The following is a 55,832-nucleotide window of genomic DNA, read 5'->3' as shown; positions in this document are numbered from 1 at the left end:
GCAGCGTGCTGCCACTGATGCCGCCCCACCAGGACGGCTGCTGGGCGTGCCAGGCCAGGGTGTGCCCGCGCACCTTCATGCCGCGCTGGGTGGCCCAGGAACTGACCGCGCTGCGGCTCGGTCGCGTCGGGCTTCATCTCGTTCTCGGCCGTGATCATGTTGAACTCACGACCGGCGATCGTCGAGTACGTCGAGTCTCCGAGCCGGTTCGCGGCGATGGCGGTGCCGAAGTACCGGCCCGACTGCGCGGCGGCGGCACCGAGGGTGCTGGCCGCGGCGTTGGCGTCGGGCATCATCATCGTGACCGTGCCCGCGGCCGCGGCCAGCACGGCGCCGAGCGCCGCGGTGAGCCGCAACCTTCGCCGTGGGGTGCCGGCGGAGTGACGTGGGGGGCTGGCTGCCACTATGGCCTCCTTTTGCAGTTCTGCGGCCGGGCCCGCGATCACCGCACGGAGGGTCGGCCGTCGCCGACACACGTGCCGAAGGGGGTGTCGTGGGATCGCACGATCCGGACCGCGGAACGGTGGGTGTCAATGCCACGCCATGCTGACACGCCAATATCCACCTGGCAATGGTTTCCGAAAATTTCGGTGCTCCGTGACCGTCCCGCCGGGGTCAGGGCAGGGTGGAGCGTGGAAGATACCTTGGATCGGTCGCCCGCGCAGCGGTACCCACCTGCAAACCAGCGGTTGGTCGGTCGCTTGGGCGTTTCAGTGGCCGGTGCCGGCGATGGTCCCGAAACTTTCGGAGTGCGTCAGCCGCGCCGAGCGGCCGGCGGGGCGGTGCTGTCCCGGACGATCAGCGACGGCGCGACGGTCGGCGCCACCGCCGGCCGCCCGCCGTCGGCCTCGATGAGCCGCAGCAGCGCCGCCATGCAGCGCCGGCCGACCTCGTCGAAGTCCTGCCGCACCGTGGTGAGCGGCGGCGAGAGGAACTCCGCCTCCGGGATGTCGTCGAAACCGACGATGCTCACGTCGTCCGGGACCCGGATCCCCCGGTCGTGGAACGCGCTCATCATGCCCAGGGCCATCTGGTCGTTGCCGGCGAACACGGCCGTCACGTCGTCCCGCTCGGCCAGCCGCAGGCCCGCCGCGTAGCCCGACCGGGCGCTCCAGTCGCCGGTCATCAGCGGCGGGGCCGGCAGATCCGCGTCCTTGAGCGCCGCCAGCCACCCCTCGATCCGGCCGCGGGTCTCCAGCCAGTCCCGCGGTCCGGACAGCTGCCACACCGTGCGGTGCCCGAGCGCCAGCAGGTGCTCCACCGCCATCCGCGCCCCGGCGACCTGATCCACCGAGATCGTCGGGATGGCGCCGTCAGTGTCGGCCTCCACCGCCACGACCGGCATCCCCGAGGGCATGCTGCGCAACGCCGCCGTCGCCGCCGTCTGCGGCGCCACGACCACGACCCCGGCCACCGACTGCTCGGCGAGGGCGCCGGTCGCCGACACCACCGCCGGACCGTCGATGCGCTCGACCGTGGCGATGCTGACGCCGTACCCGGCCGCGCGGGCGGCCCGCTCGACCCCGAGCAGGGTCGCCGCGGGCCCGTACAGCAGCGTGTCGAAGCTGACCACCCCGACGATCCGTGACCGCCGCCCGGCCAGCCCCCGCGCCATCGCGTTGGGCCGGTAGTCGAGCTGGCGGACCGCGTCCAGCACCCGCTGCCGGGTGGACTGGCTGACGCTCGGGTGACCGTTGAGGACCCGGGACACCGTCTGGTGCGACACCCCGGCGAGGCGCGCGACGTCGTACACGACCGCGGCCCGACGCTGCACCATCAACGCGCACACCGCTTCATGCCGCCCGATGCTATCCGCGCCCCGAGGCGTTCCGGCCGAACTGATCGGCCGCTTCCCCGCCCGCCGAACCGCGCCCGGCATGGACCGAAAAATGTGTTATGCGGCAGCTGTACCCCGAGTCGCCGTGCTCCAGGTTCGCGCCGATCGGGGGGTCGATAGGGTGCGAGTGGGGCAGGTGACACCAGGAACTGGAGAAGGAGGCGCGTCATGGGCGACTACGAGCCGTACCAGGGTGATCTGTTCGGGCAGGTCCGGTCCAACGACGACTTCCGGCGGGTCCTCAGCACGACCCGGCACACGCAGCTGGTCGTCATGACGATCCCGGTCGGCGGGGAGATCGGCGAGGAGGTGCACGACGGGATCGACCAGGTGCTGATCGCCGTCGAGGGCAGGGGCACGTCGATCCTGGAAGGGCAGCGCCGGCCGTTCGCGGCGGGGGACGTGGTGGTCGTGCCGGAGGGCACGAAGCACAACTTCGTCAACGACGGTGACGGGCCGCTGCGGATCGCGACCGTCTACGGGCCGCCGGACCACCGGCCGGGGACCGTGCACCACACGAAGGCCGACGCCGACCGCGACGAGGCCGACGTGCCGCCGCAGGACAGCTGAGACGCGACCGCGCCGGGCCCCTTCGGGGACCCGGCGCGCTGCGCGGTGCGCTACGACCAGAGGGCGGTCGCCCACTCGTCGCTGGACCAGTAGTGGCCCGACCAGTAGTGCCCTGACCAGTAGTGACCGGACCAGTAGTGCCCGGCCCAGTCCGGGTCGGTCCACGTGGTCGCGCCGTTCCACGGCTTGCCGGTCCAGGTGGCGGCGGCCCACGTCCGGGACGCCCAGGAGGTGCCCGTCCAGCCGTCGCCGGCGACGCGGTACCCCATCCACGTCCCGCCGGACCAGCTGGTCGCGGCGGCGCTGCGCGGGGCCCAGGTGGCCGGGTTCAGCGGGCCCCAGACACTGTTGTCACCGCTGAGCGCCACGTTGTCGCGGACCAGGCGGCTGGCGCCGCGGGCGTCGTCGAGCTTGCCGGTGCCGGTGGAGCGGTTCCAGCCGGTGGCGTACAGGTCCTGCGAGGTGAGCGCCGCGCCGAGGTTGAGCGCGCGGATGTTGCGGGTCATGGCCAGGCCGGACACGAAGCTGGCCGAGGTGCGCAGGACGGTCTTGACCTGGTCCGGGGTGAGCGTCGGGCGGGCCTGCAGCAGCAGCGCGACCGCCGCCGAGGTGACCGCCGCGGCCTGGGAGCTGCCGCTGCCGCGCAGCAGGGTCGTGCCGACCTTCGCCGACGGGTAGGTCAGGTCCACGTTGGAGCCCGGGACGGTCAGCGAGACGATCGACTCGCCGGGGGCGACGAAGTCGACGCTGCGGTTGTTGCCGCCGATCGTGGTGAACGAGGCGAAGTCGTCGTCGGTGACGCCCGCCGTGCCCTTCGTCGTGCTGGCCGCGACCGCGATGACGGCCGGGTCGCTGGCCGGGTCGCTGACGACGAGGTCGCTGTTGCCCTCGTTGCCGGCCGCGGCCACGACGACGACGCCCTTCAGCCACGCCTGCTCGACCGCGAACTGCACCGGGTCCGACCACGAGTTCGGCGTGCCGCCCGTGCCGTAGGAGATGTTGATGACGCGGATCGGGTTGGCCGGGTCGTCGTTGCGGTGCGCCACGACCCAGTCGATCGCCGCGATCATCTGCGACACGTCGACGGCGCCGTTGGAGGTGCCGACCTTGATGGAGGTCAGCTTCGCCTTCGGCGCGATGCCGACGGTGCCGGTCGAGGGGTCGTTGCCGACGATGATGCCGGCCATGTGCGTGCCGTGCCCGTACGAGTCGAGGTAGCGCAGATCCGGGTCCTGCGACTCGAACGACAGGTCGGGCCCGTTGACGATCTGCGAGGCAGGCAGACCGGCGACGGGCGAGACGCCGGTGTCGATGAGCGCGACGCCGACGCCGGCGCCGGTCAGCCCGGCCGCCTGTCCCGACGAGGCGTTGATGGCCGCGCGGACGGCCGACAGGGTGGTCCCACCGGTGCCGGTGCTGTTGCCGAGCCAGCCGCCGGCCATCCAGCCGGCGTCGCCGACCCGGTGGTGCGTCGGTGCCGCGGCGGCGCCGAGCCCGGCGATCGACGCGGCCGCGGCCACGGTGGCCGCTACGATCCGGCGTCCTGCCGCTGCCCGCTGCCGCAGTGCGATGTGAGGCATGGGTTCTCCGTTCCCGCCGCTGCAGTCAGCGCGGCGCGAGATCAACGATGACCGGCCGGGGCCGCGAAGTCACTGGCTGTGAGCCGCTTCCGGCTGCCCGGCCACCGGTTCCGCCCAACCACCCGACGCGATGTCAGGCGGCGGTGGTCGTACCGCACCCGGACCGCACCCGGGCGGGCAACCGGCCGGCTCCGGTTAGGGTGTGGCGTGGCATCGGTGAGGCTCGCGGCCGGGCGCGATGTCGGGGTGGCGCTCGCCGCGGTGGCCGTCGCGGTCCTGCTGTCCGTGCAGGCGGCCGGGGCCCAGGGCGACGCGCGGCCGCTCGACGCGCCCGGATACGGGCTGGTCGTCGTCGCGGCCGGGGCGCTCGCGTGGCGGCGGGCCGCGCCCGTCGCGGCCCTCGCGGTGAGCGTGCTGGCCAACGGCGGGTATCTGCTGGCCGGGTACCCGTACGGGCCGGGCCTGCTGTGCGTCGGCTGGGCGATGTTCGAGGTCGCGTGGCGGCGGCCGATCCGGCGCTCGGCGCCGCTCGCCGCCGGCGCGGCGGTGGTGTCCGTCGCGGCGGTGCTGCCCCGGCTCGCCGGTGAGCTGGACATCCTGGCGCTCGGGCTGGTGCTGTGGGGCGCCTGCTGGCTGGCGGTGCCGTGGTCGCTCGGGGCGCTGCTGCACGTGCGGGCCGCGGCCGAGCGCCGGGCCCGCGAGGAGCTGATGGCGCGCGCGGCGCTGGAGGAGCGGGTCCGCATCTCCCGGGAGGTGCACGACGTCGCCGGGCACGGGTTCGCGGTGATCGCCATGCAGGCCGGCGTCGCGCTGGTCGTGCTCGACGAGCAGCCGGCGCAGGCCCGCGCGTCGCTGGAGGGCATCCGGGCCGCGGCGACCGCCGCCCTGGGTGACCTGCGCCGGGTGCTCGACGAGCGCGGCCCGCGGCCGGAGCCGGCCCCGGACCTGCCGGCCCTGGTGGCGCGGGCGCGGACCGCCGGGCTCGCGGTCGAGCTGCGCGGCGGCGCCGACGACCTGCCGACCGGTGTCCGGGACGTCGTCTACCAGGTGGTCCGCGAGGCGCTGACCAACGTCATCCGGCACGCCGGGCCGACCGGTGCGGTCGTGGCCGTGACCCGGGAGCCGGGCGGGGTGCTCGTCACCGTCACGGATCACGGCGTCGGCGCGGCGGTGGTACCGGCGCAGGGGAGGGGACTGGCGGGTCTGCGGCAGCGGGTGGAGGCGGCCGGTGGGACGTTCACCGCGGCCGGCCTGGACGGCGGCGGGTTCGAGGTGCGGGCACGGCTGCCGGTGCACGGGGACGCGGCGTGATCCGGGTCGCGCTCGCCGACGACCAGGCGCTGGTCCGGATGGGGCTGCGGGTGCTGCTGGAGCGGGAGCCGGACCTCACCCTGGTCGGCGAGGCGGCCGACGGGCCCGGGACCCTGAGCCTGGTCCGCAGGACGGCGCCGGACGTGCTGCTGCTGGACATCCGCATGCCCGGGCCGGACGGGCTGGCCGTGCTGCGCCAGATCACCGGCGACCCGGCCCTCGCCGGCACCCGGGTCGTCATCGTGACGACGTTCGAGACCGACGAGTACGTGCTCGCCGCGGTCCGCGACGGGGCCAGCGGCTTCGTGCTCAAGGACGCCGAGCCGGCGGACCTGGTGCGCGCGGTCCGCGCGGCGGCCAACGGCGACGCGCTGCTGTCACCGTCGGTCACCCGCCGCCTGGTGGAGCTGGTCGGCCGGCGGCTGCCCGGCGGCGGCGCGGACGAGCCGGCGATGGACGCGCTCACCGGGCGGGAGCGGGAGATCGTCGCCTGGGTCGCGACCGGCCGGTCCAACGACGAGATCGCCGCCGAGCTGTTCATCAGCCCGGCGACGGTCCGCACCCACGTCGGGCGGGCGATGCTGAAGCTCAACGCCCGGGACCGGGCCCAGCTGGTGGTGTTCGCGGTGCGGGCCGGGCTGACGATCCCGCCCGCCTGAGCGCCACCGCGCCCGCGCCGACCGCGATCAGCACCCCGAGGAGCTGGACCGCCTGACCCGCGGCGACCGCCGCGCCGTGCCGGCCGGTGAGGTTCGGCCAGCCGGTCGGGCTGATCGCCCAGCCGGCGGCGACGAACAGCCCGAGGAGCACGCCCACCGCCGGCGCCCACCGCCACCGGGCCAGTCCCACGAAGACCGCGCCGGCCAGCAGGATCACCATCCCCGGCGGCACCGCCACCGGGAACCGCACCCCGGCCGCCCACAGCACCCCGATGCCGGCCGCCCCGAGGACCAGGCCGCCGACCGTCACCATCCGCGAAGTCGTCTGCATGCCGTCCAGCCTCGCCGCGGGTCCGGCCCGGCCGCGTCGGCGCGGGCGCGGATCCGGCGTACGAAGATCTGCGTACGACGGCTTCGCCCGTGGGTGGACGCGCCCCCGCCCGGCGTCGGGGAGGCTGCGGACATGCGTGGACGAGCGGCCTGGGTCATGTTCATCGTGGCGATCATTTTCGGTCTGGTGCTCAGCTTCCCGTACCTGCGCGGCGGCAGCCGGATCCCGGTGTCCGGCGGGCCGCACACCTGGGTGCTCGTCACGCACGTGGTCACCGCCGCGGTGGCGCTGATGGCCGGGCCGGCGCAGTTCGTCCCGGCGATCCGGCGGCGGCGCGCGCTGCACCGGGTGATCGGCCGCGGCTACCTGCTCACCGGGGTGCTGCCGGCGGGGCTGACCGCGATCCCGGTCGCGCTGTGGTCCGGGCACCTGTTGACGCAGGTCAGCCTCACCGTAGCGGCGGTGCTGTGGCTGGTGACCGGCGCGCTGGCGTACCGTGCCGCCCGCCGGCACGACGTCGCCGCGCACCGCGCCTGGATGACCCGCAACTATGCGCTGACGTTCCTGGCGGTGACCTCGCGCGTCCTCGTGCCGTTGCTGCTGCTGGCCTGGATCCCGCTCGGCGGGCCGGGGATCGGCTCGATCGGCGCGCAGGCGCCGACGATGATCCCGATCGGGCAGACGCTGGGCTGGCTCGTCAACCTCGCGGTGGCCGAGCGCCTGATCCGGCGCGGGCGCCGGGCTCGCGCGCGATCCGACAACCAGCTTGCTTATTGACAAGAAACTTTTTAGTGGGCCACGATGCTGAGAGCGCTCTCACGCCCGCCAGCGCGAGGCGCCAACCGCCCGTGGCCACCCCCGGCCAGCTTCCCTTCACAGAAGGGCCACCCCCGTGGAACTCGCACGCTTCAAACACCACCGGACACGGCGACTGGCGCTGCTGGCCGGTGCCGGCGCGGCGGTGCTGCTCGCCGCCACGCTCTCCGCGCTGCCCCAGGCCGGCGCGTCGGTGCCGCCGACGCCCAGCGGCTGGACCCAGACGTTCGTCGACGACTTCAACGGCACCGGCGGCACCGGCGTCAACACCGGCAACTGGCTGTACGACATCGGCCACGGCTACCCGGGCGGCGCCGGCAACTGGGGCACCGGCGAGATCGAGTACATGAGCAACAGCACCCAGAACGTCTACCTCGACGGCGCCGGCAACCTCGCCATCAAGCCGATCCGGGACGGGGCCGGCAACTGGACCAGCGGCCGCATCGAGACGCAGCGCACGAACATCGCCGCGCCGGCCGGCGGCAAGCTGCGCGTCGAGGCCCGCATCCAGCAGCCGAACGTGAACACCGCCAACGGCGCCGGCTACTGGCCCGCGTTCTGGATGCTGGGCGCGGCGGCGCGCGGCACCGGCGCGACCGGCTGGCCCGGCATCGGCGAGATCGACATCCTGGAGAACATCAACGGCCGGCCCTCCGTCTTCGGGGCGCTGCACTGCGGCACCAACCCCGGCGGCCCGTGCAACGAGACCACCGGCATCGGCAGCGGCGAGCGCGCCTGCAACGGCTGCAACACCGGCTTCCACACCTACGCCATCGAGCAGGACCGCAGCACCTCGCCGGAGCAGATCCGCTGGTACCTGGACGGCAACAACTTCTTCACCATCAACGCCAACCAGGTCGACGCGACCACCTGGAACAACGCCACACACCACGGGTTCTTCATCATCCTGAACGTGGCGATCGGCGGCGGCTTCCCGGCCGCGTTCGGCGGCGGCCCCTACGCCTCCACCGTCTCCGGCGTGCCGATGCTGATCGACTACGTGGCCGCCTACACCGCCGGTGGCGGTGGCGGCACCACCACGCCGCCGCCCACCACCGGCAAGGCGGTCAAGGGCCCCGGCGGCCTGTGCCTGGACGTGCGCTCCTCCAACAGCGCCAACGGCACCCCGGTCCAGCTGTGGACCTGCAACGGCACCGGCGCCCAGCAGTGGACCTACGTCGAGGCGGGCAGCACGCTGCGCGCGTTCGGCAAGTGCCTGGACATCCCCGGCGGCTCGACCGCCAACGGCGCGAAGGTCCAGATCTGGGACTGCAACAGCACCGCGGCGCAGGTCTTCATCCACCGCGCCGACAACACGTATTACAACCCGCAGTCCAACAAGTGCCTGGACGACCCGAACGGCTCCACCACGCCGGGCATCCAGCAGCAGATCTGGGACTGCAACGGCAGCGGCGCGCAGAAGTTCACGCTGCCGCAGTAGCGACCACGTGCGGGGGCGGGTGCCACGCCCGCCCCCCACCGCGGTCGGCGGCGGGGTGCTGCGCGACATCACCGCTCGCGAGACGCCGCCCTCGTCAAGGCGGCGGCACCAGCCACTCCTCGCGGCTCGGGAACCCTTCGGGCGGCGGGGCGGCAGCGTAACCGAGCGCCTCGCGCCAGAACGCGGCCAGCCGGCCCGGGTCAGCGCGGTCGACCGTGATTCCCCACGCGACAGTCATGGGTACGTGGTACCCACGGACGCCGCCGGCATGGCGGTGCGGGTGGCGCGGTGGGTGCGCACGGCGGCCCAGGTGACCAGGGTCGCGGCCACCACCGTCAACGTGAGCGCGGCGGCGGTGACCGCGTCCTGGAACTGCGCGGTCTGCGAAGGGCTCCAGTGCGTCGCGGTGATGTCGCCGGTGAACAGGGCCGTCAGGAGCGTGCCGGCGACGGCGACGCCCGTGCCGGAGCCGACCTCGGTGGCGGTGTCGGCGAGCGCGGCGCCGATGGTGGTGCGCTCGGCCGGCAGGCCGCGCATGACGTTGAGGCCGGCGACGACGCCGACCACGCGCAGGCCGGCGGAGACGAGGACGAGTGCGGCGGCGACCCAGCCGTAGCCGTTGCGGTGCGTCGCGGCGTACACGGCGAGACCGGCGACGACCGCGGCGGCGCTGAGCCATGCGGTCCGCTCCAGGCCGGCACGCCGCACGAGGGGGTTGATGACCAGGCCGCCGGCGAGCAGGACGGCGACCTGGGGCAGCAGGCCCAGGGCGGCCTGTGCGGGGGTCCAGCCCCAGTCGAGTTGCAGTTGCAGCGTCACCATGTACCCGAGACCCGCCATCGCCACGCCCGCGGCGCCCTTGTACGCCAGGCCGCTGGACACCAGGGGGCGGGCGACGAGACGCAGGTCCAGCAGCGGGTGCCGGGCGGTGCGTTCCCGCACGACGAAGAGGGCGGCGGCGGCCAGGGCGGCGCCGGTCGCGGTCCACGGCGCCCAGCCGCCGGCGCCGTCGTGCACGAACAGTGTCGGCGTGACCAGTGCCAGCACGATCGCCGCCGTGCCCAGGGCCCCGCCGGGGACGTCCACCGGGGCACGGTGCAGCCCGGCCGGGTCGTCGGCGGCGATGCCCGCCCGTACGCCGGCCGCGGCCAGCAGCGCGACCGGCGCGTTCACCAGCAGCAGCGCCTGCCACGGGGCGACGGCGAGCGCGGCGCCGCCGACGGTGGGGCCGACCGCGAGCCCGACCAGGCCGACGGTCGAGATGAGGGTGGTCGCGCGCACGCGCAGGGCGTCGGTGTCGAACAGGCGGAACGTCAGCGCGAGCGAGCCCGGGGTCGTCATCGCGGCCGCGACCCCCATGACGCCCCGCACCGCGATGAGCTGCGGCGCGGTGGTGACGAGGGCGGTGGCCAGGCTGGCGGCGCCGAGCAGGGTCAGGCCGGCCAGCATGACGCGGCGGCGGCCGTACCGGTCCGCGACCGCGCCGGAGACCAGCATCAGGCCGCCGAACACGACCGCGTACGCGCCGGTCACCCACTGCAGGGTGGCCGTCGAGGCGTGCAGGTCACGGCCGATGGTCGGCAGCGCCACGGTGAGGATCGAGTTGTCGAGCATCTCGAACAGGAACACCGCGGACAGCCCGGTCAGGGCCATCCACGCCTCCCGCAGGGACTGGGGGGTTCTCCGCATGCTTGGAGCTTACGCGATATTTAGAGCGCACCCTAAAATTGTGGTCTGGTACACTCCAGGCGTGGCCGGGACCGGACTTCGTGACCTCAAGAAGGCGCGCACCCGCCGGCACATCGCCGACACCGCGGCCGGGCTGTTCGCCGAGCGGGGCTACGAGCGGGTGACCGTCAGCGAGATCGCCCGCGCCGCGGAGGTCGCCGAGCAGACGCTGTACAACTACTTCCCGACCAAGGAGAGCCTGGTCACCGACCGGGAGCAGCAGATCCAGGAGGAGCTCGGCGAGCTCATCCGGGCCCGGCCCGCGGGCACCAGCCCCGCCGCCGCCATCCGCGGCTTCGTCCTGGCCACGGTGGCGGCGATCCGCGACACGCCGCCGCAGCTCGCCCGTGGCACGCTCGGCTCGCTCGCCGCGGTCAGCCCCACGGTGCACCGCCTCGCGCTGGAGCTGTCCGACCGGCAGGCCACCGCGTTCGCCGAGGCGATCAGCGCCAGCGGCCCGGTCGCGCCGGAGATCGCCCGCCTGCAGGGCATCGCCCTCGCCGGCGTGTTCCGCATCCTCATCGGCGAGGCCGGCCGCCGTACCCACCAGGGCCAGACCCCGGCGGAGATCGCCGACGCGCTGCACGCGCAGCTCGAGCAGGTCCTCGCCGAGCTGGACCGCTGGCTGACGCCGCCCCCGCCCGCGCCCTGACAGCGGGCCGGTCCGCGCCCTGACAGCGGGCCGGTCCGCGCCGCCGCGCCGTGTCCGCGCCGTGTCCGCGCCGTGTCAGGCCGGTGTCAGTGCCGCTCGCGAAGGTACTCATGCCCGCCGGGACCGGCGGGCACCGAACCTGAGGAGTGAGCACCGATGCAGACGTTCGACACCCCCGCCCCGATCTCCGCCGTCCTGGACATCCCCGCCGGGCGGCTCCGGTTCGTCGCCGGCGACCGCCCCGACACCACCGTCGAGGTCCGGCCCGCGGACCCCGGGAAGCGCCGCGACGTGCAGGTCGCCGAGCAGACCACCGTCGAGTACGCCGGCGGCGTCCTGCGGATCACCGCCACCGCGAAGCACCAGATCCTCGGCAGCTCCGGCGCCATCGACGTGACCGTCCAGCTGCCCGCCGGCTCCGGGCTCGCGGTCACGGCCGCCAGCGCCGACCTGCGCGCCGTCGGCCGCTTCGGCGACGTCGCCTACGACGGTGCGCACGGCGCCGTCACGCTCGACGAGGCCACCGGCGTGCGGATCACCACCCACGCCGGCGACGTGTCCGTGGGCCGCCTCGCCGGTCCCGCGCGGATCAGCACCGGCAAGGGCGACATCGCCATCGCCGAGGCCGTCCACGGCGCGGTCGTGCTGCGCACCCAGGCCGGCGACGTGACGGTCGGCGCCGCCCCCGGCGTGCCGGCCTCCCTGGACGCCGGCACCGGCCACGGCCGCATCCGCAACGCGCTCATGAACACCAGCGGCACCGCCGAGCTGACCATCGAGGCCACCACCGCGTACGGCGACATCGCCGCGCACACCCTGCAGTAAGGTTCCCTGATCATGACGGATCGACAGGCGCCGGCGTCGGCGGCCCGGGCAACCGGACCGCTCGGCGCCGGCCCGGCGCGGTAACGGCACCCGGCCATGCAGCTGGGCATCATCGGCCAGGCGATCGGCCTGTTCGCCGTCACGAACATCGACGACATCCTCATCCTCGCGCTGTTCTTCGGGCGGGCCGCCGGGCAACGGCACGCGACCCGCCGCATCGCCGCGGGGCAGTACCTCGGCTTCGCCGGCATTCTCGCCGTCGCCGGTGCCGCGGCGTTCGGGGCGACGTTCCTGCCCGAGGACGTCATCCCGTACCTCGGGCTGCTGCCGCTCGGGCTGGGCGTCAAGGCGGCCGTGCAGGCGTGGCGGCACCGCGGCGACGACGACGAGGACGCGCCCGCCACGGACGGCGGACCGAAGTCACTCGAGGTCGCCGCCGTCACCTTCGCCAACGGCGGCGACAACATCGGCGTCTACGTCCCGGTCTTCGCCACCGCCGGCGCCGGCGGCATGAGCGTGTACGTCGCCGTCTTCCTGGTCCTGGTCGCGGTGTGGGTCCTCGCCGGGCGGTACTTCGCCACCCGGCCGCTCGTCGCCAGGGCGCTGAGCCGGTGGGGGCACGTCCTGCTGCCGGTAATCCTCGTCGGCCTCGGCCTGCTCATCCTCGTCGAGGGCGGCGCCTTCGGCCGGTAAGGCCGTCCGCGAACCGACGACCGGTGGGCGGACGGTGCCCGGCGGATCGATACCCGTCGGGACCGGTGGTGGCTACGTTCGGGGCATGAAGCCGCCGAAGGCATGGTTGCTGCTGTTCGCCCTCGGGCTGACCGTCCTGAGTGGACTCGGGTTCGCCGCGACCGACGCGCAGCCGGTGGTGCGGTTCGCGAGCCGGCCCGGCGTCAGCGCGGACCTGCCGGACTGGGCCCGGGCGGCCGACCAGCCGGAGCGGGAGCTGGTCATGGACGTCACCGTCGCCGGGCGCGCGGAGCGGCTGGACGTCGCCGTGTCCTACGAGCTGCGGGTGCCGGCCGACGACCCGCTGCTGCCGCTGCTGGCCTCCGGTCGCGTCGACGGCGCCGACCTGGGCGAGTACCTCGCGTACGGGCCGGTGAACACGCCGGTGACCGTCGAGCGGTCCGCGGGCGCGGCGCTGGCGAAGCTGCGGTTCCGCTACGCCGGCAGCGTCTCGGAGCGGCTGTTCCTCGGCACCTTCGACAGCACCGCCAACGTCGCAGCCCAGCGTGTCCACCGCTGGCTGACGGTCCGCGCCGGTGACGTGGTGATCGGCCGGGTCGACCCGGAGCCCGCCGAGCTGCGGCCGCGGCTCGTGTACTTCTCCGGGCCGCCGCAGATGGTCGACGTGTGGTTCGCGGACGACGTACCGGCGGCGGCCCGGACGGACGCCGCATACCCTTACGACGCCGTCGGCTATGTCGTGACCGCCCTGCAGGCTGCCTGGCCGTGGCTGGTGTGGTGCCTCGTCACGACCGCGCCGTGGCTGGTGCTGGTGCGGGCCGTGCGCAACCGGTCGCGGTTCGCCGTCGTGTCGCGGACCGCCGGCGTGCTCGGCGCGGCTCTCGGCGTCGTCGCCGCGGTGGCGTCGTGGCGGTACTTCAGCGGCGACGGGATGCTGGCCAGCCTGCTCGTGCTGGTCGTCGTCGCCGGGTTCGCGCCGGTGCTGCGCCCGCAGGCGGCGGCGCGGTGGCGGGTCAGCGGATACGCGGTCGCCGGCGCGGTGCTCACGACCTGGGTCGTCGTGGCGGTGTTCGCCGCGGAGGGGTCGGTGCGGTGGCCGCTGGTGGCGCTGATGGTGCCCGTCGCCGCCGGGACCGCCGTGGCCGGCCGCCGGGCCGCCGCCGGGCCGGCCGGCGCGGCGGTGGTCTGGACGGCGGGGGTCGCGGTCGCCTTCGGCGCCGCGGCGACGCTGCTCGACCTGCCGCTCACGCTCACCGTGGTGGGCGTGACCGCCGTGGCCGCCGTGTCGCTCGCGGTGGCGGCGCCGCGTCGGTCGTGGGCGGTGCCGGCGCTGCTGCTGTGCGGCCTGGCCACGGTGCCGGCGGTGCAGGTGGTCACCGATCCGCGCGACGTCCTCGGCTTCTACGCCTTCGACGGGTACGTCCTGCCGCCCGTCACCCGGCTCGCGGCGCTGGCGTTCGGGCTCTACGCCGTGATGTTCCTGCGCCGGGCGGGCACCCGGGGTGCGGCGCTCGGCTCCCGGACGGTCCTCGCCACGGCGCTGGTGCTGCTGCTGATCGTCGCGACCGACCCGTTCCCGTTCAGCTGGGTGCACCTGGCCGCCACCGGGTGGCTGCTGCTCGGCTGGCGGTGGGCGGTGCCCGCCGGGCGCCGGGCCCGCGCGGTCCGGCTCGCCGGCGTCGACCGCGACCGGCACCGCACGCTCGTCGGCCAGGAGACCCGCCGGCGCCTGGCCGAGGCGAGCGCGCACGACCTGTACCGCAAGGCCCGCGCCCGCCTGGGTGCCGAGGAGGTACGGCTGGCGGCGTACGACGCGGCCCAGCACGAGCTGGACGAGGCGGCCCGGCTGCCGGTGCCGTCGCGCGCCGTCACCTCCCTCGACGCGCTGTCGACCGGCGGCGGCGCCGCGCCGTGGCCCAACGCGGTGCGCGCCCTCGCCTACGCCGCGCCGGTCGCCGCGCTGCTCGTGGGCTACGAGACGTTCGCGCTGCTGGCCCCGGACAGCGCCGCGGCGGCGATGCGCTGGCGGACGGTCGCCGACCTGGTGGAGCTGGCCGCGCACATGGGCCGCTGGTTCGTCTACGCGCTGCTGTTCGGCTACCTGTACCCCCTGCTGCGCGGCGACGGCCCGGTCACGAAGGGCGCGGCGTTCGCGGTGGCGCTGCTCGGCATCGAGGTCCTGCCGCTGTTCGACCTGCCCGGCCGGGTCACCGGTGAGTCGTCGGTGCTCACCCCGGTGTCGGCCGGTGAGGTGCTGCTCGCCGTGTTGATCCGGGTGGGGCAGCTGGTCATGTTCATCGGGGTGCTGAGCCTGCTGTGGGAGCGGTGGCTGGCCCGGGCGGCCGGCTACTCCTGGGACCGGGTCCGCAACGTGCGCAGCGCCCGGGCCCTGGTGGCGCCGGTCGGCACGGTGGTGGTGGCGGGCCTGACCACGGCCGCCACCGCGGTCGCCGGCGCGGCGGTCGTGGCGCTGCTGGCGACCGGTCCCGCACCGGCCACCGACCCGGGCGCCCGCGAGAGCCCCGGCGCCGGCGCCGGGCCGTGACGCCTTTGCCGGTGATGGACACCCGCGCGCAACAATCCGATGCGAGGCTGGTGCCGTGTTCGAGGTGCGCTTCCTGACCGAGCTCCACCCGCCGGACGAGTCCGTGGTGCTGCGCACCGCCGGCGACGGCTGGACCGTGGACCATCCCGGCGTCTTCACCGACGGCGCGTGGACGTACGCGCTGCAGGACCGGCCCGGCCCGTTCGTGTTCAAGTTCGTGCTCGACGGGCTCACCTGGATGACCGGCGACGACCTCGAGGTGGTGCCGGAGCCCGGCGGCCGGTACGACTTCACCGACGCGGCGGTCACGTTCGCGCCGGAGCCGGCGGTCGCGACGGAGAACGGGCGGGTCCAGCGGCTGCTGTTCCCACCGGCGCACGACGAGAACCACGTCTACGACGTGATCGTGGTCGGCTCCGGCATGGGCGGCGGGCTGCTCGCCGACCAGCTCAGTGATGCCGGCGCGGACGTACTGGTGCTGGAGGCGGGATCGCTGCTGTTCCCGACCCACGTGGCGAACCTGCCCCGGCGGCTGCGGATCGGGCAGTTCGACAAGAACGTGTGGGGGCTGTTCCCCGACTTCAGCTTCGCCAACTACGTCAACGTGCCCGGCTCGTTCTTCGGCGGGGCGCAGGCGTTCAACCTCGGCGGGCGCTCGGTCTTCTGGGGCGGGCTGATCCCGCGGATGGGCGCGTGGGAGCTGGCCGGCTGGCCGGCGCCGGTCGCGGAGTACCTCACCACCACCGGCTACCGGCTCGCCGAGGACGCGCTCAACCGCAACGGGCCGCTCGGCTCGCCGTTCCAGGAGCAGACCAAGCGGCGCCTCGGCGAGCTGCTGCCGGACTTCGACCACCTCGACGCGCCCGTGGCGGTGCAGTACCAGGGGTACACGCCGCTGTCCGTGCCCGGCGGGATGTTCTCCACCGCCGACCTGCTGTGCGAGGACCGGCTGGCGGTCGACGCCGGCGCCCGCCGCCCCACCGTGAACCTCAACCACGCCGTGCAGCGGGTGCTCCTCGACGGTGCCCGCGCGACCGGCGTCGTCTGCTGGGACCTGCTCGGCCGCCGGCAGCGCACGTACCGGGCGGACACCGTCGTGCTGTGCGCCGGCACGATCGAGTCGGCGAAGATCGCGCTGCAGTCGCAGCTGGAGGACCCGGCCGGGCTGATCGGGCGCGGCATCACCGACCACCCGATCATGTTCACCCACTTCTCGCTGCCGGCCGGTTCGCCGTCCGCCGCGGCCCAGGCGTCGGCGAAGGTGTGGTCCAGGCACCGCGCCACCAGCCCCGACAACCACCCGTACAACGTCGTCGTGGAGCTCGGCGCCGACTTCAACCAGGGCCGCTACGTCGATGCGGACAACCTGCGCCGGCACCGCGAGGTCAAGGGCGACGCCACGCTGGGCGAGATCGTGTTCCTGTTCAACGCGCCGCTCGTGGAGACCAACGTCGTCCAGCTGGACGGCCCGCCCGAACGGCCGGTGCGGGTGGATGTCCAGCCGTACCCGCTCCCGGCGGCGCTCCTCGACGAGGTACGCGACGTCGCCGGCACCGTCCTGGCCGGGCTGGGCGCCGAGCCGCTCGCGGGCGAGACCCTCGACCTGGCGACGGCGAAGCTCGGCGGGGTCGCGCACGAGGTCGGCACGCTGCGCATGGGCGCCGCCGGCGCGTCGGTGGTCGACGCGGACCTGCGCTTCCACGCGTACGAGAACCTCTACGCCTGCGACAACTCGGTCTTCGCCAGCTCGCCGGCGGCGAACCCGACGCTGACCCTCGCAGCGCTGAGCCTGCGGCTGGCCCGGCACCTCACCGGCTGACGAGCCCTTCGACTCCCTGCAGGAAGGTCTCGCAGACCAGGTCGGGGTCGAACAGGCAGCCGGCCGCCATCGCCCCGTCGCGGAGCATCACGTAGTGCCGAGCGGCGGGCCCGGCGACCGCCGGGTCGATGCGGGCCAGCAGCGCCGTCACGGTGTCGAGGAACCACTGCCGGTGGGCGAGGACGGCCTGGTGGACGGGGTGGCCGGGGTCCGGGTACTCGGCGACGGCGTTGAGGAAGGCGCAGCCGCGGAACCCGGGGGACCGGATGCCGTGCGCGATGGCCTCGGCGACGGCCCGCAGCGCGTCGGCCGGCGGCAGGTCGCCCGTGGCGGCCGCGTCGACCTGGCCGCGGATCATCCGGTCGGCCTCGCGCAGGTACGCGAGGATCAGGTCCTCCTTGCCGGGGAAGTGCCGGTAGAAGGTGGCCCGGGTCACCTTGGCCTCGGCGATGATCCGGTCGACGCCGACGGCGTGGATCCCCTCGGCGTAGAAGATCTCGCTCGCCGTGGTGAGCAGCCGCAGCCGCGCCTCTGACGGCCGGTTGTCGACGTCGCTGCTCATGATGCCGATGCTAGCAGAGAGAACGTTCGGTCTTGACAACGGCCAGGGCAGCGGGCATCGTCTGCGGGGACAGAACGTTCGTTCTCCCCCTTGGAGGTTGCCATGACCACCGTTGCCGCACCGGCCCCCGCCAGCACCGCGTCCGCCCTGCGCCGCCTGTACTTCGTCCGCGCCGGCTTCGCGGTGCTGTGGGCCGCCGCGCTGCTCACGACCGCCACCGACCTGGGCCCGGTCGCGGTCGCGCTGCTCGTGCTGTACCCCCTGTTCGACGTGGCCGCCGCGGTCGTCGACGCCCGCTCGTCGCGCGCCCCCGGCCTGTACGTGAACATCGCCGTCAGCCTCCTCGCCACCGCCGGCGTGGCCGTCGCCGCCGCCTCAGGCATCCCCGCCGTGCTGCGCGTGTGGGGCGCCTGGGCGATCGTGTCCGGCCTGGTCCAGCTGTACGTGGGGATCACCCGGCGCGGTCTCGGCGGGCAGTGGCCGATGATCCTCAGCGGCGGCCTGTCGGTCCTGGCCGGCGCGGCGTTCGTCGTGATGGCCTCCGCGGGCGAACCGACGCTGGCCAACCTCGCCGGCTACGCCACCGTGGGCGGCATCTTCTTTCTCGCGTCGGCGATCCGGCTCGCCCGCCGGTAACCGGCATTACCATCCACCGATGGACGCGGTGGAAACCCCGGACGCGACGCAACGCATCGAGGCCGCGCGCGCCGCGGGTTCGCCGGCCCTCGACCTGTCCCGCTGCCGCCTGCGCGAGCTCCCCGACGCCGTGCGGCAGCTCACCCACCTGACGTCGCTGAACCTGCAGTTCAACGGCATCGACGAGCTGCCCGGCTGGTTGACCGAGCTGGACCACCTGGCCGAGCTCAACCTCCAGCACAACGCCATCGATCACATCCCCGACGTGATCGGCGACCTCACCGGGCTGCGGGCGCTCGACCTGAGCGAGAACAACCTGGAGGGCGAGCCCCTCGACATCCTCGGCCGGCTGACCGGGCTCACCTCCCTGACCCTGATCGACACCAGGTCGGACCGGCTCCCCGACAGCATCGGCGACCTGACCGGCCTCACCGAGCTGGACCTGTACCTCGGCTGGTTCAGGGACGAGCCGGACAGCCTGCCCGACACGCTCGGCCGGCTCACCGGCCTGACCCGGCTCGAACTGTCCGGCAACGCGCTCGGCACCGTGCCGGCGTGGATCCGCCCGCTGACGAACCTGCGCAGCCTCGGCCTGTGGTGGAACGAGATCCAGGAGATCCCGGCGTGGATCGGCGAACTGACCGCCCTCGAGGAGCTCGCGCTGCCGTTCGAGCCGGACGAAGCCCTGCTGACCCTGCTGCGCCGCATGCCCCGCCTTCAACGCGTCTGGTCCAGCGACGGCGACGTCGACCTCACCTGACCGCCCGCAAGCATCAGGCTGCCCCTCGACAGGGGCTGCAAATGTCCTACAATCCAAATGTCCAACATTTGGAGGTCGTGCATGCTGTCGAGCCCTCGTCGGGGCGTGCCGCTTGCCATGCAGGTCACCGCGCAGTTCAGGGCGTTGATCGCGCAGGGGGAGTGGCCCGTCGGGACCCGCATTCCGCCCGAGCACCGGCTGACCGAGCAGCTTGGCGTCAGCCGCAACACGGTGCGGGAGGCGTTGAGCGCGCTGGTCCACCTCGGGCTGCTGGAGGCGAGGCCCGGCGACGGCACGTACGTGCGGGCCGACAGCGAGCTGCAGGTGTCGCTGACCCGGCGGGTCGCGGCCGCGGACCCCGACGACGCGTTGGAGGTGCGGGCGCTGCTGGAGCACCGGGGGGCCCGGCGGGCCGCCACGCACGCCGGTGAGGAGGACGTCGCCCGGATGCGCGAGCTGCTCGAGCAGCGCGACGCCGCGCGGGCCGCGGACGACCTGGCCGGGTTCGTCGAGGCCGACTTCGCGTTCCACCGCGCGGTCGTCATCGCCGGCGGCAACCCGCTGCTGGCGGAGCTGTACCAGCACCTGAGCCCGGTCATCACGCAGACGATCACCGACACGGCCGCCCTGCACGAGGAGCGGGCCGTGCACGAGCTGCACCACCGGCTCGTCGACGCGATCGCCGCCGGTGACCCCGAGGCCGCCGAGGCGTGCAGCGTGGCGCTGGTCCAGGAGGGCCGGGACATCCTGCACCGCGACCGGGGCGGTGCCGCGTGACCGCCGTCGCCACACCGGCCGCCGCCGCGACCCGGCACCGCACCGGGCTGCTCGTGGTCGGCATCCTGCTCATCGCCACGAACCTGCGCGCGGCGCTCACCTCGGTCGGGCCGGTCCTCGACGACGTACGCGCCGACCTCGGGCTCACCGCCACCGCGGCGGGGGTGCTGACCGCGCTGCCGCTGCTGGCGTTCGCCGGCTTCTCGCCCGTCGCGCCGCTGGTGGCGCGGCGGCTGGGGCTGGAGCGCACCATCGGGCTCGGGCTCGCCGTGCTCGCCGCCGGGATCGTGCTGCGATCGGTGCCGGTGACCGGCGCGATCTGGGCCGGCACCGTGGCGATCGGCGCGGCGATCGCGGGCTTCAACGTGCTGCTGCCCAGCCTCGTCAAACGCGACTTCCCGGACCGGGTGGCGCAGCTGTCCGGCGCGTACTCCGCGACGCAGAGCGTCATCGCGGCGGTCGCGTCCGGGGTGGCGGTGCCGATCGCCGGTGACTCGCCCGCCGGCTGGCGGGTGGCGCTGGGGTGCTGGGTGGGGCTGGCCGTGATCGCGGCCGCGGTCTGGCTGCCGCAGCTGCGCCACCGCCCGCCCGGCCCGGGTGCGGCGGGGGAGGCGGCCGCGCACCGCTCGCCGTGGCGCAGCGCGATCGGCTGGCAGGTCACCCTGTTTATGGGGCTGCAGTCGATGGTCTTCTACGTGATGATCGCCTGGCTGCCCAGCATCGAGCAGGACCACGGGGTGGCCGCGACGACCGCCGGCTGGCACCTGTTCGTGTACCTGATCTCCGCGGTCGTGGCGAACCTCGCCGCGCCGCACCTCATGCGCCGCCTGCCCGACCAGCGGCTCACCGGGCTGCTGTGCGCCGCGCTGATCCTGCTCGGCGTCGGGGGCCTGCTGCTGGCGCCGGCGGCCGTCGTGGTGTGGCTGGTCAGCGCCGGTTTCGGCGCCGGGATGTCGCTGGTGCTGTGCCTGTCGCTGTTCGGCCTGCGCGCCGTCGACCACCGGCAGGCCGCGGCGCTGTCCGGGATGGCGCAGTCCGTCGGGTACCTGCTCGCCGCGTGCGGCCCGGTCGTCATCGGCGCGCTGCGCGACGCCAGCGACGGCTGGACGCTGCCGCTGTCGGTGCTGTGCGTGGTGGTCGCGGTGATGGGCGGGTTCGCGGTCCAGTCCGGCCGGGACCGGGTGATCGGCTGACCGCAGTGCCGGGTAACCGACAGCGGGGAACGGCGGCGGGCCGGCGGCGCATCAGAGGTGGCATGTCTGGAAACGTCGCCGTCACCGCGGTCCGCCGCATCAGCCTGGCCGCCGTGCTCGCGCTGGGCGCCTGCCGCGGCCCGCAGGTCGCTCCGCAGCCGGCCCCGACGCCGGTCTCGTCGCCGACGGTGGCGCCGATCGCCGCACCGGTCCCGTTCCGGCTGCAGCTCGGCGCCGGCCACCGGCTCGTCACCCGGTCGCCCGCGCCCAGCGGCTGCCCGGGCCTGGACACGGTCGCGGTCCTCGGCTCGGGCGGCGCCGTGCGGTTCCTCGCGTACGCCACGACCTGCGCCACCGACGGCAACGACCGGCTCATCAACGGCCGCCACGGCGTCTACCGCACCGCCGAGGACGTCCCGCGGGAGCGGCGCGCCGGCGCGGCCACCGTGCAGACCGCGCTCGGCGAGGCGATCGTCTTCATGCAGCCGTACTCCGAGTACACGAACTCCAGCAACCACTACACCGAACCGGTCTCGGTCATCACGCTGCGGCAGCCGGCGGACCCGGCGTACCGGACGGTCGTGGTGCTGTCGGAGAAGGGCACGCTGTCCCTGGAGCAGCTCACCACCCTCGTCCGGGAGCAGCTGCTGGCGCCCTGAGCCCAGCGCCCGCCCCCGGCTGGTGAGGTCACGCACCAGCGGGTCGGCGTGGTCGTGCGTGCCGCGTCCGGCACGAGGCCGGGCCGGCCCGCGACGTCTCCGACGCCGGCCGCGGTGTCCCATCCGACCGATTGCGGCGGTATAGCCTGAACGCCGGGTACGCCGACACGGGAGGTAGACATGGCTGAGGTGGTGCTGTTCCACCACGCGCAGGGGCTGACACCGGGCGTCGTCGAGTTCGCCGACGCGCTGCGCCAGGCCGGGCACACGGTGCACACGCCGGACCTCTTCGACGGTCGCACGTTCGGCAGCATCGAGGACGGCATGGCGTACGCGACGCAGCTCGGCTTCCCGGGCGCGGTGCTCGAGCGGGGCGCCGCGGCGGTGGCCGACCTGCCCGCCGACCTGGTGTACGCCGGGTTCTCCCTCGGCGTGCTGCCCGCCCAGCACCTGGCGCAGACCCGTCCGGGCGCCCGCGGCGCGCTGCTGTGCTACTCCTGCGTGCCGGTCACCGAGTTCGGGCCGGCGTGGCCCGCGGAGCTGCCGGTGCAGGTCCACGGCATGGACGCCGACCCGTTCTTCGTCGGCGAGGGCGACATCGACGCGGCGCGGGAGCTCGTCGCCCAGGCGAAGGACGGCGAGCTGTTCCTGTACCCGGGCGACCAGCACTACTTCGCCGACAGCTCGCTGCCGTCCTACGACCCCGAGGCAACCGCCCTGCTCACCGAGCGGGTCCTGGGCTTCCTGCGCACCCGGTGACGCCGCCGGGCGCCCGTTCGGGGTGCCCGGCGGCGGGTGGCGCGGGTCAGGAGCCGCGGACCTCGAACTCCCACAGCGAGACGCCGTACTGGGTGCCGCGCAGCGGGGCGTACATCTTCACGTAGCGGGCGGTGGCGGCGGCGAAGTTCACCGTGTCGGTGCCGCCGTTGCCGTTGTAGTCGCTGTACACGGTGGTCCAGGAGGTGCCGTCGGTCGACGTCTGGATCTGGTACTGGCTGGCGTAGGCGGCCTCCCAACGCAGGGTGACCCCGGTGACGGAGCGGTTCGCGCCGAGGTCGACGTAGATCCACTGCTGGTCGGCGTACGCGCTGCTCCAGCGGGTGCCGGTGTTGCCGTCCACGGCCCGGGCCGGGGTCAGGGTGCCGCTCTCCTGGCTGGAGGCGAGGATCGGTCGGTTGAGCGCCAGGTTGCCGCCGGCCGGGGTGCTGGTCGGCGGGGTACCGGCGACGCTGAACTCACCCCGGTTGAGCACCCGGGGGTGGAAGTAGGTCGCCTGGACCCCGGCGTTGGTGTTGTACGCGGGGTCGGTCAGCCACTCGGCCCAGACCATGAACCAGGCCCAGCGCGGCTGCGAGGTCAGGATCGTCGGGCTGGGGGTGCGGCCCACCTCGGCGAGGGCGATCGGCTTGCCGCCGGCCAGGTTCAGCATCGTCTGGTAGTCCGAGGTGCTGGGCTCCATCTTCACCCACACGTCGAGGCTGGCGACGTCGAAGGTGTTCGCGGCCGGCACGTACTGGCTCGCCGAGCCCATGTCGAGGTCCTTGACGTTCCACACCCACACCAGGTTGGTCAGGCCCTTGGTGTTGACCAGGTAGTCGTAGGTGATCTCGTACAGGCGGCGGCTGCCGTTGGCGCCGGGGCGGCCGCCCCACCAGGACCACGGGTCGTTCATCTCGTGGATCGGCCGCCACAGCGGCTCGACCCCGGCGTTCTTGAGCTGCTGCAGGAACGGCACGACCTCGTCGAGGCGGGCCTTCCAGGCGTTGTTCAGGGCGGTGCCGCCGGTGATGAGCTGGCTCCACTGGGCGTCGGTGAGCGAGCCGAGGATGCCGGCCTCGTCCCAGCCGCAGGTGCGGCCCACGGTGGGCGGGCACATGTGCCAGGTGAGGGCGACCACCGAGCCGGAGCGCCACTGGTTGATCGCCTCGTTGATCATCGTCTGGCGGGCGTTGACGTCGGCGGAGGCGAAGAGGAAGTCGCCGCCCCACAGGCCAGGGGTCTGGCCGGTGATCTGCTGGGCGACCCGGGTGTACTTGGTCGGGTCGCTGTTGGGCTCGCGGTTGTGCTGGCCGGACAGCGTGTACTGGCCGGAGATCCGGTTCAGGAAGGCCAGCAGGGGACTGCCGGGCTGGGCGGCCTGGGCGGTCGGCAGCACCGCGGCGACGGCGACGGTGGCGACGACGGCGGCCGTGGACACCAGCCACAGCAGCGGGCGGCGCCAGTGGCGGACAGGCATGCCGCGCTCCTTTCGGGGGAGGGGTCGGGCACATCGACCTTCTTCGACTGAACCTGTAAAGTCAACGGTTCGACGCGAAAAATCCCAGCGGAGCGCGTTTTCCGGGGCCTGCTGGTGGACGGGGAGACAGTAAGTTACTGAACCGTGACACAATCTGTAAAGTGCGGCGCCGCGCGGGCCGGTGCGGACCTTGGCGATACGATGTGGCCCGTCGCACCGCCGTGCGGCACCGGGATCAGGACTGGCCGGAGCTGGAGAACCATGGACCGCCGCCCCACCATGGCGGACATCGCCAGCCGCGCGGGCGTGTCCCGGATGGCGGTGTCCTACGCGCTCAACGGCCGCGCCGGGGTCTCCGAGGAGCTGCGCGAGCGGATCGTGCGCATCGCCGCCGAGCTGGGCTTCAGCGCCAGCGCCCCGGCCCGCGAGCTGCGCGGTGCCGTGGTGCAGGCGGCCGGGCTCACCATGCGCCGGCCGTCCTCGACCGCGTTCAACGTCGAGGTGTTCCGCCGCGAGCTGATCAGCGGCGTGCAGTCGGTGCTGATGGCGCGCGGGTTCGGCCTCGCCCTGCAGTCCGTCGCCGACGTCGAGGACGAGCTGACCGTGTACCGGCGCTGGAGCAGCGAGCGGCGCGTCGCCGGCATCCTCGTGTGCGACCTGGAGGTCGACGACCCGCGACCGGCGCAGCTGGAGACCCTGGACCTGCCGGCGGTGGTGATCGGCGGGCCGCTGCCGAGGACCCCGCCGGCGAGCGTCTGGTCCGACGACGGCCGCGCCGTCACCGAGGCCGTCGCCTACCTCGCCGCACTCGGGCACCGGCGGATCGTGCACGTCAGCGGGCCGGCGCGGCTGCTGCACACGCGGGTGCGGACCGAGGCGTACGAGGCGGCCTGCGCCACCGCCGGGATCGAGCCGGTCGTCATCGCCGCCGACTACACCGGCGAGGGTGGCGCGCAGGCCACCCGGCGGGTGCTCAGCACGGTCCGGCCGCCGACCGCGATCGTGTACGACAACGACGTCATGGCCGTCGCCGGGCTCGGCGTGGCGATGGAGATGGGCGTCGCCGTGCCCGACGAGCTGTCCATCGTGGCCGGCGACGACTCGGCGCTGTGCCAGGTGGTGCGGCCGGCGCTGACCGTGCTGAAGCGCGACATCGTCGGCTACGGCGCGCACGCCGCCGAGCTGCTGTTCACCGTCATCGACGGCGGCTCGCCGGGCGCGGTGCTCGACCACGCCGCCGAGCTGGTGGTGCGCTCCAGCACCGCACCGGCCCACCGCCGCCCCTGACGGCACCGCGCGGCGCCGGGGTCCGGGCCCCGGCGGCTCAGGCCGTGGCGCGGGTGCGGGGCGCCGGGCCGGTGCTGCCGCGCGGGTTGAGGTGGGCCAGCTCGTCCTGGACGCTCCGCACCGGCTCGCCCTCGATGGCGGCCAGCAGCAGCCGCGCGGCGTGCGTGCCGTAGGCGGCGATGTCGCGGCTCAACGCGGTCAGCGGCGGGTGCACGAGGCGGCAGATGGGGGAGTCGTCCCAGGCGATGATCGACAGGTCGGCCGGCACCGACAGGCCCATCTGCTGCGCCACCGACAGCCCCGCGATCGCCATGATGTCGTTGTCGTAGAGCAGCGCCGTCGGCCGGGTGGGTGAGCTCAGCAGCCGCCGGGTGGCCCGGGCACCACCCTCGCCGGTGTAGTCGGTGGCGACGGTGACCGCGTCGGTGAGCCCGAGCCGCTCGCTGACCTCGGCGAACGCCTCGCTGCGCACGGCGGTGTGGGCGAGGTCGGACAGGCCGGCGACCCGGGCGATGCGCCGATGGCCGAGCGCGGCGAGGTACTCCACCGCCTCCACCAGCGACACGCCGTCGTCGGACCAGATGCAGGCCAGGTCGCCGCTGGCGGTGGGCGGGCCGACCACGACGGCGGGCAGCCGCAGCTCCCGCAGCGCCTCGATGCGCCGGTCGTCGGTGCGCACGTCGCACAGCAGGACCCCGTCCACGCTGCGGTCGCTCCACCAGCGCCGGTACACGGCGATCTCCTCGACGTGGTTGGGCACCATCTGCAGCAGCAGCCCGTAGGAGTGGGTGGACAGCTCCGCCTCCAGGCCGCTGATCAGCTCCATGAAGAACGGCTCCACGCCCAGGGTCTTCGGCGGGCGGTGCAGGGTCAGCCCGACCACCTTCGCCGCGCCGCCGGCCAGGGCGCGGGCCGCGGTGTTGGGCCGGTACCCCATGGCGTCGGCGATCGCGACGATCCGCGCGCGGGTGGACTCGCCGACGCCGGGCTGGCCGTTGAGGGCGTAGGACACCGCGCCCTTGGAGACCCCGGCTTCCCGGGCGATGTCGGCGATCGTCGGTCTCTTCACACGGCACCTTCGGCTCGGAGCGTCCCCAAAGGACGCCGCTTTCGCGATTCAGTGAGCGTATCGCGACTGGCGTGCTTGTCCAGAGCCGGGCGTTGACAGCCCTGAAACGCGGTCGTAAAGTCTGGGCACTTTCACGGTTCAGTGAACCGGACTCCTCGGCGTCACCGCGCGGACGCGACCACCACCCCGGGTGCCGCGGCGGATGTGCGCGCCCTTTTCGAGACGGAGATGATCGATGTGAAGCGACGAGCTTTCGCCGCGGCGGCGCTCGCCGGCGTGCTGCTGGTGGCCGGCTGCGGCAGCGGCGGCACGGGCTCCGGCGACGCCACCAGCCCGACCGACCCGGCCAACGTGTCCGGTGAGATCACGGTCCTGACCAACCGCACCGACCTGGTCACCGACGGGTCGATGGACCGGTACGCCGCCGAGTTCCGCAAGGTGTACCCCAAGGTCACCGTCAAGTTCCAGGGGATCACCGACTACGAGGGCGAAGTCAAGATCCGCATGAACAGCGACGAGTACGGCGACGTCCTGCTCATCCCGCAGGTCGTGGCGAAGGCCGACTACCCGAAGTTCTTCGCGCCGCTCGGCGAGCAGGCGGAGCTGTCCAGGACGTACTCGTTCACCGACTACGGCTCGGTCGGCGGCAAGGTCTACGGCATCGCCAGCTTCGGCGCCGCCAACGGCTTCGTCTACAACAAGGACGTCTGGAAGCAGGCGGGCGTCACCGCCTGGCCCACCACACCGGAGCAGTTCCTCGACGCCCTGCGCAAGATCAAGGCCACCGGGGTCACCCCCTACTACACCAACTACAAGGACGGGTGGCCGCTGAGCTCCTGGTCCAACGTGGTCGGCTCGGTCAGCTGCGACGCGAAGGCGAACGACAGGCTGGCCACCACCGAGCCGTGGGCCGCCGGCACCGACCTCACGGTCGGCGACAGCCTGCTGTTCGACATCGTCAAGGAGAAGCTCGCCGAGCCCGACCCGACCACCACCAACTGGGAGGACTCGAAGGGCCAGATCGCCACCGGCAAGATCGGCACGATGTGGCTCGGCTCGTGGGCCGTGTCGCAGCTGCAGGACGCGGCGAAGAAGGCCGGCAAGGACCCCTCCGTCATCGGCTACCTGCCGTTCCCCGCCCAGTCCGGCGGCAGGTTCTGCTCGGTCGTCTCGCCCGACAAGCTGTACGGGATCAACATCCACTCCAAGCACAAGCCGGCCGCCCGCGCCTGGGTCGACTGGGTGCTGCACAAGTCCGGCTACGCGGAGACCGCCCAGGCCGTCTCCACGGTCAAGGGCGCCGCCGCGCCGGCCGCGCTCACCGGGTACACCGAGGCCGGCGTCACCTACGTGGAGCTGTCCCAGGCCGACGCGGTCAAGGTGACCGCCATCGACAACGCCTCGGAGATCGGCCTCACCAAGGCCGACTACCGGCAGAAGATGATCGACATCGCGCGCGGCGCCGCCAAGGGTGACCTGCCCGCCTACCTCGGCGACCTCAACAAGCGGTGGACGGCCGCGGCGAAGACCGTCGGCTGACGCCCCGGCGTGCGCTGGACCGCCGCCGCGGCCCGGCGCACGCGACACCCCGACCCGTCCGCGACGCGCACCGAGAGGCACCATGTCCCAGACCACCATCACCGGCCGCGGTCCCGGACGCGCCGCACCGGCACCCCCGGCGGCCACCCCGCCCCGAGCGGCGTGGCGCGACCGCTGGACGCCGTGGGTGTACCTGGCCGCACCGCTCGCCCTGCTCCTCGCGTTCACGTACATCCCGGTCGGCAGCATGCTGTCCTACAGCCTCACCGACTGGGACGGCGTCAGTCCCGACCCGGCGTTCGTCGGCCTGGACAACTACGCGCAACTGTTCACCAGGCCGGAGCTGTTCAGTGTCTTCTTCGTCAGCCTGTACTACCTCGCCGCGTCGATCCTGCAGATCGGCCTGGCCCTGTACTTCGCCACGGTCCTGAGCTTCAATGTGCGCTTCCGCAACCTGTTCAAGGGCATCCTGTTCTTCCCGTACCTGATCAACGGCGTGGCGATCGCCTTCGTGTTCCTGTACTTCTTCCAGCAGGGCGGCACCCTGGACACGGTGCTGCGCTTCGCCGGCGTGGACACCCGGTTCCTCTGGCTCGGCGACCCCGACCTCGTCAACGTGTCGCTCGCCGGCGTGTCGGTGTGGCGGTTCATGGGCCTCAACTTCGTGCTGTTCCTCGGCGCGATCCAGTCGATCCAGCCGCACCTGTACGAGGCCGCCGAGCTGGACGGCGCGAACCGGTGGCACGTGTTCCGGCACCTCATCGTGCCCGGTATCAAACCGATCATCAGCCTCAGCGTGATCCTGGCGGTCGCCGGCTCCCTGTCGGTGTTCGAGATCCCGTTCGTTATCACCGGCGGCGCCGGGGACAGCAAGACGTTCGTCATCCAGACCATCAAGCTCGCGTTCCAGTTCAACAAGACCGGCCTGGCCTCGGCCGCGGCCGTCGTCCTGCTCGCCATCGTCCTGCTGGTGACCTGGATCCAGCGCCGCCTGGTCCCGGACGGCAGGAGCGACCTGGTATGACCGCCGTCCTGAAGGGCCTGAAGTACGCGTCGCTGGTCCTCGCCTGCGTCGTGGTGCTGCTGCCGGTGCTCGCGATCGTGCTCACGTCGCTCAAGACACCGCAGGAGCTCAGCACCGGCGGGGCGCTCGCGCTGCCGGAGCACTGGCTCAACTTCGCCAACTACGGCACCGCGTTCACCAACGGCCGGATGCTCACCGCGTTCCTGAACACCGCCGTCATCCTCGTCTTCTCCCTCACCGGCACCGTCGTCATCGGCGCCATGACCGCCTACGCGATCGACCGCTTCCAGTTCCGGGGCAAGCGGCTCATCCTCGGGCTGTTCCTGTTCGCCACGCTGGTGCCCGGCGTGACCACCCAGGTCGCGACCTACCAGGTGGTCAACGGCCTCGGCCTGTACGACACCCGCTGGGCGCCGATCGTGCTCTACCTCGGCACCGACATCGTGTCGATCTACATCTTCCTGCAGTTCATCCGCGGCATCCCGGCGTCGCTGGACGAGAACGCCCGCATCGACGGCGCCGGCTCCACCCGCATCTTCTGGCGGATCATCTTCCCGCTGCTCAAACCGGCCACCGCCACCGTCGTGATCATCAAGGGCATCACGATCTACAACGACTTCTACATCCCGTTCCTGTACATGCCGTCGCAGGACCTCGGCGTCATCTCCACCTCACTGTTCCGGTTCAAGGGCCCGTTCGGGGCCCACTGGGAGGTGATGTCGGCCGGCGCGGTCCTCGTCATCGTCCCGACGCTGGTGCTGTTCCTGCTGCTGCAACGGTTCATCTACAACGGCTTCACCTCCGGTGCGGTCAAGTGAAGGAGCGCCACGTGAGCACGTACCACCCGCTGCACGACGGTTGGACCCTGTCCGGCGGGGAGCACGCCGGCGTGCCGGCGACCGTCCCGGGCTGCGTGCACACCGACCTGCTCGCGGCGGGCCTCATCGACGACCCGTACCTCGACGACAACGAGCTGCGACAGCGGTGGATCGGCCGCACCGACTGGGAGTACCGGACCACGTTCGGCTGGAGCGCCGCCCCCGGTGCCGCCGGCCCGGACCGGGTCGACCTGGTCTGCGACGGGCTGGACACGGTCGCCACCGTCACCGTCAACGACGTCGAGGTACTGCACACGGCGAACATGCACCGCGGCTACCGCGCCGACGTGACCACGCTGCTGCGGCCGGGGGACAACACGCTGCGGATCCGGTTCACCGCGCCCTACACGTACGCCGAGGCGCACCGCGCGGCCCTCGGCGAGCGGCCCGGCCCGTACCCCGAACCGTTCCAGTTCATCCGCAAGATGGCCTGCAACTTCGGCTGGGACTGGGGCCCGACCCTGGTGACCGCCGGCATCTGGCAGCGGATCGGGCTGCACGCCTGGTCCGGGGTGCGCCTCGCCGAGGTCCGCCCACTGGCCACAGTGGACGGCGGCACGGGCCGGGTCGAGGTGCCCGTCCGCGTCGAACGCACCGGCGACGAGCCGGTCACGGTCACCGCCGAGATCGCCGGGGTCAGCGCCGAGCTGCGGCTCGGCCCCGGCGAGCACACCGGCGTGCTCGTGCTGGAGGTCCCCGACGTGCGGCTGTGGTGGCCGGCCGGCCACGGCGACCAGCCCCGCTACCCGCTGACCGTGCGCGCCGGCGCCGACACGTGGACCCGGCGGATCGGCTTCCGTACCGTGGAGCTGGATCCCGACGCGTTCCGGCTCACCGTCAACGGCCGCCCGGTGTTCGTCAAGGGGTTCAACTGGATCCCCGACGACTGCTTCCCGGCCCGCGTCACCGCCGACCGGCTCCGGGCCCGCGTCGGCCAGGCCCTCGACGCGGGCGCGAACCTGCTGCGCGTCTGGGGCGGCGGCCGGTACGAGTCCGACGACTTCTACGACCTCGCCGACGAGCTGGGCGTGCTCGTATGGCAGGACTTCCTGTTCGCCTGCGCCGCGTACCCGGAGGACGAGCCGTTCCGCGGCGAGGTCGAGGCCGAGGCCCGCGAGCAGGTGACCCGCCTGGTGTGGCGGCCCAGCCTGGTGCTGTGGTGCGGCAACAACGAGAACATCTGGGGCCACCAGCACTGGGGCTGGCCCGAGGCGCTCGACGGGCGCAGCTGGGGCGCCGGCTTCTACCACGACCTGCTGCCCCGCGTCGTCGCCGAGCTGGACCCGACCCGCCCCTACTGGCCGGGCACGCCGTACTCCGGCAGCCCGGACCGTGACGTCATGGACGACAGCACCGGCACCATCCACATCTGGGACGTGTGGAACACCAAGGACTACACCCGCTACGACGCCTACACGCCGCGGTTCGTCGCCGAGTTCGGCTTCCAGGCCCCACCCACCTGGGCGACGCTGCGGGCCGCGGTCTCCGACGAGCCGCTCACCGCCGCCTCGCCCGGCGTGCGGCACCATCAGAAGGCGGCCGACGGCGACGACAAGCTGCTGCGCGGCCTCGGCCGGCACCTGCCGGCGCCCGCGGACGTCGACGACTGGCACTACTTCACGCAGCTCAACCAGGCCCGCGCCGTCGCGTACGGCCTGGAGCGCTTCCGGTCGCTGATGCCGTACTGCATGGGCGCCGTCGTGTGGCAGCTCAACGACTGCTGGCCCGTCACGTCCTGGGCCGCCGTCGACGGCGCGGGCCGCCGCAAGCCGCTGTGGTACGCCATCCGCCGCGCCTACGCGCCGCGCCTGCTGACCGTCGCCGGCGGGGTCGTCACCGCGGTCAACGACACCGACGAGCCGTGGACCGGTGACCTCACCGTCACCCGCCGCGCCGTGACCGGCGAGCTGCTCGCCAAGGAGAGCGTGCCGGTCAGCGTCGCGCCGCGCGACGCCGGCCGGGTCGTGCTGCCCGCCGGCCTGGCCGAGCCCGCCGACCCGGGCCGCGAGCTGCTGGTCGCCGAGCTCGGCGAGCAGCGGGCGCTGCGGATGTTCGCCGAGGACCCCGACATGGCGTACCCGCCGGCCGCGTACGACACCACCGTCGAGGCGGTCGACGGTGGCTACCTCGTCCACGTCACCGCCCGTACCCTGCTGCGGGAGCTGGCGATCCACCCGGACCGGCTCGACCCGGACGCCACCGTCGACGACCAGCTCGTCACGCTCCTGCCGGGGGAGACCACCACGGTCGCGGTCACCAGCCACCGGCCGCTCGACCCGGCCCGGCTGGTCGGTCACCCGGTGCTGCGCTGCGTCAACGAGGTCAGATCATGACCGTGGTGCTCGCGGTCGACATCGGCGGTACGAAGTTCGCCGCGGCCACCGTCGGGGCCGACCGCGGCATCGTCGAGCGGGCCGAAATGCCGGTCGGCACCGACCCGACCGCGACGCTGGCCGCGCTCGTGCGCCGGTTCGACCTCACCGGCGTCACCGGCGTCGGCGTCGGCTCCGCCGGCCCGGTCCACCTGGACGCCGGCGCGGTCAGCCCGGTCAACATCCCGGCGTGGCGGCGGTTCCCGGTCACCGCCGCCCTCGCCGAGCTCACCGGCGGGCTGCCGGTCGCCCTCGCCGGCGACGCGCAGTGCGTGGCGCTCGGCGAGTCCTGGCGCGGCCACACGCCGTCGCTGCTCGGCGTGGTCGTCTCCACCGGCGTCGGCGGCGGGCTGGTGCTCGACGGTGCGCCGTACCTCGGGCGTACCGGCAACGCCGGGCACATCGGGCACATCGCCGTCGGCGACGACGACGCGCCCTGCCCGTGCGGTGCCCTCGGCTGCGTGGAGCGCGTCGCCAGCGGCCCCGGCATGGTCCGCTGGGCCGCCGGGCTCGGCTGGGCGGGCGGCACCGACGCCCGGGCGCTCGCCGCCGACGCGGCCCGCGGGGTCCCGGTCGCCCGGCAGGCGTTCCGCCGCGGCGCGGACGCGCTCGCCGCCGCCATCGTCAACACCGTGACCCTGTTCGACCTGCACACCGTCGTCGTCGGCGGCGGTGTGGCCGCCGCCGGCCCGGTGCTGTTCGACCCGCTTCGGGCGGCGGTCGCGCAGCGGGCCGGGATCGCGTTCCTGCACGACCTCACCGTCCAGCCGGCCGCGCTCGGCCGCGACGGCGGCCTCTACGGCGCCGCCGCGCTCGCCCTCACCCGCGCCGGCCGGCGCCCGCACCCCGCCCACCACTGAACCGGCCCGCCCCGGTCCCGCCCACGAACCGTCACGCGCCCGCACCTTGCCCACCGCTGAACCGGCCCGCCCCGGTCCCGCCCACGAACCGTCACGCGCCCGCACCTTGCCCACCATTGAACCGGCCCGCCCCGGTCCCGCCCACGAACCGTCACGCGCCCGCACCTTGCCGCCGCGGCGCCGGCACGCGCCCGCACCTTGCCGCCGCGGCGCCGGCCGGGCCGGCGCCTTACCCTGCCGTGGCTCAACGCCAACGCCGAACGGTTCCGCCAGTGGGCGCCCGCGGCAGCTGATCGCCGCCGGTCGCCGCTCCGACATCGACCCCGACGCCCTCGCCGCGCCCGGCGTCGACCTCGTCGACGTGCACCACTACCCCCCGACCGCGGCCCGGTTCAGCGCCGACGCCGCGACCGTCACCGCCGCCGGCAAGGTCTACGCCGGCGGGCGAGTCGACCGGTCCGGCCGCCCTGGCCCGGCGTCGGACCCGGTGCGGGCCGGCGCGTCCGCCGTGGTGCGCGTCGGCGCTGTCGAGGACCTCACCCTCACGACCGGGCACACGGCGGTCACCGTGCCGCCGGGCGCCGGGTGCGCGGTCGTGCGCCCGACCGGCGCCGACGCGTCCGCCGTGGTGCGCGTCGGCGCTGTCGAGGACCTCACCCTCACGACCGGGCACACGGCGGTCACCGTGCCCCCGGGCGCCGGGTGCGCGGTCGTGCGCCCGACCCAGCGCCGGCGCGTCCGTCACTGGTCCCGGCCGCGGCCGCGCGGCCGTCTTCGACCTCGCGGGCGGCGGCCCCCGGCCGCGGGTGGAGGTCTCCGCCGACGGCGTCGCCCGGCGTGCGGCCCACCCGCGGGTGCCGGCGGGGCGGCTGACCGTCCGCACGCCCGGCGCCGGTCACGTGCGGCTCGTCTGGCCGGGCGGCGGCAGCGGCGCGGGACCGGCTCGGGCGACGCTGCGGTCGGCCGGCCCGGCACCGGTGGACGCCCCACCCGCGGTGCCGGTGCCCACCGCCCCGGCGCCGGGCGCGACCGGCGTCATCGGCCCGGCGTTCACGTGGACCGCCGCGGCCGGCGCCGGCCGGTACACGCTGGCCGTGTCCCGGCGGCCCGATCTCGGCGACCCGGTCAGCACCGTGGCCGGCCTCGTGGCGCCGTCGTTCACCCCGGCCGCCGGCCTGCCGCCCGCGATCGTGCACCACCGGCGGGTCGGCGCTCGCCGCCGCGCACCCCGCAACCCCGGCGGCGACGTCATCACCGCGATGCTGGTCCCGGCGCCGGCCCGGTCCGCGCGCCGTTCAGCGAGGTCCAGCGGCCGGGCTGGGCGCCGAGCGGCCCGCTGGACCGCCCAGCTGTCGATCTACGCCAGCGGGGGCGTCCCGGTGGCGAGGCCTTGGGGCCAGCCGTGTTCGAGGACGCCGGTGATGACGTCCAGGGCGTGCCCGGCGTGGGGTTCGGCGACGGCCAGGTCCGGGATCTGCAGGAAATAGTGGGCGAGCAGCCGGGCGGTGGGGTCGTCGGCGGGCAGCCCGGCCTCCTCGGCGATGGCGCTGGTGAGGGCCGGCTCGGCGGCGGTCCAGGCGCGCAGCGCGTGGTCGGTCAGTTCGGGCGTGGCCCGGATCAGCGCCAGGACCCGCTGCTCCTCGGGGGTGGGGTCGGGCTTGAACGGTCCCCGGCGGGCGATGTGCCCGTGCAGGGCCCGGGGAATGGTCTGCCCGGGCGGGCGGTGGCGGACCGCGTCGACGAGGGCCGCGGCGGTGTCCCGTTGGTCGCCGGGGAACAGCAGGCTGGCCTTGCCGTCGGGGAAGTGGGCGAACAGGGTGCCCGGTGAGACCTCGGCGGCCTCGGCGATCTCGCGAACCCCGACGTGGTCGTAGCCGCGTTCGGTGAACAGCTCCAGCGCGGCGCGGGTGATCGCCTGGCGGGTCTGGGCCTTCTTCCGTTCGCGCAGGCCCGGCGGCCGGGCCGGGGCCGGCGGCGCGGCGGACGGGGTGTGGTGCCGCGGCCGGCGCAGCTCGGGCGCGGGCCAGCCGTGGCTGAGCAGCGCGAAGGCGGCGTCGAGCTCGACCTGGGGATCGATGTGCGGGCAGGGCTGGGAGCGGTCGAGGGCGAAGCGGGCTACGGCACGGGCCGCGATGCCGGCGCCGGGTGCGTCGGGCCCGGCCTGGCGGATCGCCTCGGCGAGCTCCTGCTCGTGCCGCTGCCACATGCGGCGGCCGTAGTCGCTCAGGGCCGGGGTGGCGGCGATGAGCTCGAAGAACGCGGCGGTGTCGGGGTCGCCGGCCAGGTCGCGGGCGCGGTCGAGCAGCCATTGCCGCAGCGCCCGCAGGGCGGCCACGGCGTCGGGGCGGTCACGCACGGCGCGGACCAGCCCGTGGCGGATGTCGTCGTCCTCATCGAAGACCAGCGACTCCTTGGTGGGGAAGTGCTTGAACAGCCCGCTCATGGACACGTCGGCGGCCTCGGCGACCTCCTTGACCGTCACCGCGTCGAAGCCGCGCTCGAGGAACAACGCTCGCGCGGCGTCGGCGATCGCCTGACGGGTCCGGGCCTTCTTGCGCTCCCGCCGCCCCACGGTGATGTCGGTCATGCGACCACTTTACCGAACGACTGCGATAGTGGAGCTGTTATAGTTTTCGAGCGACAGCACTAATGAGCTTGTTCTGATTCGAGGAGCCGGCAATGACCACCACCCACCACCACATCGCGATCATCGGCGCCGGCCTCGGCGGGCTCACCCTGGCGCGGGTGCTGCACACCCGCGGCATCCCGGCGACCGTGTTCGACCTCGAGGCGGGCCGCCACGTCCGCACCCAGGGCGGCATGCTCGACATCCACCACGACTCGGGGCAGGTCGCACTGCACGCCGCCGACCTCGCCGCCGGCTTCGAGGCGATCATCCACCCCGGCGGGCAGGCCATGCGGCTGCTGTACCCCGATGCGAGCGTCGCGCTGGAGGAGAAGGACGACGGCGCCGGCGGCCGGCCCGAGGTCGACCGCGGGGAGCTGCGTGACCTGCTGCTGGACTCGCTGCCTGACGGCACCGTCCGGTGGGGCGCCAAGGCCACCGGCTTCCGCCCGCTGGACGGGGGCCGGCACGAGGTGGCCTTCGCCGACGGCACCGTGGTCACCACCGACCTGCTCGTCGGCGCCGACGGCGCGTGGTCGCGGGTCCGGCCGCTGGTCTCCCCGCGGCACCCGGCGTACACCGGCATCTCCTTCGTCGAACTGGACCTGCTGGACGCCGACACCCGGCACCCGGGCCCGGCCGACCTGATCGGCGGCGGCTTCTTCATCGCCCTCGACGGCCGGCGCGGGTTCCTCGCCCACCGCGAGACCGACGGCAGCCTGCACGTCTACGCCGCGCTGCGGACCGGCGAGGACTGGCTCGACACCGTCGACTTCACCGACACCGCCGCCGCCAAGGCCGCGCTGCTGGCCCAGTTCGCCGGCTGGGCCCCGGCGTTGCGGACGCTGATCGCCGACGCCGACGGCCCGCTGGTCCCGCGCCGGATCAACGCCCTGCCCGTCGGCCACCGGTGGGACCGCACCGCGGGCGTGACCCTGCTCGGCGACGCCGCGCACGTCATGTCCCCGTTCGCCGGCGAGGGCGCCAATCTCGCCATGCTCGACGGTGCCGAGCTCGGCCGGGCCGTCGCCGAGCACCCCGGCGACATCGAGGCCGCCCTGACGGCCTACGAGGAGGCGCTGTTCCCGCGCAGCGCGGCCTCCGCCGGCGAGTCGGCCGCCTCGCTCGAGCTGATGTTCGGCCCCGACCCCGTCGCCCGCCTCGTCGACATGTTCACCAGCCACGACCGGCGCTGACGCGCCACCCGTCGGCCGCCCCTGCCCGTACCACCTCCGGAAAGGCGCCATCACCATGATCAAGATCGCGGTCGTCCTGGCCAGCACTCGTCCCGGTCGCCGGGGCGAGCCCGTGGCGGACTGGGTCGTCACGCACGCCGCCCGGCGCACGGACGCCCACTTCGACCTGCTCGACCTCGCCGAGGTCGACCTGCCGCCGCTGGACGAGCCGCTGCCGCCAGCCACCGGCCGCTACACCCACGAGCACACCAGGTCCTGGGCCGCCACCGTCGCCGGGTATGACGGGTTCGTGTTCGTCACTCCCGAGTACAACCACTCCTACCCGGGGGTGCTGAAGAACGCCCTCGACCGGGTCTGCGCCGAATGGCACGACAAGGCCGCCGCCTTCGTCTCCTACGGCTTCGACGGCGGCGTCCGTGCCGTCGAGGCGCTCCGCCCGGTCGTGAACGCCCTGCGGATCGCCCCGGTCCCGGCGCAGGTCGCGCTCAGCCTGCACCACGACTTCACCGGCTTCACCGAGCTGGCCCCGGCCCCGCACCAGGCCGGCGCGCTCAGCACCGCCCTCGACCAACTCGTCGCCTGGTCCACGGCCCTGGCCACCCTGCGCGTCCCGGCCTGAGCCGGCGGCTGCCCCGCCCGCCGTCCGGACGGCCGGCTCCACCGGGCGGGCGGCGACCTGGAGATCGAACATGTGTACGATGCGCGGATGCGCAGCACCGTCGTTCGGCACTGGTGGAACGGGACCTGGGGCCGCCTGGCCCGTCGCGACGTCTACATCCGCACCGACGGTGCCACCTTCGAGCTGGAGCTGCGCGAAGGTGGCACCGAGGGCCGGTCCTGGAAGCGGTCCTACGACGAGCTGGCCCAGGCCGAGCTGGAGGCCGCCCGGCACCGTGACCCGGCGATGCGCTGGACCGACATCAGCGGCGCGCACCGGCTGTGAGTGCTCACCGCCGGGCGGACGCCCCGTCGGGGAACGAGACCCGGGTGAGGTCCGCGGAGATCCGCCAGATCCGCCGGGCGTCCTCCTCGCCGCGCAGCCGTGAGTACACGGCCTGCTCGGCGGGCGGGCCGCCGAGGTGCCCGGGGCCGCTGGGGCCGTAGAAGCGGCCGCCGGCGTCCGGCGCGGTGGCGGCGAGCAGCGCGGGCAGTGGCGCCGTCTCCAGCGTGCCGAGGAGGATGCCGCGGCGGGAGAGGGCGCGGATGACGCGCACGCCGGCGGTGTCCTTGGCCCGGCCGATCTCGGGGCGCGCGGCCAGCAGGCTGGTGGGCGCCACGCCGGGGTGGCAGATGTTGCTGGTAATGCCCCAGCCGCCGGCCTGGCTGCGCCGCTGCAGCTCCAGGGCGAACAGGCCGAGCGCGATCTTGGACTGGCTGTACGCGCCGCGGCCGTCGTACGAGCGTTCCCAGTTCAGGTCGTCCCAGTTGATCGACCGCTCGTTCGCCGCGACGCTCAGCTGTGAGGTGACCCTGGCGCGGCCGGCCCGCAGCAGTGGCAGCAGCTGGCTGACCAGGGCGACGTGGCCCAGGTGGTTGCTGCCGAACTGCAGCTCGAACCCGTCCGCGGTGCGCTGCCGGCTCGGCGGGGTCATCACGCCGGCGTTGTTGACCAGGATGTGGATCGGGCGGCCCTCGCCGCGCAGGGTGGCGCCGAGGGCCGCGACCGAGTCCAGCGAGGACAGGTCGAGCGCCCGCAGCGACAGCGTGGCGTGCGGGTACCGCTGCCTGATCCCGGCGATCGCCGCCTCGCCCTTGCGGGCGTTGCGGACGGGCATGACGACCTCGGCGCCGGCGGTGGCGAGGCGGGTCGCCAGGCCCAGCCCGACGCCGTCGCTGGCGCCGGTGACGACGGCGAGCTTCCCGGTGAGGTCGGGGACGGTGATGTCCGGTTGCCTGCGTGCCATGTCGTGCTCCTCGGCTGTCTGCGACGGATGCGGTGCGTGCTGTGCTCCCAGGCTGCGCCGCGTCCGCTGGGTACATCCACGGCCTGTGAATCCCAGGCTGACCGGGCCCCGGAGGGTGGGATCGGTGATCCCAGGCTGCGGTCCGGCGCCGGTGGCAGGATCGAACCAGCGCCGAGAGGGGGACGCCGTCATGATCGACCGGGCCGGGCTCGCCGAGTTCCTGCGCCGCCGCCGGGAGTCGCTGCAGCCGGAGGACGTGGGCCTGCCGCGCGGGCAGCGGCGCCGCACGAGCGGGCTGCGCCGGGAGGAGGTGGCGACGCTGTGCCACATCTCCGCCGACTACTACAGCCGGCTGGAGCGCCGGCGTGGGCCGCACCCGTCGGAGCAGATGATCGCCTCGATCGCGCAGGGCCTGCACCTGTCCCTCGACGAGCGCGACTATCTGTTCCGCCTCGCCGGGCACACCCCGCCGACCAGGGGCGCGGCCAGCGAGCACATCAGCCCGGGCCTGCTGCGCATCTTCGACCGGCTCACCGACACGCCCGCCGAGATCGTCACCGAGCTGGGCGAGACGCTGCGGCAGACCCCGCTCGGCGTCGCGCTCACCGGGGACAACACCAGGTTCAGCGGGCCGGCCCGCAGCATCGGGTACCGCTGGTTCACCGACCCGGCGTGCCGGGCCCTGTACCACCCGGACGAGCATCCGCTGCACTCGCGCGTCTTCGCCGCCGGGCTGCGCAGGACGGTGACGCTGCGCGGCCCCGGCTCCTACGCCGCGCACCTGCAGCGGCTGCTGCTGGACCGCAGCGAGGAGTTCCGCGCCGTGTGGAGCGAGCACGAGGTCGGCGTGCGCTACAACCACACCAAGCGCTTCATCCATCCGGAGGTCGGCGACCTGGAGCTGGCCTGCCAGGGTCTGCTCGACCCCGACCAGTCACATTCGCTGCTGGTGTACACCGCGGTGCCCGGTAGCGAGAGCTACGAGAAGCTCCAGCTGCTGTCGGTCATCGGCGCCCAGCGCATCGGCGCGCCGACCGGGTGACGCAGACGTCGGATGACGGCCAGGGCGTCGACCTCGACCCGGAACGCGGGGTGCACCAGGCCGCTCACCTGGACCAGTGAGCGGTCTGCAGCGGAGCGGAGGAGCCGCGAACCATGGGCACGGTTCGGGCTCGCGGCGGCGCCGCAGCGCGGCGGAGGTGACGGCGTGAGCTGGCCGGGGCGGCGTCCGCGGCGAGGTTGACGAACACCTGCCGGATCTGGGCCTCGGCGTCGCCGGCGCCGGCGACCTGCCCGGTGGCGTCCATCGGCACCTGCCCGGAGACGGCGACGAGCCCGCCCCCGTCAGCGGGGCGTGGGGCGGTAGACCAGCTCCTGGGTGCGGCCGTCGAGGACCCGGCTCTCCAGCAGCTCGAGGTCGAAGTCGCCGGCGCCGCCGAGGATCGGGCTCGTCCCGGTCCGGCCGGAGATGACGGGGAAGATGGTCACCTGGATGCGGTCGACCAGGCCGGCGGCCATCAGCGCCCAGTTCAACGACAGGCTCGCCGGCGAGCGCAGCGGCACGTCCGACTCCTGCTTGAGCCGGGCGACGATGTCCACCGCGTCGCCGCTGACGATGGTCGCGTCCGGCCAGCCGAGGGTGTCCCGCAGCGTGGAGGAGATGACGGTCGCGGGCATGCGCATCGTCCGGACGTTCCACTCGTCGAGCGTGTTGGGGTCGAGCCCCGAGGACATGATCTCGGCGGTCTCCCGGAACGTGGTGGCCCCGAACACCATCCGCTGCGCGGTGTCGAAGATCGCGGCGCGGTGCGCGAGCAGCTCGGGGCCCTGCTTGCCCCAGTAGCCGCCCCAGTCGGCGCCCTCGGTGAACGAGCCGTATCCGTCGAGGGTGGAGAAGACGTCCCAGGTGTAGGTGGCGGTCATGGCGGATCCCTTCGTGGTTCGCGGTCATGGCGGGCGTTCACCCCTACTACGAACGGCGGTCCCCGGATTCGACACGGCGCGTTTATCCGTTCCGGATGAGGCTATTCACCCCCGGTCGGACCCCTGTACAGGAGGTGCCGTGATGAAGGACGCCGGCCCCCCGACGACGCACCACCACGAGCTCAACGAGATCATCAACGCGGCGACGCCGAGCAGCTCCGAGTTGCCCGCGTCGGTCATGACGTCGGGGATCAGCGGGCATGAGCATGTCGAGCCGGAGTACGAGCTCGGCATCCCGCCGCCCACCGAGAAGGCCGGCCTCAAGCTCATCGTCCCGTTCGCCCTCGCCCAGATGGCGTTGTTCATCGCGTTGCTCGGCCCGGTGACGGTCAGCATGGCGATCAAAGTGACCGCCGTCGTCGGCGAGGGCCGCGCGCCCGCCGCGCAGGGCCTCATCCTCGGCATCGGCGCCATCGCCGCCCTGCTCGGCAACCCGATCTTCGGCCGGCTCTCCGACCGCACCACCGGCCGCTGGGGGCGGCGACGGCCCTGGATGGTCGGTGGCAGCATCGGCCTGGCCGTGTGCCTGTTCGTCATCGCGATCGCCGGCAACGTGCCGACGCTGATCGTCGCCTGGTTCGCCGCGCAGCTGGCCGCCAACGCCTGCTTCGCCGCCTACCTGGCCACCATCGCCGATCAGATCCCGCCCCAGCAGTCGGCCACCGTCACCGCGCTCGGCGGTGTCATGCAGAGCGTCGGCATCCTCGCCGCCGTCTACCTGGCCAGCGCGCTGACCTCGAACATGATCGCGCTGTTCATGGTCCCGGCCGTCATCGGTGTCGCCGGCATGCTGCTGTACGCCCTCGTCCTGCCGGACAAGCGGCTCCCGCGCCGCCCGCCGGCCGCCGGGCTGCGCGAGTTCCTGGAGACGTTCTGGGTCAGTCCCCGCCAGCACCCCGACTTCGCCTGGGCGTGGGTGTCGCGGTTCATGCTGATCCTCGGCAGCTTCATGTTCACGACGTTCCGGTTCTTCTGGATGAAGGACGAGATCGGCCTCACCGACGCCACGGCTGCCAGCACCGTCGCCACCGGTGTGCTCGTCTACACCGTCGTGCTCATCGTCGTCGGCCAGACCACCGGGTACATCTCCGACCGCCTCGGCCGCCGCAAGGCCCTCGTCTTCGTGTCCACCGCGCTGTTCGCCGTCGGCCTGGTCATGCTGACCCAGGTCCACACGGTGGCCGGCTTCTACGTCGTGGAGGCGGTCCTCGGCGCCGCGTACGGCATCTACATGGGCGTCGACCTGGCGCTCGTGCTCGCCGTCCTGCCCCACCCCGAGGACAACGCCAAGGACCTCGGCGTGTTCAACATCGCCAACGCCATGCCGCAGACGCTGGCGCCGCTGCTCGGCGCGGCCCTGCTCGGCGTCGGCGCCGGCCAGAACTACGACCTGCTGTACCTGACCGCCGCCGCCCTCACGTTCCTCGGCGCGCTCGCCATCATCCCCGTCAAGAAAGTGCTGTAGGCCCCACCATGACTGGCAATCTGGCCGAACTCATCGGCACCCTCGACCTGCGCGAGAAGGTGACGCTGCTGACCGGCGCCACCACGTTCAGCCTCGCGCCCTGCGACGCGATCGGGCTCGGCGAGCTGCGCCTCTCCGACGGGCCCACCGGCGTGCGCGGCCCGAAGTTCACCGGCGGCCGGACCGTGGCGCTGTTTCCCAACGCCACCCTGCTCGCGTCCGCGTGGAGCGAGGACACCGCCTACGAGGTGGGCCGGCTGCTCGCCGAGGAGGCGATGGCGCAGCGGATCCATGTGGTGCTCGGCCCGACCATCAACCTGCACCGCTCGCCGCTGGGCGGCCGGCTCTTCGAGGCGTTCTCCGAGGACCCGCTGCTCACCGGCCGGCTCGCCGCCGCCTACGTGCGCGGCATGCAGGAGCGCGGCGTCGGCGCCTGCCTCAAGCACCTCGTCGCCAACGAGTCCGAGACCGAGCGCAACAGCGTGAACAGCGTCGTGGACGAGGCCACGCTGCGCGAGCTGTACCTGCTGCCGTTCGAGATCGCGGTCGACGAGTCCGACCCGTGGTCGATGATGGCCGCCTACAACGACGTCAACGGCGTCGCCGCCACCGAGCAGCAGTACGTGAACAACACGGTCGTGAAGGGCGAGTGGAGGTACCAGGGGCTGATCATGTCCGACTGGTTCGCGACGCGTACCGTGGCCGCGGCCGCCAACGGCGGGCTCGACCTGGTGATGCCCGGCCCCGGCGGCCCCTGGGGCGACGCGCTCGTGGCCGCCGTCGAGTCCGGCGAGGTCGCCGAGCCGGTCGTCGACGACCACGTCCGCCGGGTGCTGCGCCTCGCCGACCGGGCCGGCGCGCTCGGCAGGCCGCGCGGCTACCCGGCCGACCTGCCGGCCCCCGACAGCCCGGCGCGCCGTGAGCAGCTGAAGCGGCTGGCCGCGGCGGGCATGACCGTGCTGACGAACCGCGACGCGGCGCTGCCGCTGCGCCCGGGGGAGCGGGTGGCACTCATCGGCCGGCACGCGATCGAGACCGTCGACATGGGCGGCGGCTCGGCGCAGGTCAACCCGCCGTACCAGGTCAGCGTCGTGGAGGGCCTGTGCGCCCGGCTGCCAGCCGACGTCACCGTCACCGACGGCGTGGAGGTCCGCACCCGGCCGGTCCCGGCCCGCGGCGGCTTCCTCACCGACCCCGCCACCGGCGAGCCGGGCGTCCACGTCACGCTGCTGGACGAGGCCGGCGCCGTCATCGAGGAGCGCCACGCCCCCGGCGCCGTCACCGCGGTCGGCGTCGACGACGACTTCGACACCACCGTCGCCACCGTCCGGTTCCGTGCCCGGATCACCAGGGGCGGGCCGGTCGAGCTCGGCGCGATCGGCGCCGGCTCGTGGCAGCTGCGCGTCGCCGGACGGCAGCTGCGCTACGAGCTGCGGGTGTCCGGCGTAGGCATCGGCGAGGAGATCCTGACCCCGCCGCGGGCCGCCGACGCGGTCGACGTCACCGCCGGTGACCTGGTCGAGGCCGAGGTCGGGCTGCGCCCGCCGGACCTCGCCGACGCGCCGCTGGCCGGCGTCGGGCTCTACGGCCTCATCGCGCACGCCGCGCCCCGCCCCACCGCCGAGGCCCTCGCCGCGGCCGCCGCGGCGGCGGCCGCCGCCGACGTCGCCGTGGTGGTCGTCGGCCTCACCGAGGAGCAGGAGACCGAGGCCGTCGACAAGACCACGCTGCGGCTGCCCGGCGCCCAGGACGATCTGGTCCGCACCGTCGCCGCCGCGGCGAAGCTGACGGTGGTCGTGGTCAACGCCGCGACGCCGGTGCTCATGCCGTGGCTCGACGAGGTCGGGGCCGTCGTATGGGCCGGCCTGCCCGGCCAGGAGGGCGGGCACGCCGTGGCGGCCGCGCTCACCGGCGACATCGAGCCGGCCGGGCGGCTGGTCACCACCTTCCCCGCCGGCGACGGCCAGGCCCCGGCCTGGTCGGTGACCCCGGTCGACGGCGACCTGCCGTACAGCGAGGGCGCCTTCATCGGCTACCGCGGGCACTTCGCCGGCCTCGCCCCGCCGCCCCGGTTCTGGTTCGGCCACGGCCTGGGCTACACGACGTGGGACTACGCCGACGCCCGCCTCGTCGCGACGGCGCCCGCGCCGGTGGTGGCGGTCGCGGTGACGAACACCGGCACCCGCCCGAGCCGCGAGGTCGTCCAGGTGTACTTCCAGCCGGACGACCCGGCGCAGCCGGTGCGGCTCGTCGGCTGGCGCGCCGTCCAGGCGGCGCCGGGGCAGCGGATTCCGGTCGAGGTGCAGGCGGATCCGCGGCTACTGCGCCGCTGGGACACCGCGGCCGCCCGCTGGACGGGTGTCGGGCCCGGCCGCATGCTGGTGGCCCGCGGCCTCGGCGACATCCGCGCCACGGTCGCCGCGTAGCCGGCGCGGGCCTCCGCGGCTCAGGCGAAGTCGGCGGCCGACATGCCGGCGGCGTGGCCGGGTGGCCACTGGACCAGCTCGATGCGGTACCCGTCGGGGTCGGTGAGGCAGGACGTGTACATGCCGGGGCCGGGCTCGGCCGGCGGCTCGGCGGTGATGCCCTTGCCGGCCAGCTCGGCGATCGCGGCCCGCAGGTCGTCCACCTGGATGACGAGGTGGTTGACCGCGCCGGTGTCGGTGACCGGCCGGGCCGGGTCGTGCACGAGCTCGAGGCTGACGAACGGGTCGTCGGGCAGCCGCAGCATGGTCAGGCTGCCGAACGGCGTATCGGGGACCGTGCCGACCTTCGCGTACCCGACGGCGGTGTAGAACGCGAGCGAGCGCTCCAGGTCGGTGACCCGCAGGCCCAGATGCAACATGCGCATGCCCGGCACAGTAGCGCCGCGCGTCGCCGGCCGCCGGGCACCCGCGTACCCTCGGCCGTGTGCCGACCCCGCCCACCTTCGAGGAGCTCACGGCGTGGGCCGGCGCCGGCCGCGTCGTGCGGGCGCCGGCCCACGCCGTGGCGGACTGGCGGCTGCCGGCGCCGCAGAAGGCCGCGCTGACCGACCCCGGCGTGCCGCTGTTCGCCGAGCTCGTGCACCATGCCGCGTTCACGGCGACGCCGGTGATGTACCGGCTGGCGGTCTACGACGACCGCGACGAGGGCAACCGCGTCAGGTGGGACTACGGCGCGGTGCCCGGCAGCGGTGAGGTCCTGGAGTGGCCCGCGGACGGCCGCCCGACCCGGTTCGTCAACTCCAGCGTGCGCCACTGGCTGTGCACGCTGCACCTGGTCGGCGGCTGGCTGCGCGGCTCGGCCGCCATCGGCCGCTGGGACGAGGACGAGGAGGCCGAGGAGCGGGCGCTCGAGGAGATCGACGACCTGCTGCGCCGCATCGGCGCCCTCGACCCGGCCGCGATCGGCGACGGCCACCACGACACCCAGTTCTGGCCCGCGGTCCTCGGCCGGTGGCTGTACTGACGCTCAGACCCCGCCGGGCAGGCCCGTCCCGGGCCGGTGTGCTCCATCGAGGTGCCGTAGGCCGGGGTGCTTTACCTGGCAGTGATTCATGGGCATGCTTGGATGGTGGACGACGTCGTCACGCGGGCAGCCGCGCCGCGCGCCTGGTGAGCGCCGATGGGCAACGATCCTGACCCCGAGCGGCTGCGGGCCCTACGCACGCGGCTGGCCGAGCAGCTCATGGCCGCCCATCGGGAGGCCGGCGAGCCGCCGTACAGTGAGATCGCCGGCCAGGTCGGGGTGTCCAAGTCGACGGTGTTCCGGCTGCTGAACGGCATCGGCGAGCGTTCGCCGAAGTGGCGTCACATCGACGACATGCTCGAGGTGTTCGGCCGCAGCGACCGGGAGGTCGAGCGGCTGCGGGCGCTGTGGATGGAGATCCGCGACCTCGAGAAGCCGCTCGGCTGAACCGCTGACCACCCTGGAAGACGGCCGAGCCGCCGCGGCCCGGGACCGGGGACCGCGGCGGCTCGTGGTCGTGCTGGGTCAGCCGAGACCGTTCTTGATCGCGGTGATGAGCTCGCCGTTGCTGGTGTCGCCGGAGAACTCCCAGAAGAACGCCCCGCCGAGACCCTGCTGCTTGGCGTAGGTCATCTTGCCGGCGATGGTGCTCGGCGTGTCGTAGCCCCACCAGTTGCTGCCGCACTTGGCGTAGGCGGTGCCGCCGATGGTGCCGGTGGCCGGGCAGGAGTTCTTCAGGACCTTGTAGTCCTCGATGCCGGCCTCGTACGTGCCGGGCGCCGCACCGGTCGCGGTGCCGCCGGGGGCGGACTGGGTGACGCCGGTCCAGCCGCGGCCGTAGAACCCGATGCCGAGCAGCATCTTGCTGGCCGGCACGCCCTTGCTCTTGAGCTTCTGGATCGCCGCGTCGGACCAGAAGCCCTGCTGCGGGATGCCCGAGTACGACGTCAGCGGCGAGTGCGGGGCCGTCGGGCCCTGCGGGTTGAACGCGCCGAAGTAGTCGTACGTCATCGGGAACACCAGGTTGAGCTTGGAGATGCCGGAGGCGTAGTCGGCCGCGTCGAGCTTGCCGCCGTTGGAGCCGTCCGCCGAGATCGCCGAGGTGATCAGGAAGCTGGACCCGAACCTGTTGCGCAGCGCGGTGATCACGTTGTTGTAGCTGGCCGGGCCGCTGGCGTCGCAGCTGAGGCCGCAGGCGTTCGGGTACTCCCAGTCGATGTCGATGCCGTCGAAGACGTCGGCCCAGCGGGAGTCCTTGACCAGGTTGTAGCAGGAGTTCGCGAAGCCGGTCGGGTTCGCCGCGGCCTGGGTGAAGCCGCCGGACCAGGTCCAGCCGCCGAACGACCAGATCACCTTGATGTTCGGGTACAGCCGCTTGAGCTTGCGCAGCTGGTTGAAGTTGCCGCGCAGCGCGCCGGCGTCCCAGGTGTCGGCGACGCCGTCGACCGAGTCGGCCGCCGTGTAGGCCTTGTCGTAGTCGGCGTAGCTGTCACCGATGGAGCACTGCCCGCCGGTGGTGTTGCCGAACGCGTACAGGATGTGGGTCAGCTTCGCCGCCGAGCCGCTGGTGACGATGTTCTTGACGTGGTAGTTGCGGCCGTAGACGCCCCACTCGGCGAAGTAGCCGACGACGTTCTTGCCGCCCGGCGGGTTCGAGGTCGGCGGGTTCGAGGTGGGCGGGTTGCTGGTCACCGGCGGCGTGGTGGGCGTCGTGCCGCCCCCGCAGACGCCGTTGTCGGCCCAGACGCCCCACTGGCCGCTGGCGGTCGGCACCTCGTTCTGGGTCCACCACTTGGCGGTGTAGTTGTGCCCCTGGTAGGACACGACGTTGTCCTTGACGTAGACGGCCGAGGCGCTCCACGCCGGAGCGCACGCGGCTGCGGCGTTCGCCTGCACCAGCGGCACGGCGGCGACGGTAGCGGCCACGACGGTCACGACGGCCCCGGCCAGGAGGACCTGGCGAAGGGATCGTTTCACGTTCACCTCACCAACAGTTAGGAAACTTTGTTAAAAGCGATGAGTGACGGTAAACACATGCACGAGCACCCGTCAAGATGGCCGTCGATATTCGGGGTGGGTGCCCGCGAGACGAGGGAGTGCGTGACCGGCCCCGGGGGCGCTCGGCGGGCGGACCGCGCCGCGGGACGGCATGATGGGATCATGACCGTTCGCGCTCGGGTGCTCCGCGGCGCCGGGCTCGTCGCGCTGGTGGGCATGGTCGTGGCGGCGGCGGTCCTGGTCGGGGTGCCCGACCAGCAGCGGCTGCGCGCCGACGTGCTCGCGCTGGGCTGGTGGGCGCCGGTGGCGTACAGCGCCCTGTACGCGGTGGTGTCGCTGTCGCCGCTGCCGAAGACGGTGTTCACCCTGGCCGCCGGGGCCCTGTTCGGGCTGGTGGCGGGGGTCTTCGTGGTGGTCAGCGGGGCGATGCTCGGCGCGGTGGCCGCGTTCCACCTGGGGCGGCTGCTCGGCCGGGACACGGTGCGGTGGCTCACCGGTGGGCGCCTCGACCGCTTCGACGCGATGCTCGCCGGTCGCGGCCTGCGGACCATCGTGGTGGCCCGGCTCATCCCGGTCGTGCCGTTCACCGCGGTCAACTATCTCGCCGGGCTCACCTCCGTGCGGCTGCGCGACTTCGTCGCCGGCACGGCGGTCGGCATCCTGCCGGCCACGACCGCCTACGTCACCGTCGGCGCCTACGGCTGGCAGCCCGGCGCGTGGCCGATGTGGGCGGCGCTCGCCACGCTGCTGGTGCTCACGGTCGGCGGGCTCGTGGCGCAGCGGTACCGCCGCCGCCACCCGAAACCGGCGGACACCGGGGCGCCGGTCAGTGCCGCAGCGGGTCGTGACCCCAGTTCATGAGCGAGTGCCGCCACCGGGTGTCGGTGACGTCGCCGGACGGGCGCTGGGCGAGGTGGCGGTGCACGTAGCCGATCACCTTGCGCATGTGCGCCTCGTCGTCGCCGGTCAGGTCGGCCTTCTTCGTGTGCAGCAGCCGCACGATGCGCCGGCCGCTGTCGTGGCCGACGGACTCGGCGCCGTCACCGGCCTTCTGGCCCACCGCCCGTGACTCGTCGGTGGCCAGCCAGCGCTCCAGCTCCGCCGCCGTCATATTGACCGCTTCCTTGAACTCCGCGTACGTGTCAGTCGTCATGTCCGTCCCATACCCGCAGCTCAGCGGCGGTAACGAGGATGCCCGGGCAGGTCCGCTATCGTGGCGCCGTGGACCGCGACCGCCGGCGCCTCGGCGCGCTCTTCGAGGTCGCCGGTCTGCTGCTGTGGCTGGTGGTCTTCACCCGCCTGCACGACGCGATGGGCAAGGACGTCGCGGCCGCCACCGCCGACGCCCGCGCCGTGCAGGCCGCGGAGCGCGCCCTGCACCTGGACGTCGAGCTGGCCGCGAACCGCTGGCTGACCGACCACCCCGCGCTCGTCGACCCGGCGGTGTACCTGTACCGGCTGTACTACGTGGCGGTCGCCGGGGTGCTGCTGTGGCTGCTCGTCCGGCATGCCGAGGTGTACCGGCACGCCCGCCGGGCGTTGGTCGCGATGACCGTGCTGATCCTGCCGGTGTACTTCGCGGCCCCCATGTCGCCGCCGCGGTTCGCGCTGCCCGGGGTCGTCGACGTCGTCGCCGTGCACGACATCGTGGAGCGGGGCACCGGCGGCAACCAGTACTCCGCGATGCCCAGCCTGCACGTTGGGTGGGCGCTGTGGTGCGCGTACGCCGCGTGGCGGGCGCTGCGGCCGGCCCGTCCGCGGCTGGCGCCGCTGCCGTGGCTCTTCCCGGCGCTGATGGCGGCCGACGTGCTCGGCACCGGCAACCACTACGTGCTGGACATCGCGGGCAGCGTCGCGCTGGTGGCCGCCGCCGTGGGCGTGGCGACCCTGTGGGACCGCGCCCGGCCCGGCGGCTGAGGAGCCTGCCGGACCCGCGGGCTCACGGCGCGACGGCGACGGCCAGCTGCAGCACCTCGTCGAGCAGCACCTTCCCCGCCTCCGGCGGCCGGTACCAGGCCAGCCGCACCGCCGTGTTCGAGTGCCAGGCGACGGCGGCGGGGCGGCCGGTGTCGCCGACCTGCACCCTGTGCCGCGAGCGCCCCGACTCGACGTCGATCATGTCGATGACGAGGCGGCCCTCCTGCCGGTACGCGATGGCGAAGAGCTGGCCGTCGGGCGACAGCCGGACGACGGCGGCGCGGTCGCACGGCACCTGCGGCACGACGGTCTTGGTGCGGCCGGTGGGCACGTCGTACACGACGATCCGCGGCCGGTCCTGGCAGGACGTGGCGTCGCTGAACAGCAGGCGACCCTGGTCGAGCTGGGCGACCAGCCCGGCGGCCTTCGGCGTGGCGGTGAACCCCAGGTCCAGGGCGGCGTCGGCGACCTTCGTCTCCGAGCCGTCGGCGAGCGCGTACGCCGTGACGGCGTTGCCGCGGCGCAGGAATGCGCGGAAGTAGTCGACGCCGATCAGCTCGGCGGCGTCGCACTCGCCGCCGACCTGCCGGGACAGCTTCCGGGTGCCGTCGGCGGCGTAGATCTCCAGCCGCAGCTCGGTCGTGCCGAAGCAGTTCGGGCCGGCCGGCACGGTCCGCTCGACCAGCACCGCGGCGCCGTCGTCGGGCGCCGGCACGACCCGCCGCACCTGGCCGCCGCCGGCGAACCGGAACGGCACCAGGGCGTCGTCGGCGCGCAGCTCGGCGTCCTCGGCGAACACGACGACGGTGCCGTCCGGCGTCGCCGTGTCGAAGTTCTCCCGGTGCACGGGCCGGGCCGGCGGCGACTCGAAGTAGCCGGCCGACGAGCTGACCAGCATGCGCTGGGCCTGCACCCCCGACAGGTGCGTCGTGGTGACCGTGGGGCCGGCCGGCGCGGTCGACGCGCCGGGCTGTGGGCCGGTCGGCGCCATGGACCGGCCGTCGAGCCAGGGCGGCATCACGGCACCGGCGGCCACCACCCCGGCCACGGCCGCCAGGACCACCGCGGCCGTGCGGCGGCGCCGCCTGGCGTCGCCGGTCCGGGTGATGCGGCGCAGCTCGTCCGGGGTCGGTGGCAGCACCCGTACGGCGGCATCCACCATCGTCACGAGGTCCCGGGGAAGGTCGTCGAACGTCATCGCGTCACCATGCTGTCGTCACGGTCCAGGGAAGTGCGCAGCGTGGCGAGCGCCCGGGCGAGCCGGCTCTTCACGGTGCCCTCGGTGGTGTCCAGCGCGGCGGCGGTCTCCGCGGTGCTCAGCTGCAGCAGGACCCGGCAGACCACGACCGCCCGCTGCGCCCTCGGCAGGTTGGTCAGCATCGCGTACGCGTGGAAGTCGCCGCCCGCCGGCGCCGGCTCGGGCTCGTGACTGCCGGCCACCTCGCCGACGGGCTGCTCCCGGTGCACCTTGCGCCACCAGGACGTCGCCCAGTTCAGGCCGACCCGGTACGCCCAGCCGGCCGGATTCTCGTAGAAGCTCACCCGGCTCCAGTGCATGTAGACCCGGGTCATCGCCTCGTCGGCCGCCTCACGGGCGAGCTGGGGGTCGCAGAGGGTGACCGCGAGCGCCCGGTACACGTCGACGCGATGGTTGACGTAGAACTCCTCGAACGACTCGAGCCCCGCCGGGTCCGGCTCCTGCATGCCCTACACACTCCGCTGTGCATCGATCGGTTCCACAGTCTCCGTGATTGTTCCGGCCCGGGCCTGACGCGCGCCCCCCTCGAACGCGCGCCGGCCCGGACACCGCGCGGCCGGCACCTTGCTCCCGGCATCGGGACGTGCGCGGTCGCGTCCATACCGGGCTACACGTCGATGCCGGCCCATCGGTTCCGCCGCTGGCGAACGTTGTCCGATCCGTGATGTGCCGTGTGCGATCATGGCCGGCGTGCAGGAACCTGACCGCTCGTCGCAGGAGGGGGAGCGGCGCTGGGCGCAGCAGGCGCTGGCGCGGCTGCGTGCCGCGGCGGCGGAGGAGCCGGCCATCCCGCTGCGCCGGTACCCGCTGCCAGGGTCCTGGGGTGTCCGGCTGTACTTCCGTGACGAGTCGCGGCGACCCACCGGCAGCGTCAAGCACCGGCTCGTCCGGCGGCTCGTCGAGGACGCGGTCGTGCGGGGCGACATCCGGCAGGACACCACCGTGGTCGAGGCCACCGCCGGCAACACCGCGGTCGCCACCGCCTACTTCGCGAAGCTGATCGGGGTGCCGTTCATCGCCGTCGTTCCCGGCAGGACGGCACGGGCGAAACGCGAGCGCGTCGAGCGGTACGGCGGCACCTGCCATGCCTTCGACCCGCCGGCGGCGATCTACGACGAGGCCGCCCGGCTCGCCGCCGAGGTCGGCGGGTACTACCTCGACCATCTCGCCGCGGCGAGGCACGCCGAGGACTGGCGCGCCCCGGACAGCGTCGGCGCGGCGCTGCTGGCCCAGGTGATCGCCGCCGAAGGCGGCCCGCCCACCTGGGTGGTCGTCGGTGTCGGTACGGGAGCGACCAGCGCGACGCTCGGCTGCCACCTGCGTCACCACGGGTATCCGACCCGGCTCGCGGCCGTGGACCCGGAGCACTCCGCCTACTGGCCCAGCTGGGTGACCGGATACTCCGGCTACGGCACCGGCATGCCGTCCCGGATCGAGGGCATCGGCCGCCCCCGGGTGGAGCCGGCCTTCCTGCCCTCGGTCATCGACCTCGCCATGCCGGTGCCGGACGCGGCCAGCGTCGCCGCGATGCGCCATCTCGCGACCGCCACCGGATGGTCGGCCGGCCCGTCCACCGGCGCGAACCTCTGGGCCGCGCTGCGCCTCGCCGCCCGCATGCGCGCGGCCGGCGAGACGGGCAGCATCGCGACCCTGATCTGCGACGGCGCGGACGCGTACCGCGACACCTACTGCGACGACGACTGGCTGCGGCAGCGGCAGCTCGACCCGGGACCGTACACGCCGACCATCGAGCGCTTCCTCGCCGGCGGCCCCTGGAGCGAGCCGACCTGACGGCGTGCCTGCCGCGCGTCGGGGAGACCGCCGACGTGGTCGCCGCGCTGACCGGGCTCGGCGCCGACGCGTGGGTGGTGCGCGCCGCCGCGGGTCGGGTGGCGGTGCTGCCGCGGGAGGAGGCGGACGGTCAGGCCGACGCCGAGGCACTGGCCGGCGCGCTCAGCGCGACGCTGCGCACACCGGTGCTGAGCAGCGCCGTCGTCGACTCCGACGTGGTGTTCATGACCGTGTACCGCGACGGTGACCGCGTGCACGAGTACGTCTCCGAGCGGGCGATGCTCGTCGACTGGTTCATCGATGACGACGGCGCGCCCGGGTTCCGGCTCGGTGGGGTCGAGTATCCGGCCGACGCGCAGTACCCGACCGGGCCCGGCGGCGCCGAGCCCGGCGTGTTCGCGCCGCTCGGTGCGGGCCCGGTGGACCTGGACCGGCTGCGGGTCACGCTGCGCGGCGAGTTCGGCGCGGACGGCAAGGTCTTCGCCGAGTTCCAGCACCGGCTGATCGTGAAGGCGCTGAACCTCGACCCGGCGGGGCTCACGACGGGCTTCCGGTGGGTCCGGCAGGAGGACCTGCCGGGCGCGGTGCGGGTCAGGCCCGCCGCCCCGGCGGCAACCGGCGGCTCGACGCTGGTGAAGGTGGTCCTGGTGACCGCGCTGCCGCCGGACGCGGACCCGGTCGCGGCCGGGCAGCTGCTCGCGGACGCCGCGGCGGGTGGGACGGTGCCGCCGCGGGCGGTCGTCGGGCACGCCGCCGTGCTGCACGGCCCGGCCGGCGGCGCCGAGATCTTCACCGCCCAGGTGCGCATGCGGACCCGCACGGCGACGTACTACATCGAGCTGCGGGCGTCCGGTGGCGACCCGCGGCAGATCCTGGACGCCGCCCGGCAGGCGTGGACGCGGGCCCTGCACGGCCGGTACGGCACGGCCGCCGGGCCGGAGCTGATCAGCCTGACGGAGGAGCAGTTCGACCTCGGCTTCGGGCGGGCGACGGAGTACCGCACCACGACGTGACGTTGATCGGCACCCGCCCCGCTGGCATGATCATGCGTCCGTGGGCGGCCGCCGAGAGGCCACCGTGGTCGAGGTGAGGGACAGTGGGACTGTTCAAGCGGCGTCCGGCGACGCCCGTCAAGCGGCTCATGGCGGCCGCCGGGCTGCCGACCGCGGGCGGCGAGATCCCCGTGGGGGACGTCGTCATGGAGGTGGCGCGGCGCGGCGGTGGGCGAGCCGAGGCGGCCCTCGCGGTGGTCGAGGAGCTGCTCGGTGAGGGAGGCGACGCGGCGCGGGTCGCGACCGGGTTCCTCGAGGACCTGCAGAATGTGGCGTCGCACGGCGCGCAGGACCTGCTCACCCCGGCGGAGCTGCGGCCGTTGCGGGGGCCCCGGACGGTGGACGGCTGGGACGCGGTCGACCGGTTCTGGGCGGGTGTCGTCGCGTGGTGCGTCGAGCAGGGCGTCGAGCTGGAGCCGGGCGCGCCGCTGCGCGACATCAGCGACCCGGGCCTGCGATCGATCATGTGGCTGTCGTGCCGGAGCCTCCCCGACGGGCGGCGGGTGAGCCTCGCCGACGTGGTGCGGTACGAGAGGGCGACCGGCACGCCGATGCGCGTCCTCGGCCCCCACTCGATCGGCTGACGTCACGGTTCGGCCGGGCGGGCCGGCAGGTCGCGCAGCGTGCGGGCCTCCGTGGCGAGCAGCGGCAGCGGGGCCGCGACGTACAGGACGGCGAGGGCCCACATGGCGGACCGGACGCCGAGCGCCGAGGCCAGGACGCCGGCGGTCGCCGCGCCGAACGGGACGGTGCCGAACACGAAGATCCGTGATGCCGCGGTGACCCGGCCGAGGAGGTGGGCGGGGACGAAGGTACCGCGGAACGTCATGGTCATCACGTTCGACATCGTGGCGCCGGCCAGGGCGACGAACGAGCCCGCCGCGAACAGCGCCAGGCGCGGGCCGTGCCCGCCGAGCGGCAGCAGCAGGACGAACGGGGCGGCCGCGACGTTCGCCAGCAGGTAGGTGCGGGCGCTGCCGTAGCGCCGGGACACCCGCGCGGCGACGGCGGCGCCGAGGATGGCGCCGAGGCCGCCCACGCCGATCACCAGGCCCGCGGTGCCGGGCGCGGTGCCCTCGGCGCGGACCAGGAACACGACGCGCAGCGCGGTGATGCCCAGCATCGCGAAGTTGGTCACCGCCGCGACCACGAGCATGGCCTGCAGCAGGCGGCCCCGCATGACGAACCCGACGCCCTCCGCGATCTGGCGCAGCATGCCCGGCCGGTCCCCGTGGCCGGGCCGCGGCTCCGGCCCGGACCGGATGCCGAGCAGGCACACCGCCGACAGCAGAAACGTGCCCGCGTCGAGCAGGACGCCGCTGACCGGGCCGGCCGCCTGGGCCAGCAGCCCGCCGAGGCCCGGCCCGACGACCAGGGCGACCGACGCGCTGGTCTGCAGCTTGGCGTTGCCCTCCATGAGGTCGTCCGCGCCGACGAGACGGGGCAGGAACGCGTTGAACGCCACGCTGGCGAACACCCCGGCGGCCCCGGCCAGCAGCGCGGCGACCAGCAGCACGCGCATCGTCAGTACGCCGGTCCAGGCGGCGACCGGGACGGCCACGAGCACCGCCGCGGAGACGACGTCGGCGACCAGCAGCGTGCGCCGGCGCGGCCACCGGTCGACCCAGACCCCCGCCGGCAGCCCGACCAGCAGCCACGGCAGCCAGGTCGCGGCCGTGAGCAGGGCGACCTCGGCGGGGGCGGCGCGCAGGGTCTCGATCGCCACCAGCGGCAGCGCCACGGTCGTGACCGCGGAGCCGACCGCACTGGTGGACTGAGCGACCCACAGCAGCGCGAAGGTCCGCGTCCGCAGCAGCCCGCCCGCCGGTCTGTGCCCTGCCACATCGCGATGCTGCCTGACGCGCCCGCCCGGCGCATCCGGGATTCGCCGCGGCGCCGGCGGTTAAGCTGCGCCGGTGGAGTACGACGCCGTCGAGGCCGCCATCCGCCGGGCGATCGACGCGGCCGACGAGGAGCGGCTGCGCGCGTTCGCCGCGGACGCGGTCCTGCGCCTCACCGGGGACGACGACAGGCTCGGCACCGTGCCCGGGCGCGAGCTCACCGGTCCGGCCTGGCAGGCGCTGCACGCGGCGCACCGGGACGTGCTGACGGCGGGCCCGGCCGAGCTGCGCCGCCACCTGGACACGGTCGACGCGGGCGTCCTCAGCGACGGCGACATGGACCCGGATCTGCTGCTGACCGTCACGGCGCTCGACTCGTGGACGGGTTTGCTGGAGACCGGCGACCGGCGCCACGTGTTCGACCTGTCCATCCGGCTGATCGAGGTGGTCGAGCGCGACGTGGAGGACGCCGACCCGGTCGACTTCCTCGCCTCCCGGGCCGTGGCCGCCGAGTACGCCCGCATCACCGGCGCGCTCACCTGACCTGTGGCCGAGCGCCTCGTCGACGGGGCCGCACGCGGTGTCAAGCGGCGAGGCGGCGGGCGATCGCCGGGATGACGATGGCGGCGGCGGCGAGGTGGGTGAGCATGAGCAGGGCTTTGGTGTCGAGGGTGGCGGGGGCGATGGCGTCG

Annotated in this window: 55 protein-coding genes and 1 pseudogene; 36 read left to right on the top strand and 20 right to left on the bottom strand. The window is 74.0% G+C overall.

Annotated features, from left to right (window positions below; genetic code table 11):
• Window positions 1-293 (bottom strand): annotated as a pseudogene (locus OP18_RS43135) (endo-1,4-beta-xylanase); the annotation flags it as partial.
• Between the two features lie 461 nt (window positions 294-754).
• On the bottom strand, window positions 755-1,777 hold the full coding sequence (locus tag OP18_RS43130; RefSeq protein ID WP_033365107.1) for a LacI family DNA-binding transcriptional regulator: 1,023 nt from the start codon (window positions 1,775-1,777) through the stop codon (window positions 755-757).
• Between the two features lie 228 nt (window positions 1,778-2,005).
• Here OP18_RS43130 and OP18_RS43125 point away from each other — a divergent pair, with 228 nt between their 5' ends.
• Window positions 2,006-2,407, top strand: a complete 402-nt coding sequence (locus tag OP18_RS43125; protein WP_052388194.1) for a cupin domain-containing protein — start codon at window positions 2,006-2,008, stop codon at window positions 2,405-2,407.
• A gap of 50 nt (window positions 2,408-2,457) precedes the next feature.
• Here the strand turns inward: OP18_RS43125 and OP18_RS43120 are convergent, their stop codons facing one another.
• Complete coding sequence (locus OP18_RS43120) at window positions 2,458-3,987, bottom strand: S8 family serine peptidase (RefSeq protein WP_081971597.1); 1,530 nt, start codon at window positions 3,985-3,987, stop codon at window positions 2,458-2,460.
• A 207-nt stretch (window positions 3,988-4,194) separates the two neighbouring features.
• Between OP18_RS43120 and OP18_RS43115 the strand changes: the two genes are divergently transcribed.
• A complete protein-coding gene (locus tag OP18_RS43115; protein WP_033365106.1) occupies window positions 4,195-5,298 on the top strand; it encodes a sensor histidine kinase in 1,104 nt (367 codons plus the stop codon).
• Window positions 5,295-5,957, top strand: a complete 663-nt coding sequence (locus tag OP18_RS43110; RefSeq protein WP_033365105.1) for a response regulator — start codon at window positions 5,295-5,297, stop codon at window positions 5,955-5,957. Before OP18_RS43115 ends, OP18_RS43110 begins: the two co-directional genes overlap by 4 nt.
• Here the strand turns inward: OP18_RS43110 and OP18_RS43105 are convergent.
• Window positions 5,887-6,288: a hypothetical protein gene (locus OP18_RS43105; protein ID WP_156090186.1), complete on the bottom strand. Its 402-nt coding sequence runs from the start codon at window positions 6,286-6,288 to the stop codon at window positions 5,887-5,889. The two genes, OP18_RS43110 and OP18_RS43105, sit on opposite strands and share 71 nt — an antisense overlap.
• A 132-nt stretch (window positions 6,289-6,420) precedes the next feature.
• Here OP18_RS43105 and OP18_RS43100 point away from each other — a divergent pair, with 132 nt between their 5' ends.
• A complete protein-coding gene (locus OP18_RS43100; RefSeq protein ID WP_033365102.1) occupies window positions 6,421-7,065 on the top strand; it encodes a DUF2306 domain-containing protein in 645 nt (214 codons plus the stop codon).
• Between the two features lie 115 nt (window positions 7,066-7,180).
• Window positions 7,181-8,545 carry a ricin-type beta-trefoil lectin domain protein gene (locus tag OP18_RS43095; RefSeq protein WP_245635728.1) on the top strand — a complete coding sequence of 455 codons (1,365 nt, stop codon included), beginning with the start codon at window positions 7,181-7,183 and terminating at the stop codon, window positions 8,543-8,545.
• A 94-nt stretch (window positions 8,546-8,639) separates the two neighbouring features.
• Here OP18_RS43095 and OP18_RS58165 read toward each other — a convergent pair whose 3' ends face one another.
• Both OP18_RS58165 and OP18_RS43090 read right to left on the bottom strand, forming a co-directional pair.
• Window positions 8,640-8,783, bottom strand: a complete 144-nt coding sequence (locus tag OP18_RS58165) for a VOC family protein (RefSeq protein WP_156090185.1) — start codon at window positions 8,781-8,783, stop codon at window positions 8,640-8,642.
• Window positions 8,780-10,234 (bottom strand): MFS transporter, encoded by a 1,455-nt coding sequence (locus OP18_RS43090; RefSeq protein ID WP_033365101.1) that lies wholly within the window; start codon window positions 10,232-10,234, stop codon window positions 8,780-8,782. The genes OP18_RS58165 and OP18_RS43090 overlap by 4 nt, the downstream gene beginning before the upstream one ends.
• Before the next feature lie 61 nt (window positions 10,235-10,295).
• Here OP18_RS43090 and OP18_RS43085 point away from each other — a divergent pair, with 61 nt between their 5' ends.
• The 5 genes from OP18_RS43085 to OP18_RS43065 all read left to right on the top strand — a co-directional run bounded on the left by OP18_RS43085 (window position 10,296) and on the right by OP18_RS43065 (window position 16,807).
• Window positions 10,296-10,925, top strand: a complete 630-nt coding sequence (locus OP18_RS43085; RefSeq protein WP_033365100.1) for a TetR/AcrR family transcriptional regulator — start codon at window positions 10,296-10,298, stop codon at window positions 10,923-10,925.
• Between the two features lie 156 nt (window positions 10,926-11,081).
• A complete protein-coding gene (locus OP18_RS43080; RefSeq protein ID WP_033365099.1) occupies window positions 11,082-11,750 on the top strand; it encodes a DUF4097 family beta strand repeat-containing protein in 669 nt (222 codons plus the stop codon).
• Window positions 11,751-11,846: 96 nt separating this feature from the next.
• Entirely contained in the window at window positions 11,847-12,443 is a 597-nt protein-coding gene (locus OP18_RS43075; protein ID WP_033365098.1) for a cadmium resistance transporter, read from the top strand.
• An 85-nt stretch (window positions 12,444-12,528) separates the two neighbouring features.
• On the top strand, window positions 12,529-14,988 hold the full coding sequence (locus tag OP18_RS43070) for a hypothetical protein (protein ID WP_033365097.1): 2,460 nt from the start codon (window positions 12,529-12,531) through the stop codon (window positions 14,986-14,988).
• A 55-nt stretch (window positions 14,989-15,043) separates the two neighbouring features.
• Entirely contained in the window at window positions 15,044-16,807 is a 1,764-nt protein-coding gene (locus OP18_RS43065) for a GMC oxidoreductase (RefSeq protein WP_033365095.1), read from the top strand.
• On the opposite strand, the gene OP18_RS43060 is transcribed toward OP18_RS43065, so the two are convergent.
• Window positions 16,797-17,369, bottom strand: a complete 573-nt coding sequence (locus tag OP18_RS43060; RefSeq protein ID WP_033365094.1) for a TetR/AcrR family transcriptional regulator — start codon at window positions 17,367-17,369, stop codon at window positions 16,797-16,799. The two genes, OP18_RS43065 and OP18_RS43060, sit on opposite strands and share 11 nt — an antisense overlap.
• Window positions 17,370-17,471: 102 nt before the next feature.
• Between OP18_RS43060 and OP18_RS43055 the strand changes: the two genes are divergently transcribed.
• From OP18_RS43055 to OP18_RS43030, 6 genes are all read left to right on the top strand, one after another.
• Window positions 17,472-18,005: a hypothetical protein gene (locus OP18_RS43055; RefSeq protein ID WP_033365093.1), complete on the top strand. Its 534-nt coding sequence runs from the start codon at window positions 17,472-17,474 to the stop codon at window positions 18,003-18,005.
• Window positions 18,006-18,024: 19 nt separating this feature from the next.
• Window positions 18,025-18,765: a leucine-rich repeat domain-containing protein gene (locus OP18_RS43050; protein WP_052388192.1), complete on the top strand. Its 741-nt coding sequence runs from the start codon at window positions 18,025-18,027 to the stop codon at window positions 18,763-18,765.
• A gap of 57 nt (window positions 18,766-18,822) precedes the next feature.
• A complete protein-coding gene (locus tag OP18_RS43045; RefSeq protein ID WP_279327237.1) occupies window positions 18,823-19,542 on the top strand; it encodes a FadR/GntR family transcriptional regulator in 720 nt (239 codons plus the stop codon).
• Entirely contained in the window at window positions 19,539-20,735 is a 1,197-nt protein-coding gene (locus tag OP18_RS43040) for an MFS transporter (RefSeq protein ID WP_033365091.1), read from the top strand. Before OP18_RS43045 ends, OP18_RS43040 begins: the two co-directional genes overlap by 4 nt.
• A gap of 62 nt (window positions 20,736-20,797) precedes the next feature.
• Window positions 20,798-21,394: a hypothetical protein gene (locus OP18_RS43035; protein ID WP_033365090.1), complete on the top strand. Its 597-nt coding sequence runs from the start codon at window positions 20,798-20,800 to the stop codon at window positions 21,392-21,394.
• Between the two features lie 180 nt (window positions 21,395-21,574).
• Window positions 21,575-22,153 carry a dienelactone hydrolase family protein gene (locus OP18_RS43030; RefSeq protein ID WP_033365089.1) on the top strand — a complete coding sequence of 193 codons (579 nt, stop codon included), beginning with the start codon at window positions 21,575-21,577 and terminating at the stop codon, window positions 22,151-22,153.
• 46 nt (window positions 22,154-22,199) lie between these two features.
• Here the strand turns inward: OP18_RS43030 and OP18_RS43025 are convergent, their stop codons facing one another.
• A complete protein-coding gene (locus OP18_RS43025) occupies window positions 22,200-23,630 on the bottom strand; it encodes a glycosyl hydrolase (RefSeq protein ID WP_156090184.1) in 1,431 nt (476 codons plus the stop codon).
• 261 nt (window positions 23,631-23,891) lie between these two features.
• On the opposite strand from OP18_RS43025, the gene OP18_RS43020 reads away from it, so the two are divergent.
• A complete protein-coding gene (locus OP18_RS43020) occupies window positions 23,892-24,917 on the top strand; it encodes a LacI family DNA-binding transcriptional regulator (RefSeq protein WP_033365088.1) in 1,026 nt (341 codons plus the stop codon).
• Window positions 24,918-24,954: 37 nt separating this feature from the next.
• Here OP18_RS43020 and OP18_RS43015 read toward each other — a convergent pair whose 3' ends face one another.
• Window positions 24,955-25,986 (bottom strand): LacI family DNA-binding transcriptional regulator, encoded by a 1,032-nt coding sequence (locus OP18_RS43015; RefSeq protein ID WP_033365087.1) that lies wholly within the window; start codon window positions 25,984-25,986, stop codon window positions 24,955-24,957.
• A gap of 237 nt (window positions 25,987-26,223) precedes the next feature.
• On the opposite strand from OP18_RS43015, the gene OP18_RS43010 reads away from it, so the two are divergent.
• The 5 genes from OP18_RS43010 to OP18_RS42990 all read left to right on the top strand — a co-directional run bounded on the left by OP18_RS43010 (window position 26,224) and on the right by OP18_RS42990 (window position 32,659).
• Window positions 26,224-27,525, top strand: a complete 1,302-nt coding sequence (locus OP18_RS43010; RefSeq protein WP_033365121.1) for an ABC transporter substrate-binding protein — start codon at window positions 26,224-26,226, stop codon at window positions 27,523-27,525.
• A gap of 82 nt (window positions 27,526-27,607) precedes the next feature.
• On the top strand, window positions 27,608-28,549 hold the full coding sequence (locus OP18_RS43005) for a carbohydrate ABC transporter permease (RefSeq protein ID WP_033365086.1): 942 nt from the start codon (window positions 27,608-27,610) through the stop codon (window positions 28,547-28,549).
• Window positions 28,546-29,367 (top strand): carbohydrate ABC transporter permease, encoded by an 822-nt coding sequence (locus OP18_RS43000; RefSeq protein WP_033365085.1) that lies wholly within the window; start codon window positions 28,546-28,548, stop codon window positions 29,365-29,367. Before OP18_RS43005 ends, OP18_RS43000 begins: the two co-directional genes overlap by 4 nt.
• Before the next feature lie 11 nt (window positions 29,368-29,378).
• On the top strand, window positions 29,379-31,760 hold the full coding sequence (locus tag OP18_RS42995) for a glycoside hydrolase family 2 protein (protein ID WP_033365120.1): 2,382 nt from the start codon (window positions 29,379-29,381) through the stop codon (window positions 31,758-31,760).
• Complete coding sequence (locus OP18_RS42990) at window positions 31,757-32,659, top strand: ROK family protein (protein ID WP_052388191.1); 903 nt, start codon at window positions 31,757-31,759, stop codon at window positions 32,657-32,659. The genes OP18_RS42995 and OP18_RS42990 overlap by 4 nt, the downstream gene beginning before the upstream one ends.
• A gap of 895 nt (window positions 32,660-33,554) precedes the next feature.
• Here the strand turns inward: OP18_RS42990 and OP18_RS53900 are convergent.
• The gene (locus tag OP18_RS53900) at window positions 33,555-33,911 is read right to left on the bottom strand and encodes a hypothetical protein (protein WP_156090182.1); all 357 of its coding nucleotides are present in this window, start codon (window positions 33,909-33,911) and stop codon (window positions 33,555-33,557) included.
• A gap of 105 nt (window positions 33,912-34,016) precedes the next feature.
• Window positions 34,017-35,246, bottom strand: a complete 1,230-nt coding sequence (locus OP18_RS58160; RefSeq protein ID WP_063745746.1) for a TetR/AcrR family transcriptional regulator — start codon at window positions 35,244-35,246, stop codon at window positions 34,017-34,019.
• Between the two features lie 92 nt (window positions 35,247-35,338).
• Between OP18_RS58160 and OP18_RS42965 the strand changes: the two genes are divergently transcribed.
• The 3 genes from OP18_RS42965 to OP18_RS42955 all read left to right on the top strand — a co-directional run bounded on the left by OP18_RS42965 (window position 35,339) and on the right by OP18_RS42955 (window position 37,424).
• Entirely contained in the window at window positions 35,339-36,481 is a 1,143-nt protein-coding gene (locus OP18_RS42965; protein ID WP_033365082.1) for an FAD-dependent oxidoreductase, read from the top strand.
• Window positions 36,482-36,536: 55 nt separating this feature from the next.
• The gene (locus tag OP18_RS42960; protein WP_033365081.1) at window positions 36,537-37,100 is read left to right on the top strand and encodes an NADPH-dependent FMN reductase; all 564 of its coding nucleotides are present in this window, start codon (window positions 36,537-36,539) and stop codon (window positions 37,098-37,100) included.
• Between the two features lie 87 nt (window positions 37,101-37,187).
• Window positions 37,188-37,424, top strand: a complete 237-nt coding sequence (locus OP18_RS42955; RefSeq protein ID WP_033365080.1) for a hypothetical protein — start codon at window positions 37,188-37,190, stop codon at window positions 37,422-37,424.
• 4 nt (window positions 37,425-37,428) lie between these two features.
• Here the strand turns inward: OP18_RS42955 and OP18_RS42950 are convergent, their stop codons facing one another.
• Window positions 37,429-38,385, bottom strand: coding sequence for an SDR family oxidoreductase (locus tag OP18_RS42950; protein ID WP_033365079.1), 957 nt, complete (start codon window positions 38,383-38,385; stop codon window positions 37,429-37,431).
• Between the two features lie 190 nt (window positions 38,386-38,575).
• Between OP18_RS42950 and OP18_RS42945 the strand changes: the two genes are divergently transcribed.
• A complete protein-coding gene (locus tag OP18_RS42945; protein WP_033365078.1) occupies window positions 38,576-39,427 on the top strand; it encodes a helix-turn-helix transcriptional regulator in 852 nt (283 codons plus the stop codon).
• 302 nt (window positions 39,428-39,729) lie between these two features.
• On the opposite strand, the gene OP18_RS42935 is transcribed toward OP18_RS42945, so the two are convergent.
• Window positions 39,730-40,308, bottom strand: a complete 579-nt coding sequence (locus OP18_RS42935; RefSeq protein WP_033365076.1) for a dihydrofolate reductase family protein — start codon at window positions 40,306-40,308, stop codon at window positions 39,730-39,732.
• Between the two features lie 142 nt (window positions 40,309-40,450).
• Here OP18_RS42935 and OP18_RS42930 point away from each other — a divergent pair, with 142 nt between their 5' ends.
• Window positions 40,451-41,833 carry an MFS transporter gene (locus OP18_RS42930; RefSeq protein WP_211273854.1) on the top strand — a complete coding sequence of 461 codons (1,383 nt, stop codon included), beginning with the start codon at window positions 40,451-40,453 and terminating at the stop codon, window positions 41,831-41,833.
• Between the two features lie 8 nt (window positions 41,834-41,841).
• The gene (locus OP18_RS42925) at window positions 41,842-44,259 is read left to right on the top strand and encodes a glycoside hydrolase family 3 protein (RefSeq protein ID WP_033365075.1); all 2,418 of its coding nucleotides are present in this window, start codon (window positions 41,842-41,844) and stop codon (window positions 44,257-44,259) included.
• A gap of 20 nt (window positions 44,260-44,279) precedes the next feature.
• Here OP18_RS42925 and OP18_RS42920 read toward each other — a convergent pair whose 3' ends face one another.
• Window positions 44,280-44,684, bottom strand: a complete 405-nt coding sequence (locus OP18_RS42920) for a VOC family protein (RefSeq protein ID WP_033365074.1) — start codon at window positions 44,682-44,684, stop codon at window positions 44,280-44,282.
• A gap of 59 nt (window positions 44,685-44,743) precedes the next feature.
• Here OP18_RS42920 and OP18_RS42915 point away from each other — a divergent pair, with 59 nt between their 5' ends.
• The gene (locus OP18_RS42915; protein WP_033365073.1) at window positions 44,744-45,283 is read left to right on the top strand and encodes an SUKH-4 family immunity protein; all 540 of its coding nucleotides are present in this window, start codon (window positions 44,744-44,746) and stop codon (window positions 45,281-45,283) included.
• Window positions 45,284-45,439: 156 nt separating this feature from the next.
• Window positions 45,440-45,730 (top strand): helix-turn-helix domain-containing protein, encoded by a 291-nt coding sequence (locus OP18_RS42910; protein ID WP_033365072.1) that lies wholly within the window; start codon window positions 45,440-45,442, stop codon window positions 45,728-45,730.
• 78 nt (window positions 45,731-45,808) lie between these two features.
• Here OP18_RS42910 and OP18_RS42905 read toward each other — a convergent pair whose 3' ends face one another.
• Entirely contained in the window at window positions 45,809-47,260 is a 1,452-nt protein-coding gene (locus tag OP18_RS42905) for a glycosyl hydrolase family 18 protein (protein WP_033365113.1), read from the bottom strand.
• Window positions 47,261-47,443: 183 nt separating this feature from the next.
• On the opposite strand from OP18_RS42905, the gene OP18_RS42900 reads away from it, so the two are divergent.
• Window positions 47,444-48,142, top strand: a complete 699-nt coding sequence (locus OP18_RS42900; protein ID WP_063745745.1) for a TVP38/TMEM64 family protein — start codon at window positions 47,444-47,446, stop codon at window positions 48,140-48,142.
• Here the strand turns inward: OP18_RS42900 and OP18_RS42895 are convergent.
• Complete coding sequence (locus OP18_RS42895) at window positions 48,108-48,434, bottom strand: DUF3140 domain-containing protein (protein ID WP_033365071.1); 327 nt, start codon at window positions 48,432-48,434, stop codon at window positions 48,108-48,110. The genes OP18_RS42900 and OP18_RS42895 overlap by 35 nt on opposite strands.
• A 68-nt stretch (window positions 48,435-48,502) precedes the next feature.
• Between OP18_RS42895 and OP18_RS42890 the strand changes: the two genes are divergently transcribed.
• A complete protein-coding gene (locus tag OP18_RS42890) occupies window positions 48,503-49,198 on the top strand; it encodes a phosphatase PAP2 family protein (RefSeq protein ID WP_245635727.1) in 696 nt (231 codons plus the stop codon).
• A gap of 22 nt (window positions 49,199-49,220) precedes the next feature.
• Here OP18_RS42890 and OP18_RS42885 read toward each other — a convergent pair whose 3' ends face one another.
• Together OP18_RS42885 and OP18_RS42880 are read right to left on the bottom strand one after the other, a co-directional pair.
• On the bottom strand, window positions 49,221-50,396 hold the full coding sequence (locus OP18_RS42885; protein ID WP_033365070.1) for a hypothetical protein: 1,176 nt from the start codon (window positions 50,394-50,396) through the stop codon (window positions 49,221-49,223).
• The gene (locus OP18_RS42880) at window positions 50,393-50,902 is read right to left on the bottom strand and encodes an RNA polymerase sigma factor (RefSeq protein ID WP_033365069.1); all 510 of its coding nucleotides are present in this window, start codon (window positions 50,900-50,902) and stop codon (window positions 50,393-50,395) included. The genes OP18_RS42885 and OP18_RS42880 overlap by 4 nt, the downstream gene beginning before the upstream one ends.
• 244 nt (window positions 50,903-51,146) lie before the next feature.
• Between OP18_RS42880 and OP18_RS42875 the strand changes: the two genes are divergently transcribed.
• From OP18_RS42875 to OP18_RS42865, 3 genes are all read left to right on the top strand, one after another.
• Window positions 51,147-52,247: a PLP-dependent cysteine synthase family protein gene (locus OP18_RS42875; RefSeq protein ID WP_211273853.1), complete on the top strand. Its 1,101-nt coding sequence runs from the start codon at window positions 51,147-51,149 to the stop codon at window positions 52,245-52,247.
• A gap of 35 nt (window positions 52,248-52,282) precedes the next feature.
• Window positions 52,283-53,260, top strand: coding sequence for a hypothetical protein (locus tag OP18_RS42870; protein ID WP_033365067.1), 978 nt, complete (start codon window positions 52,283-52,285; stop codon window positions 53,258-53,260).
• A gap of 83 nt (window positions 53,261-53,343) precedes the next feature.
• Entirely contained in the window at window positions 53,344-53,883 is a 540-nt protein-coding gene (locus tag OP18_RS42865) for a hypothetical protein (protein ID WP_033365066.1), read from the top strand.
• Window positions 53,884-53,885: 2 nt separating this feature from the next.
• On the opposite strand, the gene OP18_RS42860 is transcribed toward OP18_RS42865, so the two are convergent.
• Window positions 53,886-55,142, bottom strand: a complete 1,257-nt coding sequence (locus OP18_RS42860; protein WP_033365065.1) for an MFS transporter — start codon at window positions 55,140-55,142, stop codon at window positions 53,886-53,888.
• A 73-nt stretch (window positions 55,143-55,215) separates the two neighbouring features.
• Here OP18_RS42860 and OP18_RS42855 point away from each other — a divergent pair, with 73 nt between their 5' ends.
• Window positions 55,216-55,683, top strand: coding sequence for a hypothetical protein (locus OP18_RS42855; protein ID WP_033365064.1), 468 nt, complete (start codon window positions 55,216-55,218; stop codon window positions 55,681-55,683).
• Window positions 55,684-55,723: 40 nt separating this feature from the next.
• Here OP18_RS42855 and OP18_RS62165 read toward each other — a convergent pair whose 3' ends face one another.
• The gene (locus tag OP18_RS62165; RefSeq protein ID WP_281179577.1) at window positions 55,724-55,825 is read right to left on the bottom strand and encodes a DUF6069 family protein; all 102 of its coding nucleotides are present in this window, start codon (window positions 55,823-55,825) and stop codon (window positions 55,724-55,726) included.
• Window positions 55,826-55,832: the final 7 nt, after the last annotated feature.

This window comes from Dactylosporangium aurantiacum, assembly GCF_000716715.1.
GTDB classification, from domain to species: domain Bacteria; phylum Actinomycetota; class Actinomycetes; order Mycobacteriales; family Micromonosporaceae; genus Dactylosporangium; species Dactylosporangium aurantiacum.
This window is presented reverse-complemented; position numbering and strand designations above follow the sequence as displayed.

Coding starts and splice junctions, on each gene's coding strand:
- OP18_RS42990 (WP_052388191.1), top strand. CDS start 31,757: ATGACCGTGGTGCTCGCGGTCGACATCGGCGGTACGAAGTTCGCCGCG.
- OP18_RS42960 (WP_033365081.1), top strand. CDS start 36,537: ATGATCAAGATCGCGGTCGTCCTGGCCAGCACTCGTCCCGGTCGCCGG.
- OP18_RS43025 (WP_156090184.1), bottom strand. CDS start 23,630: ATGCCTGTCCGCCACTGGCGCCGCCCGCTGCTGTGGCTGGTGTCCACG.
- OP18_RS43060 (WP_033365094.1), bottom strand. CDS start 17,369: ATGAGCAGCGACGTCGACAACCGGCCGTCAGAGGCGCGGCTGCGGCTG.
- OP18_RS53900 (WP_156090182.1), bottom strand. CDS start 33,911: ATGACGTCGCCGCCGGGGTTGCGGGGTGCGCGGCGGCGAGCGCCGACC.
- OP18_RS43080 (WP_033365099.1), top strand. CDS start 11,082: ATGCAGACGTTCGACACCCCCGCCCCGATCTCCGCCGTCCTGGACATC.
- OP18_RS42955 (WP_033365080.1), top strand. CDS start 37,188: ATGCGCAGCACCGTCGTTCGGCACTGGTGGAACGGGACCTGGGGCCGC.
- OP18_RS42910 (WP_033365072.1), top strand. CDS start 45,440: ATGGGCAACGATCCTGACCCCGAGCGGCTGCGGGCCCTACGCACGCGG.
- OP18_RS43105 (WP_156090186.1), bottom strand. CDS start 6,288: ATGCAGACGACTTCGCGGATGGTGACGGTCGGCGGCCTGGTCCTCGGG.
- OP18_RS43005 (WP_033365086.1), top strand. CDS start 27,608: ATGTCCCAGACCACCATCACCGGCCGCGGTCCCGGACGCGCCGCACCG.
- OP18_RS58160 (WP_063745746.1), bottom strand. CDS start 35,246: ATGACCGACATCACCGTGGGGCGGCGGGAGCGCAAGAAGGCCCGGACC.
- OP18_RS43125 (WP_052388194.1), top strand. CDS start 2,006: ATGGGCGACTACGAGCCGTACCAGGGTGATCTGTTCGGGCAGGTCCGG.
- OP18_RS42925 (WP_033365075.1), top strand. CDS start 41,842: ATGACTGGCAATCTGGCCGAACTCATCGGCACCCTCGACCTGCGCGAG.
- OP18_RS42930 (WP_211273854.1), top strand. CDS start 40,451: ATGAAGGACGCCGGCCCCCCGACGACGCACCACCACGAGCTCAACGAG.
- OP18_RS43090 (WP_033365101.1), bottom strand. CDS start 10,234: ATGCGGAGAACCCCCCAGTCCCTGCGGGAGGCGTGGATGGCCCTGACC.
- OP18_RS43075 (WP_033365098.1), top strand. CDS start 11,847: ATGCAGCTGGGCATCATCGGCCAGGCGATCGGCCTGTTCGCCGTCACG.
- OP18_RS43070 (WP_033365097.1), top strand. CDS start 12,529: ATGAAGCCGCCGAAGGCATGGTTGCTGCTGTTCGCCCTCGGGCTGACC.
- OP18_RS42935 (WP_033365076.1), bottom strand. CDS start 40,308: ATGACCGCCACCTACACCTGGGACGTCTTCTCCACCCTCGACGGATAC.
- OP18_RS43050 (WP_052388192.1), top strand. CDS start 18,025: ATGGACGCGGTGGAAACCCCGGACGCGACGCAACGCATCGAGGCCGCG.
- OP18_RS43045 (WP_279327237.1), top strand. CDS start 18,823: ATGTCCAACATTTGGAGGTCGTGCATGCTGTCGAGCCCTCGTCGGGGC.
- OP18_RS43035 (WP_033365090.1), top strand. CDS start 20,798: ATGTCTGGAAACGTCGCCGTCACCGCGGTCCGCCGCATCAGCCTGGCC.
- OP18_RS58165 (WP_156090185.1), bottom strand. CDS start 8,783: ATGACTGTCGCGTGGGGAATCACGGTCGACCGCGCTGACCCGGGCCGG.
- OP18_RS42880 (WP_033365069.1), bottom strand. CDS start 50,902: ATGCAGGAGCCGGACCCGGCGGGGCTCGAGTCGTTCGAGGAGTTCTAC.
- OP18_RS43000 (WP_033365085.1), top strand. CDS start 28,546: ATGACCGCCGTCCTGAAGGGCCTGAAGTACGCGTCGCTGGTCCTCGCC.
- OP18_RS42920 (WP_033365074.1), bottom strand. CDS start 44,684: ATGCGCATGTTGCATCTGGGCCTGCGGGTCACCGACCTGGAGCGCTCG.
- OP18_RS43120 (WP_081971597.1), bottom strand. CDS start 3,987: ATGCCTCACATCGCACTGCGGCAGCGGGCAGCGGCAGGACGCCGGATC.
- OP18_RS43100 (WP_033365102.1), top strand. CDS start 6,421: ATGCGTGGACGAGCGGCCTGGGTCATGTTCATCGTGGCGATCATTTTC.
- OP18_RS42945 (WP_033365078.1), top strand. CDS start 38,576: ATGATCGACCGGGCCGGGCTCGCCGAGTTCCTGCGCCGCCGCCGGGAG.
- OP18_RS43020 (WP_033365088.1), top strand. CDS start 23,892: ATGGACCGCCGCCCCACCATGGCGGACATCGCCAGCCGCGCGGGCGTG.
- OP18_RS43055 (WP_033365093.1), top strand. CDS start 17,472: ATGACCACCGTTGCCGCACCGGCCCCCGCCAGCACCGCGTCCGCCCTG.
- OP18_RS42900 (WP_063745745.1), top strand. CDS start 47,444: ATGACCGTTCGCGCTCGGGTGCTCCGCGGCGCCGGGCTCGTCGCGCTG.
- OP18_RS42965 (WP_033365082.1), top strand. CDS start 35,339: ATGACCACCACCCACCACCACATCGCGATCATCGGCGCCGGCCTCGGC.
- OP18_RS42950 (WP_033365079.1), bottom strand. CDS start 38,385: ATGGCACGCAGGCAACCGGACATCACCGTCCCCGACCTCACCGGGAAG.
- OP18_RS43130 (WP_033365107.1), bottom strand. CDS start 1,777: ATGGTGCAGCGTCGGGCCGCGGTCGTGTACGACGTCGCGCGCCTCGCC.
- OP18_RS43030 (WP_033365089.1), top strand. CDS start 21,575: ATGGCTGAGGTGGTGCTGTTCCACCACGCGCAGGGGCTGACACCGGGC.
- OP18_RS42885 (WP_033365070.1), bottom strand. CDS start 50,396: ATGACGTTCGACGACCTTCCCCGGGACCTCGTGACGATGGTGGATGCC.
- OP18_RS42895 (WP_033365071.1), bottom strand. CDS start 48,434: ATGACGACTGACACGTACGCGGAGTTCAAGGAAGCGGTCAATATGACG.